This window comes from Nocardia sp. NPDC049220 (assembly GCF_040647855.1).
Lineage (GTDB): Bacteria > Actinomycetota > Actinomycetes > Mycobacteriales > Mycobacteriaceae > Nocardia.
In genome coordinates, this window is sequence record NZ_JBEZDA010000001.1 from 230,687 (window position 1) to 288,357 (window position 57,671).

At 67.1% G+C, this 57,671-nt stretch carries 48 protein-coding genes and 1 tRNA gene (2 of these 49 running past the window's edge); 20 read left to right on the top strand and 29 right to left on the bottom strand.

Annotated elements, in window-relative coordinates; genetic code table 11:
• On the top strand, positions 1-867 hold the 3' portion of the coding sequence (gene nudC, locus AB0C34_RS01020) for an NAD(+) diphosphatase (RefSeq protein ID WP_357066047.1). It extends 39 nt beyond the left edge of the window; only the last 867 of its 906 coding nucleotides appear in the window; its start codon lies beyond the left edge, outside the window; it ends in the stop codon at positions 865-867.
• A gap of 38 nt (positions 868-905) precedes the next feature.
• Here the strand turns inward: nudC and AB0C34_RS01025 are convergent, their stop codons facing one another.
• A complete protein-coding gene (locus AB0C34_RS01025; RefSeq protein ID WP_357068386.1) occupies positions 906-1,136 on the bottom strand; it encodes a mycoredoxin in 231 nt (76 codons plus the stop codon).
• A 142-nt stretch (positions 1,137-1,278) separates the two neighbouring features.
• Here AB0C34_RS01025 and AB0C34_RS01030 point away from each other — a divergent pair, with 142 nt between their 5' ends.
• Together AB0C34_RS01030 and AB0C34_RS01035 are read left to right on the top strand one after the other, a co-directional pair.
• A complete protein-coding gene (locus AB0C34_RS01030; protein WP_357068388.1) occupies positions 1,279-3,432 on the top strand; it encodes an ATP-dependent DNA helicase UvrD2 in 2,154 nt (717 codons plus the stop codon).
• Between the two features lie 623 nt (positions 3,433-4,055).
• Positions 4,056-4,340, top strand: a complete 285-nt coding sequence (locus AB0C34_RS01035; RefSeq protein WP_357068389.1) for a WhiB family transcriptional regulator — start codon at positions 4,056-4,058, stop codon at positions 4,338-4,340.
• 256 nt (positions 4,341-4,596) lie between these two features.
• Here AB0C34_RS01035 and AB0C34_RS01040 read toward each other — a convergent pair whose 3' ends face one another.
• The 3 genes from AB0C34_RS01040 to AB0C34_RS01050 form a co-directional block, all read right to left on the bottom strand.
• Complete coding sequence (locus AB0C34_RS01040; protein WP_357066050.1) at positions 4,597-5,940, bottom strand: AarF/UbiB family protein; 1,344 nt, start codon at positions 5,938-5,940, stop codon at positions 4,597-4,599.
• Between the two features lie 47 nt (positions 5,941-5,987).
• Positions 5,988-6,863 (bottom strand): hypothetical protein, encoded by an 876-nt coding sequence (locus AB0C34_RS01045; RefSeq protein WP_357066053.1) that lies wholly within the window; start codon positions 6,861-6,863, stop codon positions 5,988-5,990.
• A gap of 86 nt (positions 6,864-6,949) precedes the next feature.
• A complete protein-coding gene (locus AB0C34_RS01050) occupies positions 6,950-8,356 on the bottom strand; it encodes a zinc-dependent metalloprotease (RefSeq protein ID WP_357066056.1) in 1,407 nt (468 codons plus the stop codon).
• 127 nt (positions 8,357-8,483) lie between these two features.
• Here AB0C34_RS01050 and AB0C34_RS01055 point away from each other — a divergent pair, with 127 nt between their 5' ends.
• A complete protein-coding gene (locus tag AB0C34_RS01055) occupies positions 8,484-9,509 on the top strand; it encodes a PDZ domain-containing protein (RefSeq protein ID WP_357066059.1) in 1,026 nt (341 codons plus the stop codon).
• A gap of 3 nt (positions 9,510-9,512) precedes the next feature.
• On the opposite strand, the gene AB0C34_RS01060 is transcribed toward AB0C34_RS01055, so the two are convergent.
• On the bottom strand, positions 9,513-10,103 hold the full coding sequence (locus tag AB0C34_RS01060) for a PPA1309 family protein (protein ID WP_357066061.1): 591 nt from the start codon (positions 10,101-10,103) through the stop codon (positions 9,513-9,515).
• Positions 10,104-10,308: 205 nt separating this feature from the next.
• Here AB0C34_RS01060 and AB0C34_RS01065 point away from each other — a divergent pair, with 205 nt between their 5' ends.
• Complete coding sequence (locus AB0C34_RS01065; protein ID WP_357066064.1) at positions 10,309-13,311, top strand: UPF0182 family protein; 3,003 nt, start codon at positions 10,309-10,311, stop codon at positions 13,309-13,311.
• An 83-nt stretch (positions 13,312-13,394) separates the two neighbouring features.
• Here AB0C34_RS01065 and AB0C34_RS01070 read toward each other — a convergent pair whose 3' ends face one another.
• Positions 13,395-13,931 carry a transglycosylase family protein gene (locus AB0C34_RS01070; RefSeq protein ID WP_357066067.1) on the bottom strand — a complete coding sequence of 179 codons (537 nt, stop codon included), beginning with the start codon at positions 13,929-13,931 and terminating at the stop codon, positions 13,395-13,397.
• Positions 13,932-14,461: 530 nt separating this feature from the next.
• Here AB0C34_RS01070 and AB0C34_RS01075 point away from each other — a divergent pair.
• Positions 14,462-14,535, top strand: a tRNA-Met gene (locus tag AB0C34_RS01075).
• A 650-nt stretch (positions 14,536-15,185) separates the two neighbouring features.
• On the top strand, positions 15,186-15,989 hold the full coding sequence (locus AB0C34_RS01080; RefSeq protein ID WP_357066070.1) for a VOC family protein: 804 nt from the start codon (positions 15,186-15,188) through the stop codon (positions 15,987-15,989).
• Positions 15,990-16,050: 61 nt separating this feature from the next.
• On the opposite strand, the gene AB0C34_RS01085 is transcribed toward AB0C34_RS01080, so the two are convergent.
• Together AB0C34_RS01085 and AB0C34_RS01090 are read right to left on the bottom strand one after the other, a co-directional pair.
• Positions 16,051-16,722, bottom strand: a complete 672-nt coding sequence (locus tag AB0C34_RS01085; protein ID WP_357066073.1) for a response regulator transcription factor — start codon at positions 16,720-16,722, stop codon at positions 16,051-16,053.
• The gene (locus AB0C34_RS01090) at positions 16,719-17,876 is read right to left on the bottom strand and encodes a histidine kinase (protein WP_357066076.1); all 1,158 of its coding nucleotides are present in this window, start codon (positions 17,874-17,876) and stop codon (positions 16,719-16,721) included. Before AB0C34_RS01090 ends, AB0C34_RS01085 begins: the two co-directional genes overlap by 4 nt.
• 221 nt (positions 17,877-18,097) lie before the next feature.
• On the opposite strand from AB0C34_RS01090, the gene AB0C34_RS01095 reads away from it, so the two are divergent.
• Positions 18,098-19,045 (top strand): sterol desaturase family protein, encoded by a 948-nt coding sequence (locus AB0C34_RS01095; protein ID WP_357066079.1) that lies wholly within the window; start codon positions 18,098-18,100, stop codon positions 19,043-19,045.
• Between the two features lie 168 nt (positions 19,046-19,213).
• Here the strand turns inward: AB0C34_RS01095 and AB0C34_RS01100 are convergent, their stop codons facing one another.
• The 3 genes from AB0C34_RS01100 to AB0C34_RS01110 all read right to left on the bottom strand — a co-directional run bounded on the left by AB0C34_RS01100 (position 19,214) and on the right by AB0C34_RS01110 (position 22,944).
• On the bottom strand, positions 19,214-20,017 hold the full coding sequence (locus AB0C34_RS01100; RefSeq protein WP_357066082.1) for a nuclear transport factor 2 family protein: 804 nt from the start codon (positions 20,015-20,017) through the stop codon (positions 19,214-19,216).
• 465 nt (positions 20,018-20,482) lie between these two features.
• Positions 20,483-21,727 (bottom strand): cytochrome P450, encoded by a 1,245-nt coding sequence (locus tag AB0C34_RS01105; protein ID WP_357066085.1) that lies wholly within the window; start codon positions 21,725-21,727, stop codon positions 20,483-20,485.
• Positions 21,728-21,969: 242 nt separating this feature from the next.
• Positions 21,970-22,944 (bottom strand): SDR family NAD(P)-dependent oxidoreductase, encoded by a 975-nt coding sequence (locus AB0C34_RS01110; protein WP_357066088.1) that lies wholly within the window; start codon positions 22,942-22,944, stop codon positions 21,970-21,972.
• Between the two features lie 87 nt (positions 22,945-23,031).
• Between AB0C34_RS01110 and AB0C34_RS01115 the strand changes: the two genes are divergently transcribed.
• A complete protein-coding gene (locus AB0C34_RS01115; protein ID WP_357066090.1) occupies positions 23,032-24,381 on the top strand; it encodes a TIGR01777 family oxidoreductase in 1,350 nt (449 codons plus the stop codon).
• 9 nt (positions 24,382-24,390) lie between these two features.
• Here the strand turns inward: AB0C34_RS01115 and AB0C34_RS01120 are convergent, their stop codons facing one another.
• The 5 genes from AB0C34_RS01120 to AB0C34_RS01140 form a co-directional block, all read right to left on the bottom strand.
• A complete protein-coding gene (locus tag AB0C34_RS01120) occupies positions 24,391-25,605 on the bottom strand; it encodes a cyclopropane-fatty-acyl-phospholipid synthase family protein (RefSeq protein ID WP_357068391.1) in 1,215 nt (404 codons plus the stop codon).
• 68 nt (positions 25,606-25,673) lie between these two features.
• The gene (locus AB0C34_RS01125; protein WP_357066093.1) at positions 25,674-26,393 is read right to left on the bottom strand and encodes a DUF1365 domain-containing protein; all 720 of its coding nucleotides are present in this window, start codon (positions 26,391-26,393) and stop codon (positions 25,674-25,676) included.
• A complete protein-coding gene (locus tag AB0C34_RS01130; RefSeq protein WP_357066096.1) occupies positions 26,390-27,718 on the bottom strand; it encodes an FAD-dependent oxidoreductase in 1,329 nt (442 codons plus the stop codon). Before AB0C34_RS01130 ends, AB0C34_RS01125 begins: the two co-directional genes overlap by 4 nt.
• A 184-nt stretch (positions 27,719-27,902) precedes the next feature.
• Complete coding sequence (locus AB0C34_RS01135; RefSeq protein ID WP_357066098.1) at positions 27,903-28,748, bottom strand: MerR family transcriptional regulator; 846 nt, start codon at positions 28,746-28,748, stop codon at positions 27,903-27,905.
• A gap of 80 nt (positions 28,749-28,828) precedes the next feature.
• Positions 28,829-29,191 carry a hypothetical protein gene (locus tag AB0C34_RS01140; RefSeq protein WP_357066101.1) on the bottom strand — a complete coding sequence of 121 codons (363 nt, stop codon included), beginning with the start codon at positions 29,189-29,191 and terminating at the stop codon, positions 28,829-28,831.
• A gap of 86 nt (positions 29,192-29,277) precedes the next feature.
• Between AB0C34_RS01140 and AB0C34_RS01145 the strand changes: the two genes are divergently transcribed.
• From AB0C34_RS01145 to AB0C34_RS01160, 4 genes are all read left to right on the top strand, one after another.
• The gene (locus AB0C34_RS01145; RefSeq protein WP_357066104.1) at positions 29,278-29,889 is read left to right on the top strand and encodes a lipocalin family protein; all 612 of its coding nucleotides are present in this window, start codon (positions 29,278-29,280) and stop codon (positions 29,887-29,889) included.
• 178 nt (positions 29,890-30,067) lie between these two features.
• Complete coding sequence (locus tag AB0C34_RS01150; protein ID WP_357066107.1) at positions 30,068-31,393, top strand: deoxyribodipyrimidine photo-lyase; 1,326 nt, start codon at positions 30,068-30,070, stop codon at positions 31,391-31,393.
• A 723-nt stretch (positions 31,394-32,116) separates the two neighbouring features.
• Positions 32,117-32,539, top strand: a complete 423-nt coding sequence (locus AB0C34_RS01155; RefSeq protein WP_357066109.1) for a hypothetical protein — start codon at positions 32,117-32,119, stop codon at positions 32,537-32,539.
• 273 nt (positions 32,540-32,812) lie between these two features.
• Positions 32,813-34,669, top strand: a complete 1,857-nt coding sequence (locus AB0C34_RS01160) for a hypothetical protein (RefSeq protein WP_357066112.1) — start codon at positions 32,813-32,815, stop codon at positions 34,667-34,669.
• Between the two features lie 145 nt (positions 34,670-34,814).
• On the opposite strand, the gene AB0C34_RS01165 is transcribed toward AB0C34_RS01160, so the two are convergent.
• The 3 genes from AB0C34_RS01165 to AB0C34_RS01175 all read right to left on the bottom strand — a co-directional run bounded on the left by AB0C34_RS01165 (position 34,815) and on the right by AB0C34_RS01175 (position 37,780).
• Positions 34,815-36,347 carry a HAMP domain-containing sensor histidine kinase gene (locus tag AB0C34_RS01165; protein WP_357066115.1) on the bottom strand — a complete coding sequence of 511 codons (1,533 nt, stop codon included), beginning with the start codon at positions 36,345-36,347 and terminating at the stop codon, positions 34,815-34,817.
• 356 nt (positions 36,348-36,703) lie between these two features.
• Entirely contained in the window at positions 36,704-37,360 is a 657-nt protein-coding gene (locus tag AB0C34_RS01170) for a class I SAM-dependent methyltransferase (RefSeq protein WP_357066118.1), read from the bottom strand.
• Between the two features lie 216 nt (positions 37,361-37,576).
• Positions 37,577-37,780 carry a hypothetical protein gene (locus AB0C34_RS01175; protein WP_357066121.1) on the bottom strand — a complete coding sequence of 68 codons (204 nt, stop codon included), beginning with the start codon at positions 37,778-37,780 and terminating at the stop codon, positions 37,577-37,579.
• A 451-nt stretch (positions 37,781-38,231) separates the two neighbouring features.
• Here AB0C34_RS01175 and AB0C34_RS01180 point away from each other — a divergent pair, with 451 nt between their 5' ends.
• Both AB0C34_RS01180 and AB0C34_RS01185 read left to right on the top strand, forming a co-directional pair.
• Positions 38,232-39,062: a mycofactocin-coupled SDR family oxidoreductase gene (locus AB0C34_RS01180; RefSeq protein ID WP_357066123.1), complete on the top strand. Its 831-nt coding sequence runs from the start codon at positions 38,232-38,234 to the stop codon at positions 39,060-39,062.
• A 180-nt stretch (positions 39,063-39,242) separates the two neighbouring features.
• Positions 39,243-39,632 (top strand): STAS domain-containing protein, encoded by a 390-nt coding sequence (locus AB0C34_RS01185; protein ID WP_357066126.1) that lies wholly within the window; start codon positions 39,243-39,245, stop codon positions 39,630-39,632.
• A 28-nt stretch (positions 39,633-39,660) separates the two neighbouring features.
• Here AB0C34_RS01185 and AB0C34_RS01190 read toward each other — a convergent pair whose 3' ends face one another.
• Together AB0C34_RS01190 and AB0C34_RS01195 are read right to left on the bottom strand one after the other, a co-directional pair.
• Positions 39,661-40,725, bottom strand: a complete 1,065-nt coding sequence (locus tag AB0C34_RS01190) for a DoxX family protein (protein WP_357066129.1) — start codon at positions 40,723-40,725, stop codon at positions 39,661-39,663.
• 590 nt (positions 40,726-41,315) lie between these two features.
• Positions 41,316-42,965: a class I adenylate-forming enzyme family protein gene (locus tag AB0C34_RS01195; RefSeq protein WP_357066131.1), complete on the bottom strand. Its 1,650-nt coding sequence runs from the start codon at positions 42,963-42,965 to the stop codon at positions 41,316-41,318.
• A 496-nt stretch (positions 42,966-43,461) separates the two neighbouring features.
• Here AB0C34_RS01195 and AB0C34_RS01200 point away from each other — a divergent pair, with 496 nt between their 5' ends.
• Positions 43,462-44,232, top strand: a complete 771-nt coding sequence (locus tag AB0C34_RS01200) for a DUF6319 family protein (protein ID WP_357066134.1) — start codon at positions 43,462-43,464, stop codon at positions 44,230-44,232.
• Between the two features lies 1 nt (position 44,233).
• On the opposite strand, the gene AB0C34_RS01205 is transcribed toward AB0C34_RS01200, so the two are convergent.
• From AB0C34_RS01205 to AB0C34_RS01215, 3 genes are read right to left on the bottom strand one after another with little or no spacing between them, the layout of a single operon-like run.
• Entirely contained in the window at positions 44,234-45,760 is a 1,527-nt protein-coding gene (locus AB0C34_RS01205; protein WP_357066137.1) for a GGDEF domain-containing protein, read from the bottom strand.
• A complete protein-coding gene (locus AB0C34_RS01210; protein WP_357066139.1) occupies positions 45,760-46,329 on the bottom strand; it encodes a hypothetical protein in 570 nt (189 codons plus the stop codon). The genes AB0C34_RS01205 and AB0C34_RS01210 overlap by 1 nt, the downstream gene beginning before the upstream one ends.
• Positions 46,326-46,898, bottom strand: coding sequence for a pyruvoyl-dependent arginine decarboxylase (locus AB0C34_RS01215; protein WP_357066142.1), 573 nt, complete (start codon positions 46,896-46,898; stop codon positions 46,326-46,328). Before AB0C34_RS01215 ends, AB0C34_RS01210 begins: the two co-directional genes overlap by 4 nt.
• Positions 46,899-47,059: 161 nt before the next feature.
• Here AB0C34_RS01215 and galK point away from each other — a divergent pair, with 161 nt between their 5' ends.
• From galK to AB0C34_RS01235, 4 genes are all read left to right on the top strand, one after another.
• Entirely contained in the window at positions 47,060-48,190 is a 1,131-nt protein-coding gene (gene galK / locus AB0C34_RS01220) for a galactokinase (protein WP_357066145.1), read from the top strand.
• Positions 48,191-48,467: 277 nt separating this feature from the next.
• A complete protein-coding gene (locus tag AB0C34_RS01225; RefSeq protein WP_357068393.1) occupies positions 48,468-50,141 on the top strand; it encodes a sodium:solute symporter family protein in 1,674 nt (557 codons plus the stop codon).
• Positions 50,142-50,153: 12 nt separating this feature from the next.
• The gene (locus AB0C34_RS01230; RefSeq protein WP_357066147.1) at positions 50,154-50,411 is read left to right on the top strand and encodes a hypothetical protein; all 258 of its coding nucleotides are present in this window, start codon (positions 50,154-50,156) and stop codon (positions 50,409-50,411) included.
• Positions 50,412-50,891: 480 nt separating this feature from the next.
• The gene (locus tag AB0C34_RS01235) at positions 50,892-51,845 is read left to right on the top strand and encodes a hypothetical protein (RefSeq protein WP_357066150.1); all 954 of its coding nucleotides are present in this window, start codon (positions 50,892-50,894) and stop codon (positions 51,843-51,845) included.
• A gap of 144 nt (positions 51,846-51,989) precedes the next feature.
• Here AB0C34_RS01235 and AB0C34_RS01240 read toward each other — a convergent pair whose 3' ends face one another.
• The 5 genes from AB0C34_RS01240 to AB0C34_RS01260 form a co-directional block, all read right to left on the bottom strand.
• Positions 51,990-52,451, bottom strand: coding sequence for an SRPBCC family protein (locus tag AB0C34_RS01240; protein WP_357066153.1), 462 nt, complete (start codon positions 52,449-52,451; stop codon positions 51,990-51,992).
• Positions 52,452-52,741: 290 nt separating this feature from the next.
• Entirely contained in the window at positions 52,742-54,205 is a 1,464-nt protein-coding gene (locus AB0C34_RS01245) for a PepSY domain-containing protein (RefSeq protein WP_357066156.1), read from the bottom strand.
• A 334-nt stretch (positions 54,206-54,539) separates the two neighbouring features.
• Positions 54,540-55,103, bottom strand: coding sequence for a hypothetical protein (locus AB0C34_RS01250; protein ID WP_357066159.1), 564 nt, complete (start codon positions 55,101-55,103; stop codon positions 54,540-54,542).
• Between the two features lie 222 nt (positions 55,104-55,325).
• Complete coding sequence (locus AB0C34_RS01255) at positions 55,326-56,984, bottom strand: acyl-CoA synthetase (RefSeq protein WP_357066161.1); 1,659 nt, start codon at positions 56,982-56,984, stop codon at positions 55,326-55,328.
• 174 nt (positions 56,985-57,158) lie between these two features.
• Positions 57,159-57,671, bottom strand: the final stretch of a protein-coding gene (locus tag AB0C34_RS01260) for an acyl-CoA synthetase (protein ID WP_357066164.1). The gene runs 1,113 nt beyond the window's last position; only the last 513 of its 1,626 coding nucleotides appear in the window; its start codon lies off the right edge, out of view; it ends in the stop codon at positions 57,159-57,161.

Here is a 57,671-nt window from a genome sequence, read left to right on the forward strand (position 1 = left end):
CGTTTCGTAGTCGACCGGGCCGAGGAGATCCGCGGCGATGCGCAGGCGCTCGAGAAAGGTTGGCGCGAGGCGCGACTGTTGCGGGTCAACCCGCGCGGGCAGGTGCGTTTCGAGGACGGCGCGCTGGTCATGGACGCGGCCGTCGATTTGTCCGCCGAGCCGAGCCCGTCCGCGGTCTTTCTCGGTGTCGAGGACGGGATCCACCTGTGGGCGGTGCGTGATGCGGAACTCGAGGGACAGCTGACCGATCTTCGGGCGCTGGCGGGTGGCGGTGTCGACGACCGCACCGCCGGGTTGCTCTCGACCGCGATCGCGCTGCTGAACTGGCACGACAAAGCCGGTTTCCACGGCGCGGATGGCACGTTGACCGTCTCGTCCAAAGCCGGTTGGTCGCGGGTCGCCGAGAGTGGTTACGAGGAATTTCCCCGCATCGACCCCGCGGTGATCTGTCTGATCCACGACGGCGGCGAGCGGGCGCTGCTCGCACGGCAGCACAGCTGGCCGAACACGTTGTTCTCGCTACTGGCCGGTTTCGTCGAGGCCGGGGAGTCGTTGGAGCGCTGCGTTGAGCGGGAGATGCGTGAGGAGGTGGGTTTGGATGTGCGTGAGATCAGCTACTTGGGTAGCCAGCCCTGGCCGTTTCCGCGCTCGCTGATGGTCGGCTTCGCGGCGGTCGGCGATCCCGATCAGCCGCTGACCTTCTCCGACGGGGAGATCGCCGAGGCACAGTGGTTCACGCGCGCCGAGGTACGGGAGGCGCTCGCCGTGGGCGACTGGTCGGCGCGGGGCGAGGGACAGCGTCTGTTGTTGCCCGGCTCGATCTCCATCGCGCGCACGATCGTCGAATCCTGGGCGGCGATCGACTGAGTTCCGCGCGCGGGCTGTTGGGCCCGCGCGACGGCTGATCAGGACAGTGCGGCGAGAGTCTGCTTGACGACCACGAGTGACGGGTTCGTCGCGGTCGACCCATCGGCGAACTTCACTGTCGGCACGACGTGGTTGCCGCCGTTGACACTGCCGACGAACTCGGCGGATGCCGGATCTTGCTCGATGTCGATCTCGGCGTAGCTGATACCGGCCTCGTCCAGCTGTTTCTTGAGCCTGCGGCAGTAGCCGCACCAGGTGGTCGAGTACATCGTCAGGTCAGGAGTCACGTCAGTCACGGACGGTGCAACGCCGGACGGCTGCCGACTGTTCCACCTCGAACTGTGTCGAACGCGAAATACGCCGCCCCGAGCGGGCGCCACGGCGGCACGGTGCGTGTCGGTGGACCCTGACATGATGGACCGCGTGCCCGCACTCGACCTCGCCGCCCTCGATCCGGAGCAGGCTGTGGCCGTGCGTGCGCCGCGTGGTCCGGTGTGTGTGCTCGCGGGCGCGGGCACCGGCAAGACCAGGACTATCACCCACCGCATCGGCTATCTGGTGTCCGAGGGGCACGTCCGGGCCGACCAGGTGCTCGCGGTGACGTTCACCGCGCGCGCGGCGGGGGAGCTGCGCAGTCGCCTGCGTGCACTGGGTCTCGGTGGCACGGCGACCCAGGTGCAGGCGCGCACGTTTCACGCGGCCGCGTTGCGGCAACTCACCTACTTCTGGCCGCAGATCGTCGGTGACGTGCCGTGGCGGCTGATCGATGGCAAGTTTCCGATCGTCGCGCAAGCGGCGAGGCGGGCGGGCCTGTCCACGGCCACCGAGAGCGTGCGCGATGTGTTGAGTGAAATCGAGTGGGCGAAGGCCACGCTGATCGCGCCGGAAGACTACGCGGCGGCGGTCGCCGTGCATCGGCGCGAGCCGCCCTACGACGCGATGCGGGTGGCCGAGGTCTACTCGGGCTACGAGAAACTCAAGGCGACACCGGACGGACTGCTGCTGGATTTCGACGATCTGCTACTGCACACCGCGGCAGCGCTGGAGGACTATCCTGCGGTGGCGGACGAATTCCGCGGCCGTTACCGCAGTTTCGTGGTCGACGAGTACCAGGACGTCACACCGCTGCAGCAGCGCGTACTCGACGCCTGGCTGGGTGACCGTGACGATCTCACCGTGGTGGGCGACGCCAACCAGACGATCTATTCGTTCACCGGTGCCACTCCGAGTTACCTGCTCGACTTCTCCCGCCGCTTCCCCGAGGCCACGGTGGTCCGCCTGGAACGGGACTATCGCTCGACTCCGCAGGTGGTGTCGCTGGCCAACCGGGTGATCGGGGTGGCGCGCGGCCGGATCGCGGGCAGCAGGCTGCAGTTGATCGGACAGCGTGCCGATGGTCCAGAGCCGGCGTTCGCCGAGTACGACGATGGTCCCGCCGAGGCTGCCGCGGTGGTCGGGGCGATCGAGCGGCTGCTCGAGGCGGGTACACCGGCCGCTGAGATCGCCGTCCTCTACCGCATCAACGCCCAGTCCGAAGGCTACGAGCAGGTGCTCACCGAGCGGGGCATCCCATACCAGTTGCGCGGTGGCGAAGGTTTCTTCGTGCGTGCCGAAGTCAGGCAGGGGGTGCGGGCGCTGCGGCAGGCCGCGGCCCGTGATGATCTGCCCGAGCAGGCTCGCCGCGGTACCGCCCTGGTTTCGCTGGTGCGCGCGGTGCTCGCCCCGGTCGGTCTCACCACCACGGAGCCGGCGGGCGCTCAGGCGCGGGAACGTTGGTCCTCGCTGGTCGCCCTGGTTCGGCTGACCGAGGAACTGGTCGGCCACGACGACCAACTCGATCTGCCCGGGCTGCTGCGCGAACTCGCGATCCGCGCCGAGGCCAGGCATCCACCCACGGTGCAGGGCGTCACGCTGGCCTCGTTGCATGCCGCGAAGGGCCTGGAGTGGGACGCGGTGTTTCTCGTCGGTCTGTCCGACGGCACCATGCCGATCGCGCACGTCCTCGCCGATGACGGCTCGGTCGCCGACGCGGCCGCCCTGGAGGAGGAGCGGCGGCTGCTCTATGTCGGCGTCACCAGGGCGCGGGAGCATCTGCGACTGTCCTGGGCGCTGGCCAGAAACGAAGGCGGCAGACGATCCCGGCGGCGCTCGCGGTTCCTCAACGGTCTGGTGCCCGACGACTCGCCCGCGTCGCGTGTCGCCGCGCCGGCTACCGCCCCCGCGTCGAACGGTGTCCGCCCGACCTGCCGGGTCTGTGCCAAGCCGCTGATCGGCACCTATGCGACCATGCTCGGCCGCTGCCGTCGCTGCCCGGCCGAGCTGGACGCCGAACTGCTTGTCGCACTACAGGAGTGGCGTGCGGAGAAGTCAGCGGCGCAGCAGGTGCGCGAGTTCGTGGTGTTCACCGACACCACGCTCACTGCGATCGCCGAACAACTGCCCGCCGATGATGCTGCGCTGGCCGCGATTCCCGGTATCGGTGCGAAGAAGCTCGACCGATACGGCGCCGACGTTCTCGCGATAGTCGCGTCCCGGCTCCGATCGACATCACAAAACCGCAGGTAGAAAATAGGTTGTCGGCATCGCCGATCTTGCATATTGTGAGAGCACGCACCGGGAGGGCATCTCGGCGCGCATCGTCACCGACACACCACGAGTACAGGAGGGAGGCAGAGCAATGGACAACATGATGAACCCAGGCGCCAATGGCGTTGCGGTCACTGCTCCCATGGCAGCCTCCCGGGGGATCCTCACTTTGCAGGGGATCGGTCTGTCCTGCAGCGGTGCATTCGGCGCTTCTGGCCCGCAGACGAATTACGCCGCCGTGCATGCGTCCATCCGCACCGTCATCCAGGACAAGCCCAGCGTGGGTTGGCACCCGGCAGTTGCCCAGGCAGCAGTCGGCGTCGTCGCAGCGGAAGCCGGCGCTCCGGCGGATCTGCCGGCGGCACGCCTCCGCACCGCATACCCAGCGACCGTGATCAGGACTCGACACAGATGTCGACCTAGGTAGGGACCTCCTTCCCGACCTCCTGGCCACGGATCGCACGAAGCGAAACCGTGGCCAATGTTTTTGGCCCTTCAGCCACCGGCACCGGTTTCGCGCCACAACCACACGAACCGCTGCAAACAAGCTGAAGGAGAACGACGTGTTCACCGCACAGAGTTGGCCGCAGGCCACTACTGACGTGACATGCCGAACCGTGGCGTCGACTATTCCGGCCCGACCGGTCACCAAGGTTCTGCCTTGCCGTGCCGGAGACCCGGACCTCTGGTTCGCCGAGAGCCCGGTCCAGTTGGAGCAGGCCAAGGCGCTGTGCGCGACCTGCCCCATCCGCAAGGGCTGCCTCAGCGCGGCCATGGATCGTGGTGAGCCGTGGGGTGTTTGGGGCGGTGAGATCTTCGACCAGGGTGTCGTGATCGCCCGCAAGCGCCCGCGTGGCCGTCCGCGCAAGGTCGCGATTCCGGCGTGAGTATCCGGCGCGGAGTCGATACCTCGCATCACCACGTGGCACCCCGCTCATGCCGTCGTCGACGCATGAGCGGGGAAGTGACTTCCCTCCCTCCGGTCGATGTGCTCGATTCGGTCTTTCCCGACGCGGACCGGGCAAACGAACGAGAAAGCAGGCCAGCCGCTCACCATTGCCCGGTGGGCGGCTCGCCTGCGTCCCGGAGCGAGCTTCGATAACGCGAATTCGCGGTGATTGTCGGTGTTCCGGGACCCCTGGGTCAGGAAGCGGTGCGTTCCGCGCGGAAGCCCGGCATCCAGGTGCGGACGAGTTGCATGAATGGCAGCTCCGCGTCCAGCTGGGCCAGGATGCCGACGGTACCGCTGAGGACCCGGAAGATCATCACGTAATCGGCCGGAAGTTGGAGCGCTCGTGCGGTTTTCATCTCAGTACTGGAGATGTCGGACGCCTTGCCCGCCACTCGCCGCATCCACTCGCGGGTGAAGTGAAAGGAGTCGGTCTGGATCGGGTCGGTGAACGGTCGCAGGTAGTCGGCGATCTCCGCGTGGGTGACTATGCGGCCGGGAATCACCCAGCCGTGGTCGTACATCAGCTCGGTGAGTTCGGCGAAGCGTTCCTCGACCGCGAGAGCAAGCATCTGGCCGAGTATCGGAGGGAACCCACCGGGCATCGGAGCGCACGCCCCGAAATCGATGACGGCGAGTTTGCCGTCGGGCAGCATCATGAAGTTGCCGGGATGCGGGTCGGCGTGCAGCAGCCCGACGACCTCGGGGGAGGAGAAGTGGAACCGGCCCATCAGACCTGCGACACGGTTGCGCATCGCGAGGGTGCCGGCCCGATCCTCGGCGCCCTGAGTGATGATCGCGGAAACGGCGGTGCCGTCCAGCCATTCGGTGACGATCACCTTGGGCGCGCTGGCCACCACCTTCGGCACGACGATTTCGCCGTGTCCGTCGAAACCCTTGGCGAAGACGCGTTGGTTGGCCGCCTCGTTGCGGTAATCCAGCTCTTCCTCGGTGCGCAAGGTGATCTCGGCGAGGATCGGCTTCACATCCGCGCCCGGGATCACCGACCCGATCAGGCCGCTCATTCGCGACAGCGTTTTGAGGTCCGCGCGCAGCGCTTCGTCCGCGCCGGGGTACTGGACCTTCACCGCTACTGTTCGACCGTCCGACCACACCGCCTTGTGCACTTGGCCGATGCTGGCCGACGCGGCCGGGGTGTCGTCGAACTCGCGGAAGCGCTGTCGCCACTGGGTGCCGAGCTGCTGGTCGAGCACGTGGTGAACGGTCGCGGCGGGCACCGGCGGAGCGGCGGCCTGTAGCTTGGTGAGTGCCTCGCGGTAGTGCTCGCCGAACTCCTCCGGGACGGCGGCCTCCATCACGCTGAGAGCTTGCCCGAACTTCATCGCGCCGCCCTTGAGTTCACCCAGCACGGTGAACAACTGCTCGGCGGCCTTCTGGTTGAGCTGTGCGTTGATCTCGGATCTGTCGCCGCCGGCGAGCTTTTTGCCGAGCCCTACGGCGGCCCGGCCGGCAATGCCCAGCGGGATCTTGGCCAGCTTGGCGTTGCGGGACGAGCGACGGCGCACGATCTCAGACACGTACCCATCATGGCGGACCTGATCCCGAGCTGCCACGGCAATCTCGGTCACGGTGTCGTTCCTGCGGTGAGACCAGGGGAAATGCGAGCACACGGGCACGCGGGGTGTCGGGCCCACACGCGCCGATCCAGGACATGCGAGTCAAGATCCAACTCCACGGTCGCGTTCAGCGTGGCCGGTGCGCGGCCCGGCGAGCACTCCACTATCGCCTCGAGTTCGCCGAGTGCGACCGCCGTCGTGGCGGCGATTCCGGCGGGAGAGGCGCAACCCACTCGGCCGAGCAGTTGGGCGGCCAGATGCGGCCAGGCGACGTCGTTCTGGGCGCGAGTCAGATCCGCGCAGCGCAGACAGCTGGTGGCGCCGGGTAGTACCAGCGGTCCGATGACGCCCTTGTTGTCCCGAATGCGTACTTGCAGATGAGGAATCCGGTGCAGTACAAGGTCGTTGACCAGCTGCGGGTCGGGCATCAGCGCATCGGCGAGCACCACCAGATCGGCCTGCCAGGTGCGCACCGTCGACGCATGTGGTGCGTAGTCGTGCGAACAGCTCGGACGCACCCCCAGCGTGCGCAGTCCGGCCGAGACCGCGTCCGACAGCGGGCCGAGGCCGTGCACTTGTACGGCACGGACCTGTCCGACTCGGTCTTCGGGGTGGTCGAGCAGTCCGGCCTCATCGATGAGGGTGAGAAGCGCGACAGCCCTGTCCGGGGCGATGCCATGTTCCCCGGCTCGCCAGAGGATCTGCGGCTGGGTTCGCAAGCCGTCCAGCAGACGCAGGAAACCGAGCACGGTCTCGGCGTCCATTCCCTCCGGATCCAGCACCAAGGCGGTCTCGGGGTCACACCCGAGTTGGACCACGCCGGTCGGGCGCACCAGAACGGTCACCCTCGAACGCAGCCTCGGACCGCGACACATCGTTGTCATGTTCAGCAGTATGCGAGGCGCGCTTCGTCGGACCCGCCCCGAAACCCATGGTTATCCACAGGCTCGGGGGCATCAACAGGGCGGGCTCAGTCGGATGCGCTGCTGTCCTTGCCCAGGTCGGGGCCGCCCTCTTGCTGTTCGCGCTCGGCCTTCTCGCGCGCTTCCGTCTCGGCGAGTTGGGCGAGCGGGTCGTCGAACGCGGTGCTTGCGCCACCGGTCACCGAGTCGATGAAGCCGGCGGGGGAGTCCAGGTCGTCGGAGACGGGCAACAGATCGGGGTGCGCCCAGATACCGTCGCGGGTGGCTATGTCCGCGTCGGTGGTGAGCCTGCGCCACAATGCCGCCGCCTCGCGCAACTTGCGCGGACGCAGCTCGAGGCCGACCAGGGTCGCGAACGTCTGCTCGGCCGGGCCACCGGTCGCGCGCCGCCTGCGCAGGGTCTCGGCCAGCGCGCCCGCGCCGGGCAACCGGTCGCCGACGGCGTCGGTGACCACGACCTGCACCCAGCCCTCGATCAGCGCGAGCAACGTCTCCAGACGCTCCAGCGCCTGCTTCTGCTCCGGCGTGGTCTGCGGCTCGAACGTGCCCTGCGCCAGGATCTCCTCGAGCTTCGACGGATCGTTCAGCGCCATCGGGTCGATCTCTTGCGCGGCCTGTTCCAGCGCGGAGAAGTCCATGCGGATGCCACGCGCGAAGTCCTCGACCGCGCCGAGTACTTGCTGGCGCAGCCACGGCACATGCGCGAACAGCCGCTGGTGGGCGGCCTCGCGTGCGGCGAGAAACACCAGGATCTCGCTTTCCGACTGCTCCAGACCCGCGCTGAATTCCGAGATTGCCGTGGGCAGTAGCGCCGCGGTGCCGGAGGGCCCCAGCGGAAGACCGATATCAGTGGAGGTCAGCACCTCCTTGGCGAGCTGGCCGAGCGCTTGCCCCAGCTGCGAGCCGAAGGCCAGACCGCCCATCTGACCGAGCACGCCGACCATCGGTGCGGCGAACTGCCTGGCCTCCTCGGGCAGCGACGTCGTCCACATCCCGGCGATCTGCTCAGCGACCGGGTCGCACAGCCGCTGCCAGGTGGGCAGGGTCTGCTCGATCCAGTCGTTGGCGGTCCAGGCGACGGTCTTCGTGGCGCCCGCCGGCAGGGTCGTCGCACTGTCCAGCCATAGTTCGGCCAGGTGCGCGGCATCGCTCACCGCGCTTGTGGTGCTCGCCGAGATGGGTACGACCGTGGCGCCGAGCTGCTGGCGGGCCAGTCGTTTGGCGACGTCGTAGTTCACCGGCCCGGCCTGGCCCGAACCCGGTTGGCCCATGCCGCTCAGCATCTGCCCCAGCGAGGTCAGCATCTGCCCGAGCTGCGCGGGGTCGAATCCCCCGGCCCCGGCCCCACCGATCCCGAAGCCCAGCGGATCGCTCGGACCGGGACCGCCCGGCTCGTCGCCGCGCTTGCGTTCGTCGTCGTCGCGGTTCGAGAATCCGAAGGGGAGGTCACTCATGCCCATTACGTTACGCGCGTAGCACAGTGCCTCGATGTTCGCGCGGCGCGAAATCGGGGGGACGCGCGCGAGGCCAAAAAACCGCCTCTGCCGTCCCGCCACGAGGCTGATCACTACTGTGGTCCAGGTGAATCGTCGGATCCTCACTCTGGTGGCCGCTCTGATCCCCGTTGTCGTGCTCGGTGTCGTCGGCAGCGTGCTCACGGTGCCATTCGTCGCACTCGGCCCCGGTCCCACCTTCAATACCCTTGGCGAGGTGGATGGCAAGCAGGTCGTGGACGTCCAGGGTGCGCAGGTGGATCCGACCACGGGGCATCTCAACATGACCACGGTCTCGGTGCGCGACAAGCTGAGCATCTTCGAGGCATTCGGCTTCTGGGCCAGCGGCCAGCACGGTCTGGTGCCGCGCTCGGAGGTCTATCCGCCCGGGGTCTCGCGCGAGGAGATCGACAAGTCCAACCAGCAGGACTTCAAGGACTCCGAGGGCAACGCCGAGGTCGCGGCGCTGCATTATCTGAAACTGCCGACGGTGGTGCTGTTGCGCAAAGTGTCCGACGACGGCCCGGCCAACGGGGTGCTGCGGGCGGGTGACGAGCTGGTCAGCGTCAACGGCGCGCCGATGGCCACCCCGCAGGACGTCGTCACCACGGTGTCGGCGCAGGCTCCCGGCGCACCGCTGACCGTGGTGTACCGGCGCGACACCACCGAGCAGACCGCGACGATCACCCTCGGCACCCGACCCGGCGACGCCACCAAGGGCTACCTCGGCGTGACGCCGGGCGAGGGCGCCCGTCCGCCCATGCAGGTCGATTTCAATCTCGCCGACATCGGCGGGCCCTCCGCCGGGCTGATGTTCAGTCTCGCGCTGATCGACAAGCTCACGCCCGGTGAACTGGACGGCGGCAGATTCGTGGCGGGTACCGGGACCATCGATCAGGACGGCAAGGTCGGCCCGATCGGGGGGATCCAATACAAGATGATGGCCGCGCGTGACGCGGGCGCGGAGACCTTCCTGGTTCCTGCCGCCAACTGCAACGAAGCCAAGTCGCGGACCCCCGCCGGCCTGCGGTTGGTGCGGGTCGAGAACCTCACCGGCGCACTGCAATCGCTCGATGAGATCAACACCGGCAAAAACCCTGTCGGCTGCGGATGAGCCTCAGTCCAGTGTGTGGTGCAGTGCGTCGATGATATTCGGCGCCAGGTTCGGGTAGGTGCGCAGTTCGAGGTCGGCGAAGTCGTCGGCATCGTCTTCGGGGCGCAACTGCAGCAGGGACAAGGCGGTTCCGCTGCGCAGCACCGCGGCGAACAAGCGCGCCTCCCTGCGCTCCGGATGCGCCTCCGCGGCGGCGCGAGCGGCCGCGTCGGCGGCGTCGTGGTCGGCGAGCAGTGGGGCCAGCGCGTCATCCAGTGTGGATTCGGCGTCGGGCGGCAGCACCACGATCTCCTGGACCAAGACACAGCCCTCGACCGCGGGTGGCCAGGTCGTGGTCGCCAGGAACTCGTCCAGCGCCATCGATCCGCCGGTCACGTCCTCGGGGAACGCCTCCTGGGCGACGGGGGTGAGTTCGGCTCCCGCGTCGAGTTGATCGATCAACTCGGGCTGTACCGCGACCAGGTCGGCGGTCGGCACCAGCGCGAACATCTGGGGCGGGCGACCCCACCCCTCGGCATCGACGAATTCCGCCACCTCCCGGACGGAACGGGCCAGGACGAGTTCGGCGTGCAGGTTTGCGGTCACGGGGAACATCCAACCAAACCCGCGTCCGGGGACAAGCACAAACCCGCACGATCCACCTTCCTGCGCGGCATGCGCAACCCTGGCAGTCACATGGTGTCCGATTTCCGTAGAGTGGGCCGGGAACGGGTCCGGAAGGACCATCCGCAACATCGGACTGCGGCGTATCGGCCGGGTGTATCGGTGCGAACGCCGCCGGACCTTGGAGAGTGGCATCGTGGGCATGCGGCCCCCCACCGGCTTACCTTCGCTGTCCCGACGCAGCCGTGTGCTGCTGGTGGCAGCCATCGTCCTGGCGGCATTGCTGCTACTGGGACCGCGGCTGACGGACACCTACACCAACTGGTTGTGGTTCGGCGAAGTCGGTTTCCGCACGGTATATCTCACCGTGCTGCGGACCCGAATCCTGCTGCTATTGGCTGTGGCGATCTTCGTCGGCCTCGTCGTCTGGCTGGCGCTGCTGCTGGCTTACCGGTCCAGACCGGTGTTCGTCCCGGTGGCGGGCCCGAACGATCCGATCGCGCGCTATCGCACCACCGTGATGAGCAGGCTGCGGCTGTTCGGCGTCGGGATTCCGGTGCTGCTCGGTCTGCTGTCCGGCTTGGTGGCGCAGTCGAATTGGGTCACGGTGCAGCTGTTCTTGAACGGCTCCTCGTTCGGAGCGCAGGACCCCCAGTTCCACTTGGACGTCGGCTTCTACGCGTTCGATCTTGCCTTCTATCGGATGGTGCTCAACTGGCTGTTCGTCGCGGTGGTCATCGCGTTCTTCGCCAGCCTGGTCACCCACTATGTCTTCGGCGGCCTGCGGCTGACCGGACGTGAAGGCACCCTGACACGCGCCGCGCGCGTCCAGTTGGCTGTGCTCGCCGGACTTTTCGTGCTGCTCAAGGCGATCGCGTATTGGTTCGACCGCTACGAACTGCTCTCCAGCAGCCGTAAGGAGCCCACCTTCACCGGCGGTTCCTTCACCGATATCAACGCGGTGCTGCCCGCCAAGCTCATCCTGCTGTCCATCGCGGTCATCTGCGCGATCGCGTTCTTCGCCGGGATCGTGCTGCGCGATCTGCGCGTGCCCGCGATGGCCGCCGCGCTGCTCGTGCTGTCCTCGATCCTGGTCGGCGCGGTGTGGCCGCTGGTGGTCGAACAGTTCTCGGTGCGTCCCAACGCCGCGGACAAGGAAAGCGAGTACATCGAACGCAACATCGCCGCTACCAGGCAGGCGTTCGGCATCACGGACGACAGGATCGACTACAAGGACTACAAGGGCGAAAGCAACAAGAGCCCGCAAACCGTTCCGGTGGACGCGGCGACCATCGGCAACGCCCGGCTGCTCGACCCGAATATTCTGTCGCCCACCTTCACCCAGCTGCGCCAGCTGAAGAACTTCTACGGCTTCCCCGAGTCGCTGGACATCGACCGCTACAAACTCGACGGCGACGTGCAGGACTACATCGTGGCCGCGCGGGAGCTCTCGCCCGCGGCGCTGAGCGGCAACCAGACCGACTGGATCAACAAGCACACCGTCTACACCCACGGCAACGGCTTCGTCGCCGCCCCCGCCAACCGAGTGAACAAGCCGCAGTCCGAAGACCCCAACGCGACCGGGGGCAGTAGCGACAGCGGCTACCCGATCTTCATGGTCAGTGACCTGTTCACCCCGGCGGACAAGCAGCGGATCAGGGTGGACCAGCCGCGCGTCTATTACGGCGAGCTGATCTCGCAGTCCCATCCGGACTACGCGATCGTGGGCGCGATGGACGGCCAGCGTCCGCGCGAGTACGACTCCGACACCGCGCAGTACACCTACACCGGCAAGGGCGGTGTGCCGATCGGCAACTGGTTCAACCGCCTCGCCTTCGCGGCCAAGTACGCCGAGCGCAATATCCTGTTCTCCTCGGCGATCGACGACCACTCCAAGATCATCTACAACCGCAGCCCGCGCGAGCGGGTGCAGAAGGTCGCGCCGTGGCTGACCACGGACGGCAACGCATACCCGGCGGTCGTCGGTGGTCGCATCGTCTGGATCGTGGACGCCTACACCACGCTGGACAACTATCCGTACGCGCAGAGCACCTCGTTGGAGGGCGCTGTCGAGGACAGTATCGACAAGAAGACCGGCAGGCTGGTGCCGCGTAAGTCGGTCAGTTACATCCGTAACTCGGTCAAGGCCACGGTCGACGCATACGACGGTTCTGTCACGCTGTACGAGGTCGACTCGTCGGATCCGGTGCTGAAGGCGTGGCGTGGCGTGTTCCCCGGCGCCGTGAAACCGGAAAGCGAGATCTCCCCGGAACTGCGGGCGCATTTCCGGTACCCGGAGGACCTGTTCAAGGTGCAGCGGGAGATGCTGACCAAGTATCACGTGGACGATCCGCGCGAGTTCTTCACCAACAACGCGTTCTGGTCGGTACCCGCCGACCCGACCACCGAGGGCGGGACAACCGCGAACCAGCCGCCGTACTACGTGCTGCTCGGTGACCCACAGACGAACAAGCCGACCTTCAACCTGACCAGTGCCATGGTCGGGTACAACCGGCAGTTCTTGTCGGCCTACATCTCGGTGCGGTCGGACCCGGAAGGGTACGGCAAGTTCACCATTCTGCGTTTGCCCACCGATACGCAGACCCTGGGGCCGCAACAGACGCAGAACCGGATGACCACGGCGCCGGAGGTCTCGCGCGAGAAGACTTTGCTGTCCAACTCGAACAAGATCAAGTACGGCAACCTGCTGACCTTGCCGATCGCCGACGGCGGGATTCTCTACGTCGAGCCGTTCTACAACGAGCGCAATACGGGTCCGAACACCGCGACCTTCCCGCAGCTGCTACGGGTGCTGGTGAGCTATCGGGACGAGGCCGGCAGCGTCAAAGTGGGCTATGCCTCCACACTGGCCGAGGCATTGGATCAGGTGATCCCAGGTGCGGGCACGCTGGCGACGCCATTCGGCGGTGACTCGGGCACCCGACCGAAACCGGGCACGATTCCGCCGCCCGCCGGCCAGTCCGGCTCCGGTACCACTGGGGGCGCGACCGCGCCGCCCGCGGTTGCCCCGCCACCGTCGACCGGATCGTCTTCCAGCAAGGACGCCGCGGCGGCCGAGTTGAACCGGAAGATCGAGAACGTGCGAAATGCCATGCGCACCGGAAACTTCCAGGACTTCGGCAAGGCGCTCGATGAGCTCGAAACCGCTGTCAAGGCGTATCAGGACGCGGGGCGCTGAAATAGGACGAACTGGGTAGGCGGAATGGGGCTGCAATCGGAGAGTGGATTGCAGCCCCATTCACGGTCGGTGCACCGCCGGTGTCAGCGACCGAGAGAGTCGATAATCGTGTCGTTCTGCTGCAGCAGCAGCTGATACGGGCCCACCAGGCCGTACTTTTCGGCGAGCTTGTCCGCGGCCGCCTTGGCTCGCTCGGCCAGGGTCTGGGCGCTCTTTGGGGCCGGTGCAGGCGCGGCGGGAGCCTGCTCCTGGCCGTCGGGCTCGGGCTCGGGCGTAGCGGCGCGCAGGTACTGACCACACTGCGGCCAGGCTCCGACGCCCTGCGTGGCGAGCACTCGCTCCGCCACGCGAATCTGCTCTTGTTTGCTGGCGGTGTGCGCGGAGCCCCGACCACCGTTGGCGGCCCAGGTGCTCGGTGAGAACTGCAGCCCGCCGTAGTAGCCGTTTCCGGTGTTGATTCCCCAGTTGCCACCGCTCTCGCACTGCGCGACGCCGTCCCAGTCGTGGGCCGGCGCGGCGGAGGCCGATGCGGTGGAGAGTGTGCACGGGATGGCAACAAGTGCGCCGGTGACGGCGGCGAAGCCGAGGACGCGAGTGCTGAACTTCCGGTTCTCAGTCATAGTCGTTTCCCTCCCCGCGCCCGCCGACACGGCGATCAGGCATGCCGTGTCCCTGTCCCCAGGTCGTCGGGGATCCTCGAACCGCGGGACAGGGTTGCCGGTGTTCGGCGGTTCGAGTGCTAGCCCATCACGGTTGATCCGGGCCGTTTGGAGTGACGGTAACGAAGAAATCTCGGTAGATCACATCTCGATAACATCCGATTCGCGGAATGCGAATAACCTGAATATCGACGTTTTTGCGGGATGTAAACGTGCTCAACACGCTGATATGACAGTTGGTTATCGCATCGTTATGTGGCTGATATCACCTCGGAATAGCTCACGCATTTAACCCCGCGCTACTTCGGGTTCGGCCGATGTCACGGGAGCATTGCGGCGCCAGGTGGTGCCGTCGCGGTGGTCCTGCTCTCGTGATCCGTCGAACAGCCCGTCGCGCCACCGTGTTCCCTGCCCGGCAAACCGCTCGAATGGGCACCCGACCTGGTGATTTGCAGTCTCTGCGAACCCGTGTGTAAGGTTGTGTTTACCGACGCGGGGTGGAGCAGCTCGGTAGCTCGCTGGGCTCATAACCCAGAGGTCGCAGGTTCAAATCCTGTCCCCGCTACTAGCGAGATGGCCCCCGGAGAACTTCTCCGGGGGCCATCTCGTTTCTGTTCCGCACGGATGGGGGTGCGACCTGTTCGGCCTCGCGGGTCCTCGTCGATCGCCGAAGTGGAAATCGCAGATGTGTAATTCGCTGGTCCGGCGTCCGAGCCTGCCCCCGGAAGGTGGTGGCGATCTGTTCCGAATCGTCCGGTCGGAGTCGATTCGGTAGTTCGAATTCGGCAGCCGCAATGGGTCGGCGACTGTGTGGAAATCGGAGTAAGCCGGGCGCTGAACCTTCATAGATCTTCGAAAGGGTTGCGGCATAGCGAGAAACACCTTCTCGGCTCGCTGATGTGGAACCACGGTCATGACACGGTGACCGGTCCGAGTTCTGTGCGGTGCCGCCTCGCGCGGTGCGGCCTGGTGTCGTGCGGTGGGGGCTGGTCTGGTGTGATGCGATCTGGTGCGGTGCAGCCGTCTTTACGGTCGATCGCTAGGCTCACCGCCACGTCGGCGGCCGCTTTGTCTACCGGCGCAAGCTGGACATTCGCCGGGATCGGTCGGGGCGGTCGGTCGATTCGGGGTACTCGAGCTGTGTGCTGATGATTAACTGGCCGTGTGTCGGCTGTCCAGGTCGCACCTCAGCAATCCATGTCAGGAGGCATCGCAATGCCCACTCGTGACGGTAGCTGGCCGCAAGGAACGCCCTGTTGGGTCGACTGCCAAGTCGACGACACCACTCGTGCCCGTGAGTTCTATGGCCAACTCTTCGGCTGGGAAATCGAAGGCCCGCCCGAAGCAGGCGGGTATCTGATGGCCATGCGCGGCGGACGTCCCGCCGCGGGTATCGGTCCCAAACCCGAGGGCATGCCGATGCCATCGGTCTGGACGACCTACTTCGCCGCCGACAACGCCGACGCGGTCGCGGAGAAGATCGCCGCCGCGGGTGGCTCGCTGATGATGGCGCCGTTCGACGTGCTGGACGTCGGGCGGATGTGTATCGCCGCCGATCCTACGGGGGCGGTCTTCGGCATCTGGGAAGCCAAAGCGCACAGCGGTGCGGGCGTCTACAACGAGCACGGCGCATACAGCTGGAATGAGCTGCACACCGCCGACTACAAGCAGGCCCAGGAGTTCTATGCAGAGGTATTCGGCTGGCACTACACCGAGATCGGCGACGGGCAGAACTTCATCTACTCCACCTTCAGCCTGACCACGGACGGCGATGCCATCGGCGGCATCAACGACTCGACCAAGACATCGGGTGATAACCCGGCTTATTGGTTGACCTGGTTCCAGGTCGACAGCACGGATGCCGCCCTCGCCGCGGCGGGCGAACTCGGCGGCACCACCATGATGGGGCCCGATGACAGCCCCTTCGGTCGCATGGGCGTCGTTCAGGGCCCGCAAGGCGAGGTATTCGGCGTCATCGACCCGACAATGTCCGTCGGTGAACCGCCGACCGGCGCCTGACCTGTCGCGGCGGGGTGGTGCGGGTCGCCATCCCGCCGTTTTCACCGTCGAAGAAGGCGGGTCAGTCCGAGCTCGGCGGTTCGAAGGAGACCAAGCCGTGCTGATAGGCGTACACGACCGCGTGGATGCGGTCGCGGACATCGAGTTTGGCCAGGACGTGTGAGACGTGGGTCTTCACCGTTTCCTCGCCCACGCCGAGCTGCGCGGCGATCTCGGCATTGCTGCGCGCGTCGGCGAGCAGCAGCAGCACCTCGAGTTCGCGGGCGGTGAGCTGTTCGACCTCAGGGGGTGTCCGCGGCGGCGCGAGGCTGCTCGCGAACCGGGATATCAGGCGGCGGGTCATCGAGGGGTCGATCAGCGCGTCGCCGCGCGCCGCGATGCGGATGGCGGCGACGAGTTCCTCCGGCGAGAGACTTTTCAGCAGGAAGCCGCTCGCGCCCGCTTGCAACGCGCGATACAGATTGGCGTCGCTGTCGTAGGTGGTGAGCACCAGGACATGGGTGCCGCCCGCAGCGGCGATCGCGGCGGTGGCGGCCAGCCCGTCCAGTTTCGGCATGCGGATGTCGAGGATCGCGACGTCCGGTCGCAGCCGTGCGGTCTCGGCGATGGCGGTACGTCCGTCGCTCACCTCGGCGACGCAATCCAGGTCGGCCTGGCTGTCGACGACGGCACGGAGGCCGGAGCGGAACATGCTGTGGTCGTCGGCGAGCAGGACGCGAATGGGGGAGTTCACGATCCTCCGATCGGCAAGGAAACCGTAGTGTGCCATTGGGTTTCGTCTCGTCCGAAATCCAGCTCGCCGTCGAACAGCTCGGCGCGTCGACGGATTCCCGCGAGTCCGCGCGGCGCCGTAGGCTCGGTGCCGGCCGGTTCCGGGGCGAGCGGGTTTGTCGTGCGCAGTACCACCCGCTTCGGCAGGTACCGCACCTCCAGCCGCGCGTGCGCGCCGTCGCCATGGCGCAGCGCGTTGGTCAGCATCTCCTGCACGATGCGATACAGCGTGATGTTCAGCGATTCCGGCAGCTCGACCGCGATGCCACGCACCTCGAGCGCGACATCCAGGCCGGCCGCGCGCACGTGCTCGATCAACCCGTCGATCTCGGCGAGCCCGGGCTGGCGGTGCCCTTCGTCGTCGTTGCCGTGCAACAGATCGAGCTGGCGGCGTAGATCCACCATCGCCGCCCTGCTGCTGGCTTCCACGGCCGCCAGCGAACGGACTGCGGTGGCCTTCGCGTCGTCACCCATGGCCAGGCGCGCCGCGCCCGCGTGGATGCCGATCGCGCTGACGTGATGGGAGATCCCGTCGTGCAGGTCACGTGCGATCGCGGCGCGCTCCTCGGTCACGGCGCGCTCCAACGCGACGCGATGCTCCTGCTGGCGCAGCTGGGCGCGCTGCTCCAGATCGGCGATATAGGCGCCGCGTGCCGCGGTGTAGCGGCCGACGAGCCACGGCACACACCCGGCGGATACGGTCGAGGCGAGCAGCAACCTCCAGTCGTGTGCCGCGGTGCTGTCGGTGGCCAGATGCGCGAAGGCGACGCCGCCGCACAGGGCGAGCGCGGTCAGCACGGCCTTCGGTCCGTTCAGCCATGCCCCAGCGCGGTAACCGGCCACCAGGAATCCGACGTCGGCGAAGCGCGCCGGCAGGCCGTGCCGATGCATCACCGACGCGGCAAGCAGCCTAACCAGGACATGGATCACGGCCACCACGGCGGCGGTCCGCGGTGGCGCGGCCAGCGCGAGGTCCGCGGCCACGATTGCGACCATGGCCGTGACGGTCTGCCACGGCGCCACGGCGAATACGCCACTCAGACCTAGCACGACGGTATCGACCAGCGCGGCCACCACTGCGACCAGCACGGACTGCCGAGCCAGTGATCTGCTCACATCCAACAGTTCGCCACCGCCTCCCTCTCGTCACAATGCCGAGGTTCGCGGCGAACCCAGCGTGTAGGCCGCGCGCTACCGTGTCTGCCGACCGTCAACTCTGCCCGCGGTACCGCCGGGCGTCCCCCGTGCGAGGGAGGCAAAATCACTCGTCGGCGCGATGTTCGCGCAGGCCCGCGCCCGTAGCGTCGAATCAGACGGTAGACGATGAAGGAGATTTCATGGGCCGTGTGGAGTTGTTGGGCTATGCCGTTCCGGCGTTCGCGCTACTCATGCTGGTGGAGTGGATCGGCTACCGCCGCGATCCCGACCGATCCGGCAACGGCGGGTCCGCCCGCGATACCGCGTCCAACGTGGCGACGTTCACGCTGGGCAGACTGACGAAGCCGCTGTTGCAGTACCTTGTCCCGTTCTCGGCGGTACTGGGTGCCGCGGCGCTCACGCCATGGCACCTCTCGCCGCGATCATGGTGGGTCTGGGTGCTCGGGCTGGTCGTGACCGACTTCTGCTACTACTGGGCGCACCGCGCCGACCATCGGGTCCGCCTGATGTGGACCGCGCACAGCGTGCACCACTCCAGTGAGCACTTCAATCTCTCCACCGCGCTGCGTCTGTCCTGGTTGCACCCGGTCGCCAATATCCTGCGGGGGCTGGCGTGGGTCCCTGCCGCGCTGCTCGGCTTCCCGGCGTGGATGATCTTCCTGCTGCAGAGTATCGGCCTGCTCTACCAGTTCCCGATTCACACCCAGCGCGTCAGGACGCTGCCGCGTCCGATCGAGTTCCTGTTCAATACCCCCGCGCACCACCGTGTCCATCATGGGGCGAATCTCCCCTACATCGATAAGAACTACGGCGGTGTGTTCATCATCTGGGACCGTATGTTCGGCAGTTTCGCCGCGGAATCCGAACCGATCCGCTATGGCCTCACCAAGAACATCGGCACCCACAATCCATTGAAGGTCAACTACTATGAGCTCGCCGCCCTGATCCGGGACGTGCGGGGGGCGAGCACCTGGCGTGGACGTCTCGGGTACGTGTTCGGTCCGCCCGGGTGGACCGAACACCAGGCGCCGATGGTGTCCGCGCCCACTATGGCCAGCGAGTCTGCCTCGGTCCTCTCGTCCGACGCGGCGGTGTCACCGGTCGAATCCGTGCAGCTGACATCCTGATCGGTCGGCATGGGTGCAGCGACTGCGCGGCGGTGCCGCGCAGTCGCGCCCAGATCGGCCGGTTCTGATCACCGTCGCGTCGAGTCCGGCCGCTACTCGACCTATGGGGTCGTAGTTCCCGGAACAGGTGTGTGGTCTCGGCAGCACCCGCCCCTCGGTCGGGTGCGGTCACACCGCGTAGAGATAGAACCGGAGGGTTGCGATGCGAGCCGCTCCGGTGAACTCGGCGACCGCGACGCCGTGCGCGTCGTCGAGCCGAATGCTCGCGGTGACGGTACGACCGGCGGCGATCACCTTGTTCCAGCGCATGTTTCGCGCCCGGTTGGTGAACTCCTCCAGCGGGACCGGTGTTCCGGCGGGCAGCTCGACCACGGCCCGAGGGCCGAGCAGGCCGCGCACCCTCGGCAGATCCGTGCTCGCCGCGGCGGCGAAAACCCGAGTCGTCGTGCGCTTTCCGGTGCGTCCGACGCCCCCAAATGCCCGCATCATCCCGATTGCCCCGCCGAAGCCCTGATTGGCGATCAGCTGCGGTCCCAGCCTCAGCGCGGCGCCGAGTCCGGGCGGTCCGGTGCGCAGCAGCTGCCAGATCATTGCGGCCAACTCCCAGTGCGCGGCGAGGTGGGCGATCTTCCAGCGCCCCTTTTCCTCGACGAGGCGATAGCGCAGATGCATCGGTACGACCACAGTGGCGCCGGTCGACATCGTGGTCACGATGGTCAGGTCACGCACTACCGTCGGCGGGTGCACGAGGTCGCGTTCGACCCGGAACGCGATGGTATTCGGTCCGATGAACGTGTCGTAGAAGCGTGCGATGGCGCCGCGGCCGATGTGCGGGCGGGAGCCGACTGGGTCGTGGACCTCGGCGTCCGCGACGAACAGTTCGATCCAAGCGGCCTTGTCGTGTGCGGTGACCGCGCGCGGCGAGGCCTCGACGGCGGTCAATAGCGCCGCGGCCGAGGGATCCAGCGGCATGCGATGTCTCCGTTCTCGCGGGGGAGCGTCTCGACACCCATGATAGAACAGGTTCTAATTTTGGCGTGTTTCGCCACGCCTCAGTCGTGGTGGGATGGGTTCGGCGACAATCGAACGTTCACAAGGCACAGATCCCGGTCCATCGTCTGAGTGCGTGTCCGAGAACTTGGGCACAGGTCTGGCTTCGGCGCCTGACGCGTCGATCGGCCGTTGGCGGTGCCTGTGTACGCATCGTTGAACGGCTCTCAGCCGTTGCGTCGGCTGACGGTGCGTGCCTCGGCCATTCCGCCCGCGTCGACTTCACACCCACGTGGGCACACGGCGGCGGTCTCGCGTCATCGCGCGATGGAATTGCGGGTCCGCGCAGCCGAACGCACGAACCTGAGATATCTGCGGGGTTATGATCGGCAGGCCAACTCCGCGGCACTGCGGCGAGAACGGCAAGGCAGGGCCGTGCACCAGCACTCAGACCGGGTGCAGCGGAGGGGACTTCGGAAAAACCACCGGCAGCGAAGCGAGAGCGCGGTGGAAGGGGCCTGGCCGCCAGGTCAATGCCTCGGCGGGGATGGCGAGGCGTATTTCGGCCAGTGCATCGAGCAACTGATCGATGGCCTCTTGCACCACCAGATATGCCACCGATCGAGCGGGGCAGGCATGAACTCCGACACTCCACGACAGATGTGATCTGTTGACAGTCTGGTTGTCCGCGGTGATCGCGGGATCGTTGTTGCACGCAGCCATGCTGATGACGACCGGCTGGTTCGCAGGCAGCCACACGTTCTCGATCAGGATGGGCTGCCGGGGAAAGGAGACGCAGAAATTATGCATTGGCGGGTCGATGAACAGCGCCTCGTCCAGTGCGTCGCGGGTCGAGAGGCTGCCTCCGATCAGGCCGCCGGCGAATCGGCCGTCGGTGAGCATGATCCGAAGCGTGTTGATGATCAGGTTCTGCTGGTGCTCGATTCCGGCGCCGTAGAAGGTGAGCAGCTGATGAATCATCTCCATATCGTCAAGGCCGACCGGGTGCTGGAGCAGTCGTGTGGTGATGTCATCGGCTGGCTCGGCACGTTTGAGCGTGATGAGGTCGAACATCGCCCGCGCGAGTTCGGCGTTCGCTTGGTCCGCGTGTTCGCCGTCGAGTATCGAGTGAATGGCCTGTGCTGCGCGCTGGCCGATCTCGCGCGGGCACCCGAGCAGGGCGTTGATCACCTCGAAAGTGAGTGGGTATGCGTACTGTTCGATCAGCTCGGCGGTGCCGGCCTCGCAGAAGGAGTTGATCAGCGGAATAGCGATCCGCTCGACCGTGTGCTGCAGCGCGAACAAGTCGACCTTGTCCAGGCCGGCGACCGTGGCCTGCCGGTAGCGGAGATGTTCGACGCCCGCGGTGCGAACCGCGCAGGGACGCCACTCCAGCATCGGTCGAACCGGGCAGTCGGCGGGTATGTCCTGCTGCCAGATCCGTGAATCGGCGGGGAAGTGGTCGGGATCGTTGAGGATACGCAGGGCGGAGCGGTAGCCGACGACGAGGGTTCCGGGTACACCGGGTGCTAGGTCGACCGGCACCAGCGAGCCGTATCGTTCGCGCATCTCCCGGTACGCGCGATGCGGGTCGGCGGCGAACTCCTCGGTGTACAGCGGTACCCGAGGACCATCGGTGTCAATGGGGGAGTAGGGCCCAACGGTTCGGGTCGGAAGCTGCGGCGAAGTCACAGATGAATCTCCGGTTCGACGGATTGAGGACTCGATGAACTCCCGTGCTGGGCACCCGCTTCGGCACCCAGATACTCGGAACTCGTCCAGGGCAGGGCTTTTGGCCGCACTGGCTAGAAGTCGGCGGTTGTCCGCACTTCTCGGCTGTGTTCAACGTCCATGGATACCCCGCAGCGTACTCGAAATCATCAGTTGCCCTTGCCGTTCCGAGATGTCTCCGGTTCGGCTGGCCGAACGTCGGCTCAATGAGCGCTTTCCAGGCCGACGGCGCGGCGGCAGTACACCCAGAGCCGTCCGGCCTGTTCGCTGGAGTATTCGGTGCGGCGCAGATAGTGCTCGGGCCTGGGACGTCGGTCGTGCCAGAAGTGACCGGAAGGCGGTGTGGGATGGGTGGCCGCGAGCCAGACCGCGGTGTCGGCGCCCATGGCGGGGCTGCGTAGCAATGGACCGGTGAGCCGGTGGAAACCGGGCAGCGCGGTGGCGATGCCCGGGGTGTCCACCCAGCCGGGATGCATACTGTGCACGGAGATGCCATGGGGTGCGTAGTGTTCGGCGAGTAGCGGCGTCAATGCGACCTGCATGCGCTTGGTGCGCGCGTAAGCGGTCGCGCCGCGATAGTGTCCGTCGCGGAATTCCGGGTCGTCGACGGCCAGTGGCGCGGTGTACATTCCGCCCGAGGCTACGAAGATCACCCTGGGGTCGGCGGCCGTGCTCAGCGGGCGCTTCAGTAGTTCGGTGAGCAGCAGTGGTCCGAGTACATGGGTCGCCAGCGTCAACTCGTGCCCGTCGGCGGTCTCGGTGCGCTCGGCGGGCAGCACCCCCGCGTTGTGGATGAGCACGTTCAGTCCGCGGTCACCGAGCGTTGCCGCGCACTGGGTGACCGATTCGGTGTCGGCCAGATCGCAGAGCGTCACGGTCACGTCGGCGTTCGGCACGGCGGTGCGAATGTCCCGGCACGCCTGCTCGCCGCGTTCGCGGTCGCGGACGCCGAGAAGCACCGTGCCACCGAGCCCGGCGAGCGCGGCGGCGATGGACTTGCCGATTCCGGAGTTCGCACCGGTCACCAGGGCGGTGCGCCCGCGCATGGCATCGGGACGGGGGTCGTCCGATGGCCATCGTGAATGGCGCAGGTAAAATCCGAGGCGGCTGTATCCGGGGGCGATCGTCCGGTCCAGCAGAGATTCGAGCCACGGGGCTGCATCGTTTTGCACGGCCATCTGTCAATTCTCCGCATAATCGGACGATGGCGCCATCAAGCGATGCGTAAACGTTGCATCACTCGGCTCCGGGGTTACAGTCGAATGATGGGCATCGAGATTTCGAGCGTCGTCGATCTTCCTCGGTCCGAGGTGTTCGCCTGGCATGCCCGACCCGGGGCGCTCACCCGGCTCGCCCCGCCCTGGCAGCCGGTGTCACCGCGCGTCGAATCCGATTCGCTGTCCGACGGACAAGCCGTGCTCGGTTTGCCGGGCGGGCTGCGCTGGGTGGCCCGGCACGATCCCCGCGAGTATGACCCGCCGCGCCGGTTCGTCGACGCGGTCACCGTAGACGGCCTCGGCTCGCTACCTGCCGGCCTACTGCCCTGGCGTCATACCCACGATTTCGAGGTCGTCGACGAGACACATACGCGGATCGTGGACCGGATCGACGCGCCGGTCCCCGCCACGGTGCTGCGGCCCATGTTCGCGTACCGCCATCGACAACTCGCCGATGATCTGGCGGCCCACGCGCGGGCGACGCGACGAGGCTTCGTGGCGAAGACCATCGCGGTGACGGGCGCGTCCGGCATGGTGGGTTCGGCGCTGACCGCGTTTCTGACCACCGGAGGGCACACTGTGCTCGAGTTGGTCCGCCACGTGCCGCGCGCCGCGGACGAAAGGCAATGGGACACCGAGGATCCCGCGCCCGATCTACTGGATGGCGTCGACGCGGTCGTCCACTTGGCCGGCGCGTCGATCGCGGGCCGGTTCACCGAACGGCACAAACGTGCCATTGCCGAGAGCCGGCTCGAACCGACGCGCAAGCTCGCCGAGATCGCGGCACGGGCAGCGGTGCCGGTCTTCGTCAGTGCCTCCGCGATCGGTTACTACGGTGCCGACCGCGGTGACGAGACGCTGGGGGAGCATGCGTCGCGCGGCGCCGGTTTCCTCGCGGACGTGGTCGACGGGTGGGAAGCCGCGGCGCGCGGCGCCACCGAATCCGGCGTCCGGGTGGTGCGGGTGCGTACCGGGATCGTGCAGTCTCCCCGCGGCGGCACGCTGCGATTGCTGCGCCCGTTGTTCGCCGCGGGGCTCGGCGGACGCATCGCCGACGGTCGGCAGTGGCTGTCTTGGATCGGGATCGACGACCTGGTCGATGTCTACCACCGTGCGCTGTGGGACATCGATCTGGCCGGGCCGATCAATGCTGTCGCCCCGCAGCCGGTTCGCAATGCCGAGTACACCAGGGTCTTGGCCCGAGTGCTGCATCGGCCCGCGGTGCTTCCGGTACCCAGCTTCGGCCCCGCGCTGCTGCTGGGTGGGGAGGGCAACCGGGAACTGGCGTGCGCCAGCCAGCGCGTGGTCCCGGCACGGTTGACGCAAAGCGGTCACCGATTCCGTGCGCCCGCGCTCGAGCCGGCGCTGCGGCATCTGCTCGGAAAGACGGCGGGCTGAACTACCGCGTCACTGCGCGCCGGACTTGGTGAGCAGGATGTGGTGCACATCGAGATAGCCGCATCGGAATCCGGCTTCCGCGTGCGCCAGATACAGCCGCCACATCCGCTGGAAGATCGAATCGAAACCGAGTGCGGCGACCTGGTCGGCGTGGCTGTCGAACCGCTGCTGCCACAGTCGCAGAGTGTGCGCGTAGTGCGCGCCCATCGACAGCTCCTCGCGCACGACCAGTCCGGTGCTTCGGGCGACCACCTCACGCAGCAATCGAGTGGACGGAAGGAAACCGCCGGGAAATATGTACTTCTGCACCCAGGTGTAGGTGTGGCGGGTGGCCAGCATCCGATGGTGTGGCATGGTGATCGCCTGTAGGACCGCCCGGCCGCCCGGCACGAGGACGCGGTCGATGGTCTGGAAGAAGGTGTCCAGATAGTCATAACCGACGGCCTCGATCATCTCGACGGAGACCACCGCGTCGAATTCCCCCTCGACGCAGCGATAGTCGAGCAGATCGATGGTCACCCGGTCGGCTCGGCCCGTCGCCCGTATCCGGTCCAGCACCAGTGCTCGTTGCTCGGTGGACAGTGTCACCGACCGCACCACGGCACCGCGTGCCGCCGCGCGCAACGCCAGTTCGCCCCAACCGGTGCCGATTTCGAGCAACCGGGTGCCGGGTCCGACCTGCGCGCGATCCAAGATCCGGTCGATCTTGGCGCGTTGGGCCGCGGCGAGATCGGACCAGCGCGGTGGCGGTTCGATGGCCGGAAACAACGCGCTGGAGTAGCTCAACGTCTCATCGAGGAACAGCTCGAACAGAGCGTTGGACAAGTCATAGTGGCGTGCGATGTTCCCGCGGGTGTTCGACTCGCTGTTGTGCTCGGTCGCCGGGTGTTTCGCGACGTAGAGGTGACGCAGTGCGCGCAGCGGCGCGGGGACGAGGGTCTCGATCGACCCGGCGAACACGGTCAGCGTCGCGGCGGGATCAGGCGCCGACCAATCGCCCGCCATATAGGACTCGCCGAACCCGATCAGTCCGGCGGTGCCGAGCCGGGCGGCGAAATCCGCTGGACGGTGCAGGATCATCTGAGGCGCATCCCGGTCCGCGGCGTTCCGGCCGAGCACCGTGCCATCCGGGTACCGCACCCGGATCGGGAGCGTGCGCACGGCGTTGCGGAATAGTCGGTCTGCCACAGCGGCTGCGACGCGGGCGCGGGCGCCGGAGGGCATCCGTTCGACATCGGGCCACGCCGAAGGTCCCCCTATCGCAGAGTCCGAGGTGACCGGAGTTTCGACACTCACTGCGAAGACTCCTCGTTCGGGGTGGGACGGGGGATGACCGGCAGGCCGCGTGTCCATAGACGGATGCCCTGCCAGCGAATGAGCGCTGCGACCGCGAGGGGAGCGAGTGGTACCGACACTGCCGCGCGCAGCACCGTACGGATGGTGGCCGGGTAGCAACGCCCGGTCATCGCGGCGGCGAAGATGGGACGGCCGTCGGTGAGTGCGATCGACACGCACAGCCGATCGTTCGGCTCGGGCAGCCGCATTCGGTAGGAGCCGCGCACCGGATTGAACGGCGAGACGTAGAACTGTTTGTCGGTGTTCGCTTTGCCCTGCTCGTCCGGCCGTACGAGATAGCAGTGCCGCCCACCGTATGTGTTGTGCACCTCCGCGATGACGCAGAGCGGCTTGCCCGCATGATCACGGCACCAGAACAGCGTGAGCGGATTGAATACATAACCGAGCACCCGTGCGTTGGTGAGCATGCGCACCGTGCCGCCGCGCAGGTCGATGCCGTGCGCGGCGAGGAAAGCGTCGACATTCTCGCGCAGCGTGTTTCGCGGGTCGCCCAGGTGGTCGGCGGCGCGGAACCCGGCCAACGGCCGCAGCATGCGTGGCAGCCGGGGCAGGTCGTCGAGGTCGACCAGCCAGCCGTAACTGCGATAGCGGAATTCATGGCGCACCGGAGCGACCCGCACATGCCGGATCCGGGTGCGGACGATCTGCGCGGTCATACCGTCGGCACCCGCGCCGCCGCGGGTGCGCCCCGGTGCGCGCCGAGCCGCGCGGCGGCGCGTAGGCCCGCGGCGGCGCCGTCCTCGTGGAAACCCCAGCCGTGATAGGCCCCGGCGAATGCCACACGCGCACTGCCGATTTCGGGGATTCGTCGCTGAGCGGCCACCGACTCGGGGGTGTAGGTGGGGTGTTCGTACACCATGCGGTCCAGCACGGCATCCTGGTCGACGCGGTCATGGTCACCGAGCGTGACGAAGAATCGGCGGTCGCCGGTGCGGTCGAGCCGCTGCAGGCGAGTGAGGTCATAACTGACCAGCACGCGGTCCACCGCCGCGGTGCACGAGGGCAGGCGGTAGTTCCACGACGCGCGGGCACGCGGCGCGTTCGGCAGCACCGAACTGTCGGTGTGCAGGACGGTGTGGTTCACCGAGTACGGCATCGCGGACAGGATTTCGCGTTCGGCCCGGGTCGGTTCGGCCAGCAGGCGCAGTGCCTGGGCGGGATGGGTGGCGATCACGACGGCATCGAATACCTGTACCTCGTCGGCGTCGTCGCGGATGACGACCGCGTCGACCAGTCGATGCACGGCGCGGACGGGGGTCGCGACCAGGACGTGGTCCAGCCGATTCGCGATGGCGCGAACGTAGGTCGCCGAGCCGCCGGTGACGGTACGCCACGTTGGTGAGCCGAATGCGGTCAGCATCCCGTGATGGTCCAGGAACGTCAGCAGGTACCTGGCCGGATAGCGCAGCGCCGTCCTCGGATCGCAGGACCACACCGCCGCCACCAGCGGGGTCAGGAAGTGTGCGACGAAATAGTCGGAGAAGCCGGCCGCGCGGACGAATTCGCCGAGGGTGCGCGCGGAGTCGCTGCCCGAATCCAGTTCCGCGCGGGCCAGCCGGTGCCAGCGCGGCACCTCGGCGAGCAGGCGCAGATAGCGGCCGCGGACCAGCGAGCGCGGCGTGGCGAACAGTCCGCCGAGACCGCGTGCGCCCGCGTACTGCAGGCCGCAACCGTCGCAGCGGACCGACATGCTCATGTCGGAGTCTTGGGTGGCGATACCCAGCTCGGCGAACAGCCGCAGCAGGGTGGGATAGGTGCGGTCGTTGTGCACGATGAATCCGGTATCCAGACTCACGATTTCGCCATTCTCCGCGGTGACGCGATGGGTGTCGGCATGCCCGCCGAGCCGGGAGTCGGCCTCGTAGAGGGTTACCTCGGCGGACGCGGAGAGCGCCCAGGCGGCGGTCAGTCCTGCCACGCCGCTGCCGATCACCGCCACGCGACGGATGTCTGTCGTCTCCCACTCGGTGTGCTCGATCATTGCGCTCCTCCGAAATTCCGCATTGCTGCCATCCCCCAACGGGCAACGATGCATCAATTATGCATCGTTTTATGCCCGGGTGTGCACTGCGGGTGGAAATCGCGCGGTGAGCGGGGCGTATCGGGCGCGGGTGTGCACACACGTCCGCGGCGCGGTGGGCCGTCCGAGGAAAGACGGAAAGTGGTCAGGAGAGCCGGTCGGCGGCGTCGATGAGGCTCGCGACGTGTTCGACACCGTCGGGCAGGAAGACCGCATCCCATCCGGGGCCACCGACGAAGACCTGGGCGCCCGCGTCGAGGCAGGTGCGCACCGCGGAGGTCAGCGCGGTGGATTCCTGCTGCGACCACAGCAGCACGGCGGCGTCGCGGTCGAACCGGGCCAGGGTGTCGGCCAGCGCGCCGCTGGGCACGTCGGCGCCGAGCATCCGCGCTCCGACGCCGCGTTCGGCCAAGGCCGCGCGCAAGACCTCCAGCGGAAGCGAATGCGTCTCGCCGCTGGTGCAGGCCAGTACCACCGGCGTAGGGCTCGACAAGTCCGGTGGAGGATTCGTGCGGTGCATGACCGAGACGACGCACCAGGACAGCAGATGCTCGATATCGATGCATCCCTCGCCGCCGAGCTGGCGGCCGACCAGGTCGGCGAAGGCAGGGCGGCACAGCAGATCCCAGGTGTCCACCACGCCGAAGGCCCGGACGTGGGCCGCCAGCTGATTCGACACCGACCTCGTATCCAGTGCGAAGGCCGCGGCCAGCAGTGACGCGTGTTCGCCGCGCGTCGGTGCGGGGCCGCGCACTGCCGCCGCGGCGCCCGCCGGACTCGCGCCCTCGCTGATCAGGGTCCGCATGCGCTCGAGCTCGGCGATGTCGGCCTCGGTGTAGAGGCGATGCTTGCCCGGGCGCGGTTGCGGCGGTCCGATGTTGTAGCGACGGTTCCAACTGCGCAAGGTCGCGGTGGGAATGCCGAGACGTTCGGCTACCGCGCGCACCGTATATCCGGCCGCATCGGATACGGAAGCGGAACCGGAGGGCATCGGCCCATTCTGCCCGTATCGGCCGATCGGTTCCCGTCCGCCCGGGTGGCTCGTCGCCGCGGTGGGTCCGCGGGGCAGGTCTACCCCGTCCGGGTCGCGGCGATTGTCGCGGCGCACAGCAGCCCCCAACCCACAGTTGCCGCAATGGCTTTGGCGCGCTGTGGTCGTCCGCGTAACGCACGCCCGAGAACAACGGCATCGCTCAGATCCGAGCCGACCCGGATCGCTATCGCCAGCCGCATCGTGTTCGGTCGCGCGGCGACGGCCATGGCGAGTCCCGAGGCGAGATCGCGCATCCCGGCCATCCGTGCGACGGCGCGTCCGGCGGTGTTGTCATCGGACCACCCACACGGGCCGAGTAACACGCCGGGTCGCAGCGCGACCGCGAGACCGTATCCGGCGGTCGCGACACCCGCGATGCGGGGTGCGGACATGGTGGTCATAGATCCTCCTTGCGTCCGGCAATTTGCATCATTGATGCATCGTTATATGCTAGCGTGTAATCGACGCCAATTGACGAGGAGTTTGCGTGACCTGTCGCCGAATGCCACGCTCGTCCACCCGCCGCCTTGCCTGGATGGTGTCCACGGTCGCCATGGTGACGCTCATGGCTGGCGGGGCCACCGCGTCGGCGGCGCCCGCGCCGGTACCGCGGCTCGATGTGGAGAGGTACCTGGGCACGTGGCATCAGCTCGCCGCCATCCCGCAGTACTTCAATCTGGTCTGCGCTCGCGATACCGAGGCGAACTATGCGCTCGACCCGCAGGGAAATATCGCGGTGCGCAACAGGTGCACCACGTGGGCGAACACACCCAACGAGATCACCGGTACCGCGACGTCCAACGACCCGGAGACCGGGGCTCAGTTGCACGTCAGCTTTCCCGGGGTGCCGACCCAGGACCGAGTGAACGGCCCGACCAACTACATCGTCACGGCGCTCGGACCGGAGTACTCGTGGGCGGTGGTCACCGACCCGAGCGCGTTGTCCGGGTTCGTCCTTGCCCGCGGAGTCGCGCTGGACAACGCCGCCTGGCAAGAGGTGCGTGCTTCGATCGTCGCCGCGGGCCAGAACCCGTGCCTGTATCTGACCTCGCCTGTCACGGGCGGTGAGTCGGCCATCGTGCCCTTGTGCATCAGATGAGTCGAGTGTTCGGCGTTCGCGAGGGCCGCGTCGTCGGCGGTATGGCTGAGCCGCCCGACCCCGCCCCGGCGCGACCCTCACGAATGCCGAACCTCTCCGACACCCCAGGCCGGCCACACACCGTTCGATCAGGAGTGCGCGCGATGAAGAGGCGTCACCGCGGCCGGGACGTCGGCCGATGACCGTCACGATCGCTCTGTTCACCCGCGACCTGCGGGTCCGCGACAACCCGGTCCTCACCGCCGCCCACCGCGAAGGCACTGCTGTCGTTCCACTGTTCGTCCTCGATGACGCGATCCTGTCCGGCCGGTTCGCCGCGGTGAACCGGGCGCATTTCCTGGCTGCGGCCCTCGCCGAATTGGACGCCGAACTGCGGGCCATCGGTGGAAGGTTGGTCCTGCGCCGCGGCGACGTGGTCGCCGAGGTCGACCGGGTGGCAGCCGAGGTGCGTGCCGCGAGCGTGCACATCGCCGCGGACGTCAGCGGTTACAGCACACGGCGCGAACGTGCGTTGCGCGAACGTCTGGCGCCACGCGACTGCCTGGTGCACGCGCACGCCACCACGATCACCGTCGCGGATCCGGAGGCGCTGGTACCGTCCACCGGGCGCGACCACTTCGCCGTGTTCACCCCCTACTTTCGACGCTGGTGTGCGGCGCATCGGCGTACGCCGTTCGGCAAGCCGCGCGAACTCACGGTGCCCAAGGCGGCGAGTATGCCGTTGCCGGACGCCGCCGCGCTGCACTCGGGCCGGCCGTCGCCGCAACTCGACATCGGCGGCGAGACGTCGGGGCGAAAGAAGATGCGGGAGTGGCTGTCCGGCCCGATCGGGGATTACGCGCGACACAGCGACGACCTCGCCGCCGACGCGACGTCGCGGCTGTCGCCGTATCTGCACTTCGGGTGCGTGTCCGCAGCGGAACTGGTACATCGGGTCGATGCGTCCACCGACGGTGGGTACGCGTTCGTCCGGCAGCTGGCATGGCGCGACTTCCACCACCAAGTGTTGGCCGCTCGCCCGGCCGCCGCGTGGTCGGACTACCACGCCCGCTCGATCCCTTGGCGGCACGATCCGCGGGCCGTCACGGCGTGGCGCGAGGGCCGCACCGGGCACCCGATCGTCGATGCCGGGATGCGCCAGCTGCGCGCGCAGGGCTGGATGCCGGGCCGGGCCCGGCTGATCACCGCGAGCTTCCTGGCCAAGTCGCTGCGGGTGGACTGGCGGGTCGGTGCGGAGCACTTCTTGCACTGGCTGGTCGATGCGGATCTGGCGAACAATCAGCTCAATTGGCAGTGGGTCGCCGGAACCGGAACCGACACCAGGCCGAATCGGGTGCTCAACCCGCTGCGCCAAGCCGAACGCTACGACCCCAACGGCGACTATGTGCGGCTCTGGGTTCCGGAGCTGGCGCATCTTCCCGGCGCCCGGGTACACCGGCCGTGGCGTGAGAATGTCGACCCGGCCGACTATCCCGCGCCGATCGTCGACTGCGTCGGCATGTAGGACGCGATTCTCCTGCACCGCTGTGATATTCGAACGCGTGCGCGCGGAAGTTGTTCCGGCGGAGTCGGTTCATCAATTGCGTACTGAATCGAAATGCGATGTGTGCTTGGCGAGTCCTGGCCGCCCAGGCTTGAATTGATATGTCGTGAATCTGCATATCCGAGGAAAGGGGCCTGTGATGGGCACCGTCGACATCGCGATCACCATCGGCCGCATCGTGGACACCCTGCAGAAGGCGCTACTGCTGATCATTCTGCGGGGCTGATCGCGTCCGAGCCGCCCGTGGGATCGTCGGCTGAGCCAGCACCGCGTTCTGGCTCCGCACTGGCAACTTCCGGTGCCTCGAATTCCGCTCCCCCAGTGCGGTCAGGTCGATTACCTCGCGCGCCCGCTGGCAGCGGCTGACGCTCATGGTCGACGTGCTCGACGCCGCGTACATGTGGCCCGCGGCGATGTGCGGCGCCGGGCGGCGTTGGCGATGGCGACCCTGACTGGGAGCTACATGCTGATCGGCGTCGCAAGGCTGGCCGAGAATCTGAGTGCGAGTTGTCGCGCGTGGGAGAGGGCGCACTCCGGTGCGACCTGAGGCTTGCAGCGTGCGGGGGTAACAGCCACGCGGTGGTGACAGATATGGGTATGGCCGGGCCGGCGGTATCGCGATTCTGATGGTCGCGCGAGGGGCCGACTGGCGCACCAGGGGCGTACCGATCAGAGGGGAAGATCATGTACACAGTCAACAGGCTGGCCAGAATCACGGCGGCCGTCGCAGTGGCCTGCGTTCCAGCGTTCGTTGCCGCGGGTGCTGCCTCGGCCGAGTCGGTCGAGATTCCGGTCCTCAACACCTCGGCGACGGAAGCCGGTTTCTGCTACGGGACGATCCGCGGGAACGTCGACCAGGATTCCTCGTCGGGAATCCATCTCACCAGCGCGTTCGAAGGCCTCGGCACCTGCGCGACGACGGCCTACATCTCCTGGCGCAATACCGACACCGGGGCTCGGGGAAACACCACGGTGAAACTGGTCGGCTCGTGGTACAACTCGGCTACCATCCCGTCGGGGCCGGGGCATGTCGAATTGTCCGTCACCACAAAGGAATTCTCGCACTCGCCCGATTCGGTCCAGGTCAGGTACGTGATCCCGGGATAGTCGCCACGCCGACGGTCATGCACCCCCGTACCGTTCGGCGGGCATCGTTCGGCGCTTGATCGCGGGTACTGGCACCGTCGAAAGCGAGACCGGATGCTTCAGGCTTTCGGATGAGTTCGGTTGGTGGTCGACGACCGTCTGCGCGGGGGCGCAGGCTGTGCGAGTGGGCGCCCATTGTGCGATTGGTCGCGGTGTGACCGATCTTCGAGGGAAACGCCGTGGTGTGACGGTGGGCGGCTACCCGACCCGGCCGAGACACTACGGTGGGATGGCATGGACACCGCTGCACCCGTATTGTCGGCGTCGGAGTGCGTCCCCTCAGCGGCATCGTCGACGAAAATCCGAATCCGGCCGACGCTGTGGAATACACCGCCGGTGGTCATCGCGGCCGGGTGTCTCATCGTGCTACAGCTGGTGGTCCGTTGGTGGATAGCCGACAGCGGCTACTTCTATTGGGACGATCTCATCCTCGTCGGCCGAGCAGCCAGATACCCGCTGCTGTCCACGGATCTAGTGCTGTACAGCCATGACGGACATTTCATGCCATTGGCCTTCGCTGCTGCGTGGGCGGTGACCGCGGTGGCGCCGTTGGCCTGGGCCGGGCCGGTCGTGCTGCTGCTCGTCCTCCAACTCGGGGCATCGGTGGCCGTGCTGCGCATGCTGACGGTGTTGCTGGGCGCGCGGTGGACGATGCTGGTCCCGTTGATCTTCTATCTCTTCTGCCCGTTGACGATCCCGGCGTTCGCGTGGTGGGCGGCCGCCCTGAACGCGCTGCCGCTGCAATTCGCGCTCGCTTGGATGGTCGGCGATGCGGTGCTACTGGTTCAGGACGGTCGGCGTCGGTATGTCGTGTCGGGAACTGTGGTGCTTGCGGTGGCGCTGCTCTTTTTCGAGAAGTCGGTGATCGTCCCGTTCGTCGCCTTCGCCGTCGCGGTACTCGTTCGATACGTCGACGGTCACGGGTCCGCACTGCGTGAGGTGGCTCGGCGCGCTGCGCCGTTATGGACCGGATCAGGCTTGGTGCTCGTGTGTTGGTTGGTCGGCTATCTCGCGGTGATCGGCGACCCAGCGGTGCACACCAGCACGCACGAGCTGCGAGAATTGCTGCCCACCGCGGCATCACAGGGTATCGTGCCCACCCTGTTCGGCGGGCCGTGGATCTGGGAGCGGTGGCTACCGTCGACGCCGTGGGCAGATCCGCCGGGTTGGGCAGGAACTCCGGCCTGGCTCGCGCTGGCTGCGCTGGTGGTGCTGTCCATCGGTGCGCGGCGCCGAGCAGGGCCGGTCTGGCTGATGGCCGCGACCTACGTTCTGATAGCCCAGCTACCGGTGGCGCTGGCCCGTGGCGGACCGAACACCGCCGGAGAACTGATGCAGTCCTTACGCTATTTCGCCGATATGGCCGTGGTGTCGGCTGCCGCGGGCGCGCTGATCTTGCGTGCCCGTCCCCGGGCGCGACCATCGCTCGGCCGGATGCACGCGACCCTTCCGGGCCCCCGCTTGGCGGCCGTGGTGATGGCGGTGTTCCTGGTGAGCAGTCTCTGGTCCACCTACACCTTCGTGCGATCGTGGCGGGTCAGCCCGACGAGAACCTACCTCACGAACGTGAAGTCGTCGCTGACGACGTGGGACGGCGCGCCTCTGCTGGAACAGGAGGTGCCGTGGAATGTGCTCAGTCCGCTGACATATCCACAGAATAAGACCAGCCGGGTGCTGTCGGCACTCGCTCCCGGTGCCTTCGCCGACTCGACGCCGCACTTGCGGATGATCACCGATACCGGCGAGATCGTCGAAGCGGCGGTCTGGTGGAATCGAAGCATCCGCCCCGGCCCGGAGCCGGACTGCGGATATCGGATCCAGGGGGACGCGCCGGTTCGACTGTTGCTCGACGGGCCGATGTTCGACCACGAATGGACGGCGCAGCTCAACTATCTCGTGAATCGGGATGGTCTGATCACGGTCGGCCTCGAGAACGGCGACGCTGTCGATGCTCCGGTTCGGCGGGGGCTGAACACCGTGTTCGTTCGGGTGCGGGGCACTGGATCCAGTCTCAGGATTGCTTCTCGCACACCAGGACTCGATCTCTGTGTTGGCGTCGGTCCGGTTGGCGTCGCGTCCTATGACAACTGACCTCGGGTCGGCACTGGATTCTCGCCTTTCCCGGTGGACATCCGCCGCGCTGACGCCTCGGGTCGGTGTGGGGACTGGCCGATTGTCGGTCGCCGACCCAACCGAGCGGCGGTACCGGGCCGCGGCCGATCCGACACTTGGCCGTTCACTGTACTCCGCTGCCCGCCACTGCCGGCACCGCGGATACCCGCGGCAGCACTACCGTGAAAGTCGCGCCGCTGCCTGGTGTGCTGTCCACCGAGACCCGGCCACCGTGCGCGGCGACCAACCCCTGCACGATGGACAATCCGAGACCGCTGCCGCCGCTGGCGCGGGTGCGGGAGGAGTCGGTACGGAAGAACCGTTCGAAGACCCGTGCTCTGGCCGCTGGGGACAACCCGGGACCGGAGTCGACCACATCGATGCGCACGTGGTCCGGGAACGGTGTGAGCCGCACCATGATCGGCGCCTCCGGCGGGGTGTGGGTGAGCGCGTTGCCGAGCAGGTTGGCCAGCACTTGACGCAGGCGCGCCTCGTCGCCGATCACGTCCATCGTTCCTTCGCCGTCGCCGAGCGCCAACGTGATCGGTCGATCCGGTGCTGTCGAGGTCGCTTTCTGCCGGGCGGCCATGGCTCGGGCATTGTGCACCGCGTCCCCGGCGAGGCCGAGCAGATCAACCGGTTTGCTTGCCAGCGGGCGTTTTTCGTCCAACCGTGCCAGCAGTAGTAGGTCCTCGACGAGAAGTCCCATCCGTTCGGCCTCTGCCTCGATCCGCCCGATTACCATCCTCGTGTCAGCGCTGGCGCCCTGACGGTACAGCTCGGCGAAACCGCGAATCGTGGTCAGCGGAGTGCGTAACTCGTGACTGGCGTCGGCGATGAAGCGGCGCATCCGCGCTTCCGAACGCCTGGCGGCCTCTTCGGACGCCGCGCTCGCGGCCACGCCGTGCTGAATCTGCGCGAGCATCTCGTTCAACGACTGGGCCAGATGGTCGACCTCGGTGTCGACGCCGCGCACCGGGACCCGCCGGTGCAGGTCGCCGCCCGCGATCGCGGCGGCGGTCTGTTCCACCACTCGCAGCGGGCGCAGGCTGCGCCGGACCACCAGGTAGCCGACCACAGCCAGGGCGAGTAGCGCGCTGGTTCCGGTACCGATCTCGAAGAAGATCAGTCGGGAGACGGTCTCCTGGTTGTCGGTCACCGGTAGGCCGATGGTGGTCGAACCGAACTGGTTGGTCGTGGTCAGCACCCGCCAGCGCACTGCGGAATCGTCGACGGACCGCACTGTCGTCGGGGTGTCGGCGGTCGTGCCGCCGAGATCCGGTGTGCCGGAGACGCTGGCCCCGCCGGGCACTTCGTACGCCTGTCCTTCGGGGCCGGTGCGCGATTCGAAAAACCGGCGCGGCTGCTCGCCCGCCGACCGGGGCTGGACCGGCGCGGCGGGCAAGTCGGCCGGAATCCATTGCGTACGACCGTCATTGGTGGTGAACCGCCGCATCGGACGCGGTTGCGCCCAGGAGCGTGCCGCGTCGTAGAGCTGCTCATCGGTGCGCTGGGTCAGTGAACGGCTCAGCGCCGAGGTCACCGCGGTCCCTGAAGCGAACAATGCCGTCGCAGTCAGCATCAGCAGCAGCACGACCAGCCCCACTCGCAGCGGGACCGCCGAAACCCGCTGCGCCAGTTTCGCCCGCGCGTTCATGTCCGGCTCGGACACGGTTCGCGCAAGACGTGTCGCGGGCCACGCAACTGATGCCACGGCCTCGGTGGACTCGGGACGCGGTATGGCGGCAGGATGAAGTGGGTGGGTGACACCTGCGCACTCGGCTTCCACACCGGGTGCCCGCTCTCGGAGCGGATCGGATCGGCCGTGCCGACCCGAAGGAGCGGTCTCGCGGGTTCGGCACCGACAACGAGGACGTGGGCTTCGGTTCCGGTGCTGGTCATGGACCCATGATCGGACCGCAGGCAGCGGGCCGCCTGCAAGGCAGCTGGGTATTTCCTGTGAGCATTCGGCACCCGGACGACAACGGTCGTGTCGCCTGGATGCGCGCGCGGTCAGGCGCGGCGAATTCGCAGGATGTTGTCCTTGCGGCTACCCGGCTGGCCCTCCGGTCCGGGGTGCTCGCGCTCGACGACCTCCTCGACCTCCACCCGCCACTCGGAGTGGTCCAGCGCCAACGCCTCGCGTACTTCGTCGGTGGTCGGGAAGTGCACGTCTTCGGGCGGGTCCAGCACCCAGGTCGGCCATTGCGCGTGGCCCACGATCAGCAGCAGCCCGCCGGGCGCTACCGCCTCCGCCGCCCTGCGCAGGATCTTCGTCCGCTTATCGGCCAGCTCCGGCGGTGAGTGCAAATAGTGCGCCGAGACAAGATCGAAACGTCCGGAAGGAAAGGTCTCGGCCAGATCGTGCTGCTGCCATTCGATCGCACCCGACAAACCCTGCTGCTGCGCGTGTGCCCTGGCGCGGCCGAGTGCGGTCTCCGACACGTCGGTCGCGGTAACCCGCCAGCCGCGCTCGGCAAGCCAGATCGCGTCGGCGCCCTCGGCGCAGCCGAGGTCGAGTGCCGAACCCGCCGCCACCGAGTCGAGTTCGCGGACCAGCAGGAAGTTCGGCCGACCCGACCAGATCTGCTCGCGTTCCTGGTAGAAGGCTTCCCAATACTCGACTGTCGTCGGTGTGGGCCGGTCGGCGTGGTGATGTGTCGTGCTCATGAAACACACGATCCGCCGAGGTGAGCAGTTCGGCAAACATTGTTGCCGGATTGGCAACAGCGGAGAGCTGCGGCCGCGCCACCTCGACTGGTCACCCAGGGGCCGACTCGGTCGCCACCGTCGTGCGGGGCCGCCCAGCCGCGAGAATGTGCTCGGCGCGTGCGGCGGCCCGCGCCTCGCTCGGTGACCGCGGTGGGCGGACCCTCCGGACCCTGGTCAATATTCGTCGAGAGGATCGCGCAAGATCATGCCCTCGGCGGCGCGCAAGCGGCCGGTCATGGTCACCAGCAAGTCGACGGAATCGTCGGAAAGGCCTATGGCCGTGTGGGTCAGCCTGCGTAGCAGCAGACTGGAGAATAGGTTGGCCACGGCGGCATCATGCTCGGTCGGTGCGACGCCGAGCTGTCGGTCGAGATCCACGGCAAGGTACTCACAATCGGTTATCGGGCCCCGGGAACCATTGCGGATGCGCCCGACCGCGCACCGGAACGATGTGGAGACACCGGGCGGGATTCCTCCGGCGCGGGGAGCGTACATCGCGGGCACTTCGTGGCTGGCGCGCGTCGGAACGTTTCGCAAGGTATTCGTTGCCGCGATCGGGTGGTCTAGCCGGTGTCACGGACGTGCGCGAACCGGCGTCTATTCGATCGAGGCAGGCCCCATTGTTGCACTGTCCGTGCGGATTTCGGCAATGTGCGTCGTCAGCGCGCACTCCGACACCCCGCGGGCGCGCGGCGGCGCGTGTCCGGGGGCGGGTTCCCAGCTGCGGGAAATCGCCGCGACGCGCAGCGGTGGAAACTGGGAATCCACCGTTCGTGCGTGACACGATGGGTGCGGCCGAAACACATACCTCACTGATGAGGAGCCCGATGTGGCGAATCTCGACGACCGGGTAGCGGTGATCACCGGCGGTGCCAGAGGGCAGGGCCGGGCGCACGCGCTGGCGCTGGCAGGCGCGGGCGCCGACATCGTGGTGTGCGATATCGCCGAACCGATCGGTGGTCTGCCGTATGCGCTGAGCACCGCGGACGACCTGGTCGAGACGGTCGAACTGGTCGAGAAGACCGGCCGGCGATGCGTCGCGGTGCAGGCCGATGTGCGCAGTCAGGACCAGATGCATGCGGTCGCCGAGCGTGCGATCGAGGAGTTCGGCCGAATCGACATCCTGATCGCCAACGCGGGCATCGCGTCCAACTCGCCGCTCGCCGAGATGGACGGGCAGATGTGGCGGGACATGATCGATATCAATCTGACCGGCGTTTTTCACAGTTTTCGCGCGGTGGTGCCGCACATGATCGAGCGTCGGTGGGGGCGCGTTGTCGCCACCTCGTCGATCGTGGCGAGGATGGGCGTGCGCAACGCAGGGCATTACGCGGCGGCCAAGTGGGGCGTGCTCGGGCTGGTGAAATCGCTGGCGTTGGAGGTGGTGGATTACGGCATCACGGTCAACGCTGTGCTGCCCTCCGGCGTAGACACCGACATGATCCAGAACCCGTCCACGTGGCGACTCATGGTGCCGGACAAGGAGAATCCCACCCGGGAGGACTGGATGGCGATCATCGAATCCGGCCCCCCGAACGGGGATCTGATTCAACCCGCCGAGGTCGCTGATGCCGTCCTGCTGCTGGTTTCCGAACACGGCCGTCATTTCAACGGGGAAGCTATGACGATTTCCGGTGGGCTGAGCGCGAATACCGTCTGACCGAGGCGCACGGGGAGCGAAAACCCTGTCGTGGCACGTGATTCGGTCACTGCGTCAGCAGGCCTCGAGCCGTATGGCGCCACGACTCTGGGACCCAAGTGCCTGTACAGTCCCGCCCCACCGTGTTTCACTAAAGGGGCACGGTCTGTGCCGTACCAGCGTCGGGCCAGGAGTCAATGCATGTCCCGCCACACCGAACGATCTGATCCGCTGCAGTTTTCGATGTGTCGACCGCGCCGCGACGTCACGCTACTGATGGTCGGCGGCGAGATCGACCTGGCGACGGCGCCTCGGCTGCGCGCCGAGCTGACCAGCGTCGGCGCAAGCCGTACCGAGACACTCGTGCTCGACCTCTCACCGGTCACTTTCCTCGCGGCGGCCGGCCTGACGGTGTTGGTCGAGGCGCAGGCCGAAGCGGTGCGGTCGCATTGCCGTGTCCTGGTGATCACGACGGCGCGCAGTGTCGAGCGCGTCCTCGGGATCACCGGCCTTTCCACGGAGTTTCATCTGGTCGGCTCGGTGGACGCGGCGCTCGCCGAGAGCGCGTCCGGCTACGGCGAGACCGCCTAGCGGAAGCCTCGTCTCGCCGCGGCACCGGTCAGCGCCGTCGCGCCTCGGCCTTGTGGCGTGCGGCGTGCGCGGTCTGCGCCCCGCGTTCCCGGGCGGCGTCAACGATTTCGGGTCCGCGTTGCTTGGCGCGTTCGGCTAACTCCGCCCCGCGCTCCTTGGCGATCTCTGTCCATTCCGCGCTTCGCTGCTTGGCCAGATCGGCGAGCAGTGCGCTGCGCTCCTTGGCGATCTCGGCCCAGTCGGCGCTGCGCGCTTTGGCAGTCTCGGCCCAGTCGGCGCCGTGCTCTCTGGCGATGTCGGCCCAGTCGGCGCCGTGCTCCTTCGCGAAGCCGGCCCAGTCCGCGCCGTGCTCCTTCGCGAAGCCGGCCCAGTCCGCGCCGTGCTCCTTCGCGGTCTCGACCCAGTCAACGCCGTGCTCTTTGGCGGTCTCGGCCCAGTCGGCGCCGTGCTCTCTCGCCGCACCGGTCCAGTCCGGCCCGTGGCGTTGGGCGGCCTCGGCCAGCTCCGCACCCTTGCTCGCGGCGACAACGCCGAGCACGCGTGCCCGCTCCGCCGCGTCGTGCGCATGCTTGCGGAGCGCCGCGCCGCCCGCGTTCTCCGAGGTCGCACTGAACGGCAGCGCCGCCGACACCGCGGCGGCGGCGTCGCGCGCGGCCCGGCGCCCACGCCAGCCCAGTGAAGGTCTGCCCTCGGTATCGGCAGTGGCGATCATCAGGCCGCCGAGCAGCCCGAGGTCCTTGAGGAACGCAGTCCGCTTCGCCGACTTGCGCGCGGGGTCCTGCTCATTCCAGAAATCTTGTTCGGTGACGGCCGCGGGCACGACGGTCGCGGCGAGCACCATAGCCGCCAGGCGCGGCGCCTTGCCCAGTGCCAACAACACACCGCCGGCGACCTGGGCGGCCGCGTTGATCTGGACCACGGTTGCAGGATCGGCGGGCAGCTTCGTAGCAATCCCGTCGGGGAGCTGCCGCTGTCCCCGCTGAACCAGTTCGGTCGCCACCTTGACCCGCGCCTCCGGGCGCCGCAGCGTGTCGACCCCATCCACGACGAATGCGGTGGCCAGTAGTGGCCGGGCGAGTCGGCGCAACAACATGACAAAACCCCTTCTCTCGATGTCCGTACAGATCGGTTTCCCGACGAACTCCCGGTCAAACACGCCCGCTCTCCGGCGCAGACCCGACGAAATTCGCGGGAGTCAGCTAACTGACAGCATTGCTATGGCGTGGTCAGTGGGCGGAATTGTCCCCGCGAAGCGGGCCCGTTGGACATACCGCGTGGAGTGGATTTCGGCCCGGGATGTCGCACTGCGCATCCACCATCGCGCCCGGCACGGTCGGACCCGCCCACGGTCCGACCGCGTGCCGAGTTCGGCCCAGGTGCAGATCGTCGCCGGTCTCCTGGACGGCCGCGGTGGCGGTGTGGCCAGAAACCGGAGCTGAGCGCGGTGAACCCGGTCTACGTCCAACCATCGGAAGGGTGCTGCGGTTTCCGGCGTCGAGCGTGGGTGCCCAACTGGTTGGCGATCATCAGCGCGCCGGCACCGCGGGGCAGACGAGCCTGCTGGCAAGCGCACCCGCGGGGAGCCTGGCGTCGATGTGCCCGGTTGAGAGCGAGCACGAGCGGAGGTGCTCCCGTACGAATCACCGTCGGTTCGGGACGGCGGTGTGCGGCATCCGGCTTCTCTCACACCTCGATCTCCGTGCGCACGATCTTGCCGGTCGCGTTGCGTGGAAGCGCGGTCGTGGTGAGCCGCCAGTGCGCTGGCACCTTGTAGTAGGCGAGTCGGGCGGCGACGAACGCGCGTAACTCATCCTCCCGTGTCGCGACGCCGCCTTCGACGACGACCAGGGCGGCGACCCGCTGCCCGAGTTCGGCGTCGGGCACGCCGACGACCGCGCATTCGCGTACCGCGGGATGTTCCTCCAGGCACTGTTCGATTTCGGTCGGATAGACGTTCTCGCCGCCGCGCAGGATGAGATCCGAACGCCGCCCGGACAATCGCAGCCGGCCGTCTTCCAGGATGCCGATGTCACCGGTGCGCAGCCAGCGGTCGGCGGTGATCGCCTCGGCCGTCGCTGTCTCGTCCTGCCAGTAGCCGAGCATCACGTACGGACTGCGCACGCAGATCTCGCCTTCGGTGCCGTCGGAAACGGTGTTACCCGCGCTGTCGCGAATCTCCAGTGTGACGCCGAGGACGGGTCGACCGACGGTGTCCGGAAACGCGGCGAGTTCGGCCGGACTCGCCAGTGTCGCCGCCGTGCCGCATTCGGTGAGCCCGTAACTGGTCACCAGCGCGTTTCGCGCGACAGGGAGCTGATCGCGCAGTGCCTGCTGGAGCGCGGCGGACGAGGGCGCCGAGTTGAGCGAGAACGCGGCCACCGAGGACAAGTCGTAGGCGGACAGGTCGAGTTCGAGCATCCTGGTGGCCATGGTCGGCATAGCGCCCCAGTTGGTGATCTGTTCGCGCTCGATCAACCGCAGCACCCGGTCGGCGTCGAACGATCCCTGGTGGATGACGGCCACGTCACCGGTGACCAGCCGGGGCACCACCAGGTTGTGCAGGCTGGCGATATGGAACAACGGCGAGGTGAGCAGGTAGCGGCGCCCGGTCGGCAAATCGCCCGTCCCGGTGAGTTCCGCGGCAAGCGCGTCGTTGAACACGTGATAGCCGATGACCGCCACCAGGTTTCGGTGCGAGTGCACCGCGCCCTTGGGGCGCCCGCTGGTACCGCTGGTGTAGAGGATCACCGCTGGGTCGTCCTCGTCGATCGTGGTCTGCGGCAACTCGGCGGTTCGGTAATCGGCCAGCAGCGCCGGGACGTCGTGCTCCATCGTGAGGATGGGGATCCGGATGCCCAGCTGCGCGACCTGCGCGGCGCGCTTCGCGTCGACCACGAGCACAGCGGGGCTGGTGTGGCGGAGGCCGTAGCCGATCTCGCGCGGCGCCCACCACGCGTTGTAGCCGACCGCGATGGCGCCGAGTGCCTGTGCCGCCCAGAACGTCAGAACCCATTCGGGCGTGTTCGCCGCGAGAATGCCGATGCGGTCGCCCTTCCGGACGCCGTAACGTTCCCGCAGAGCCGTGGCCAGCGCCGCGACGGCGGCCGCGTGCTCGGTGAAGGACCAGCGGTGCTCCATGGTGACCAGGTAGTCGCGGTCGCCGTGCGTGATCGAAGCGGCGAGCACCTCGCCCAGCGAACTGCTGCGGTGCCGCAGCACCGGCATCGGCGCACCGAGCACCTCCTCGACCACCATCTCGAAACGTCCGCCGGGCCCGGTCAGTCGGGCCGCCGCCTCCGCCACGGATGCCTGCGGATCGAAAGGCTTTGTCATATCGACTTCCTCGTCACTGCGCGGGGTCGGTTCGTCATGACCGGGAAACCGAGACCTCGGCCGGACCGCGGCGCCGGCCCGATGTGCGGGCTCGTCGGGTTGGGTTCCGACGAGGGGCGACTACGCCGGGGCCGGTCGGCCGCACGTCCACATCGTCCGCGCACCGCCGTCGCGTGCGGGCAGGTGTCGCCATGATCGGTGCCGTCATTCACGGTCCTCGTGCCGGGGGCCGTCACCTACCCGCGGTAGCGCCTGAACCGGCACCGAACTGTCCGGGGCGGTCGGTCACCTGAGTGATGTAGGTAACAGGCTAGAGCGTACGAAAGTTCCTCGTCGCGCGCCATTGAAATGCGGCTCACGGCATGTAGCCAAGGGTTCGCTGTTGGCGCTCCGTCGAGTGTTCGCCGACTCGATTCGGTGGTGGCCCGAGAAACTGTCGGAGCCGTACGGCATCATCTGTGCACGCAGCCATCCACGAATACCGCTCGGAGTCATCATGCCGTCGCCCAGAACCAAGCCGCAGCCCTTGTCGGACAGCGAGATTCAACAGATCGCCACGGACATCGCCGGTGGCAGTCCGCCCATGGTGTGGTTCACCGCGGCCGCGGTCGGAGTGCCGGAGGGGCGCTCGGGAAAGGTGATCGCACTCGGCGACCCGGCGGACGGGGATTTCTTGCAGGTCCGGCCGACCGGCTCGAAGGATGTACTGTCCTTCTCTCCGACCGAGGTGACGCTGACCAAGCCGCCGCGCGGGGCGCCCGCCGTAGCCACCACCCCATCGAAGTCGACAACAAGGAAGGAACCCACTGTGACTCAGCCGTCAACCGTGGCGAGCATCGCGACACCGCCGGTGCCGGGGAGTGCCGCTACGCCGTCGAGTACCCCCAAGGCACTGGGGAACACGCCGGAATCGGGCGATAAGGACGGTGCGGTCAAGGCCGCCGCCAAGCAGGGGTCGGCGGCACCCAAGCCCGTCAAGGCACCTGCCGCTCGGAAGACGAAGGCCCCCGAGGTCACCGTAACCCTGACCGGCACCGCCGACGGCGAATGGACGGTCGATGTGGTCAGCGGCAAAAAGCGGACGCTGCGCGGACTTCCGGTGAACAGTTCGGCGGTGGCGCAGGCAGCCAAGGTGCTTCACCCCGAGGTCGCCGATGTGGTCGCCGGGATTCTCGATGCGGCGCGCGGCGTGCAGGAAGCCAAGGTTCAGCAGTTACAGGCGGAACTCGAGGAGGCCAGGCGCCTGCTGGAGGAGCTGAGCGACTGATTCACACCGCGGTGATGGTGGATCGACCAGCCGGGTGCCCGATCGGGCACCTCGGTTCGGCGGTCGCCTGCCGCACGTCGTCCTGGAAGGCGTAGCCGAGCGAGTACGCCTTCGCGAAGTACATGGCCGCGTCCGCCTCGCGGATCAGGTCCTCGGTGCTGGTGTCCGAGCTGCGCGGACCAACGCACGCGATACCGATGCTCGCGGTGATCGGTATCGCGCCGGCGCTGAGCGCGAACGGTCGGACGAACGCACCGATCAGGCGTTCGGCCAGCACCGCGGCCTCTTGCCGGGCGAGCTGGGCCAGGACGACGAACTCGTCGCCGCCGTACCTGGACACCACATCCTCGCGGCACACCACCTGCCGGATTCGTGCGGCGGCGGTCGCGATCAACTCGTCGCCGACCGCGTGGCCGTAGCTGTCGTTCACCATCTTGAAGCCGTCCAAGTCGATGAACAGCAGGCAGATCGGCTGGTGCGCCCACTGTTCCGGATCGTGCAGCGCGCGCAGCAGCGCGGCCCGGTTCAGCAGGCCGGTCAGCATGTCGTGGTCGGCTTGATACTGCGCGCGTCGCTCGCTGCGGGCGCTCCGCACGATGGCGCGCTCGCTGCGCACCAACACTCCGATCAGCAGCAGCGCGAACAGCACGGAGACCACCACACGGTCGAGCGGTTCCAGGCTGGACCCGACCGCCGGGACCAGCGCGGCGACGATCAGCGCGACCGCGATGAAGCTGGCACGCTGCCTGGAGTGGTGCGGATGGATTCGCCGGGGTGCCCCGAGCGCGGCCATGGTCGGGTGCAGCGCCGCGACGCCCACGGTGACGTAGGCGGCCAACAGCGGGGCGAGCAAGACCTCGCGCCGCACCGCGGCGCCCACGGTCTCCAGGCTGTAGCCCAGATCGCCGAGCAGCAACGCGATCAGCCCGGCGTGCAAAAGCCGCAGCGAGGTCTCCGAGCGGGTCGAACTGGCGACCGAATGCGCGACCACCGTGAGCAGAATGGCGTCGAGCACCGGATATAGTGCCGCCACCAGCGTGTCCACCATGGCGGTGTGCGATTGCAGGACCGGTGAGATGAGAAAGGTCCAGGAAGCCAGCAGCGCGCCGAGTCCGATCAGGCCGGAGTCGAGCATCAGGTCGTAGTTACCGCGCAGTTGGCTTGGCCCGAGCCAGATCAGCGCGGCGAGGCCGACCCCGAGATAGCCGAGCAGGGTGAAGAGGTCATCGATCGGGTGGACCGAATATTCGGACACGCCGCGCAGCGTGGTCCCCGTCGCGAACAGTACTGCGGAGGCGGCGAGCAGATACCAGGGCAGCGGATGGGTGGGCCGGTGGATGTGTAACCCGACGGCGATCATCGCGAGCGTCGAGCTGACGATCGCCACCATCGTCACGAAAGCGACCACCGGCGAGTCGACCGCCAGTTGCGTGGCGATCGCCGCCGCGCTTCCCCCCAGAAGCACTGCGTACCAGCGAAAACCGAGGCGTCGCCGCAGGTGAGCCGGATGCTCTTCGCTGCGTGTCATCAGCCCCCCTCGGTTGCTCCATCCCCTGTGAACCGGGCAGCGTAGTAGATCTGTGAATCCTCCACCGCAACTTCGACATTCGCCTGCTCGTCGAGCACCGCCCGAATGCTGTCGGCGAGCGAGTAGCGAGTGTTGTTGTACGAGCAGATGTCCCAACCGACTGTCGCGCGTTGGGCAACCATAATCTGGACAACTGATTCGATCATGGCATGAAAAGCCGCCCCTTGTTGTGCACTTGGGGCAACAAGGGTGAAACCGGCATAGTAGATCGCCGCGCGCGCCGCGTGTTCGGGATAGCGCGCCGCGAAGTAGTCCGGGCTGATCCACGGAACGGTCTCCAGATGCCTGGTCAGCGTGGTCACGCCGATGGGCTCGCCGGAGCCGAGGCGGGCCACGTGTTTGTGCACGCGGGGATCGACCATCTCCGCGTGGAATTCCTCGGGATGTAGCACCTGGCGTGCGATCGCCTTGGTCCGTAACGGACCGAACGCCTCCTCGTAGAGGCGGGCGAACAGATCGATCCGGTCGTCCGGAATCGTCGTCTCGACGGTGACGTAGAGCTCGCTCACCACGGACTCCATGGAACGGTGTGGTAAGCGGCGAGGACGAGCGCGCAGGTCGGATCGCCGTTGGAGGTGGTCTCGGTGGTGCACAGGTGCGGCGGGCCGAAGGGTCCCGGCCGGTGGCGAGTCATGGCGGTCAGGCTGGACCGGATCAGGCCGTTCACCTCTTCGGCGGTCTCGCCCTCGTGCTCCACGAAAAGCCCTGCGCCAGTGCCGTCGTCGCGCAGTGCCCAGCCGATGCCCGCGGCGGCGGTCGCGCCGGGCTCGTTCGCGTGCCGCACCGCGTACACACAGTACAGGCGGTCACCCCAGGAGATCGGGGTGCGCACGCGGCCGATGCGTTCCACTGTGGCACGCGGCGGAATGACCGACGACAGTCGGATCAAGTTGGCGTCACCCACTCCCAGGCGGCGCAGCGCGGCGTCGAAAGCCGCCATGGCGGTCGGTCCGACCCCGGTCGCGGCACCTATCTCGATCGTCAGCGACGCGCTCGGCGTCGGCCCAGCCATCGGCGGGCCCCAGCGATCGATCCAGTGCCGTCCACCCGGACCGCCCCGTGGGGTGTTGTGCAGCATAATGCCCTCCGAAACAGCTCGACTCCGATTTGCAGGCCGAAATCGCGTCAAAATCGACTGTGCGCCAGGACGGCTCATCGCGCATCTCGAGCGTCGAGACCGATCGCCGTGCTATCGGTCTCGTAACCTGACAGTCGAGACGACGACAGCGAGGGACCAGGTTGCGGACATGGGTGGCACCGGGGCGGGTCAATATCATCGGTGAGCACACCGATTACAACGAGGGCTTCGTCCTGCCGATCGCGTTGCCGCTGGTGGTGCGGTGCGCCGCCGCGGCGCGCGCTGACGGGCAGGTGCGGGTCGCTTCGCGGCAGCGCCCCGGCGAGCCGGTGCTCGTCGCGGTGTCCGAACTCGCCGCGCAGCGGGAGCGGGTGCCAGGGTGGTCGCGTTATCCGCTCGGCGTGGTCGCCGGGCTGGTGCAGCGTGGCCATCGGATCCCCGGTGTGGACCTCGACCTGGACGGTGCGGTGCCGATCGGCGCCGGGCTGTCGTCCTCGGCGGCGCTGTCGTGTGCGGTCGCGATCGGGCTGCGGGATTTGTTCGCGCCCAGCCTGACCGACCGAGCGTTGATCGATCTGGCCCGTGCCGCGGAGAACGACTATGTCGGCGTGCCGACCGGGCTGCTCGACCAGTCGGCGTCGATGCTTTGCACGGCCGGACACGCGCTGTTTCTGGACGTGCGCGCGCTCGCTGCCGATCCGGCGACAGCGTCGCGCGGTGTCGCGCACGAGCAGATTCCGTTCGACCTGGACCGATTCGGTCTCGAGTTGCTGGTGATCGACACCGGGCAGCCGCACGACTTGGTCCATAGCGGCTATGCCGAGCGGCGTGCCCACTGTGCCAGGGCGGCCGCGGAACTGGGCGTCGCAGCGCTGCGCGATGTCGCGTCCCCGGCCTTACTCGACCGGATTCGCGACGACGTGTCGCGACGCAGGGCCCGGCACGTGGTGACCGAGAACGCCAGGGTGCTCGCAGTTGCCGAAAAATTGCGAAGAGGCGCCGATCCCCGCGAGATCGGCCCGATCCTGACCGCGGGCCACGTGTCACTGCGCGATGATTTCGAGGTCTCCACACCGGCTCTGGACGCCGCGGTCGCCGCCGCGCTCACCGCGGGGGCATATGGCGCGCGCATGGTCGGCGCGGGGTTCGGCGGGAGTGCGATCGCCCTGGTGGACCGCGAGCGGACCACGGCCGTGGTGGCGGCCGCGCGGAAGCACTTCGCCGCCGTGGGCTTCGCCGATCCGCGTACGTTCGTAGTGGTTCCCTCGGCGGGCGCGCACTCTGTCAACTGAGCGAGCGGCCAAATTTATGAGTGATTGTGCCTCGCGGGTGCGCCACCATCGCCCACAGTAGGTATCAGCCGACGCCATTGGGCGGGTGACGAGGAACTCGCGCGCCGGGCACAGCAGTACGCGCACGGCTTCGCACCCCAACGATCACGCTCGACACCCGTTTCGCCGCTAGGAGGACGCTGTGCCGCTTGCCGATTCACCCGTTCTCGCCTTCGCGCTCAGCGCCGCCGACGCGCGCCAGGCCACTGCGACCGTCCATCTCGATGCCGCGGCCACGCTGCGGCTGGACGCGGAAGCTGTCGACTACGCGCTGGTCGCCCTGTATTTCGTGTTCGTGCTCGGCATCGGCCTGCTGGCGAGGCAGCGCGTGTCCTCGAGTATCGACTTCTTCCTGTCCGGGCGGTCGCTGCCCGCCTGGGTGACCGGTCTGGCCTTCATCTCCGCGAACCTCGGCGCGGTGGAGATCATGGGTATGTCCGCCAACGGCGCCCAGTATGGTTTCCCGACCTTCCACTACTTCTGGATCGGCGCGGTACCCGCCATGCTGTTCCTCGGCGTGGTGATGATGCCGTTCTACTACGGTTCCAAAGTGCGCAGCGTGCCGGAGTTCATGCGCAGGCGGTTCGGCACCGGCGCGCATCTGGTGAACGCGATGAGCTTCGCGACAGCGCAGATCCTGATCGCGGGTGTCAACCTGTATCTGCTCGGCTCCATAGTGAACGCGCTGTTGGGGTGGCCGCTGTGGGTGTCGGTGGTCGTGGCCGCCGCGATCGTGCTGTCCTACATCACCCTCGGCGGCCTGTCCGCCGCGATCTACAACGAGGTGCTGCAATTCTTCGTCATTGTGGCCGCCCTGTTGCCACTCACCCTGGTCGGCTTGCACAAGGCCGGTGGGTGGAATGCGCTCGAGGACAAGATCTCCGCGTCGCCGGACGGTGCGGCGCAGCTGGATTCCTGGCCGGGTAACGCGCTGAGCGGATTCGGCGACAATGTTCTCTCGGTGATCGGCATCGTGTTCGGTCTCGGGTTCGTGCTCTCGTTCGGGTACTGGACCACCAACTTCGTCGAGGTGCAGCGCGCCATGGCGACGCACTCCATCTCGGCCGCGCGGCGCACACCGATCATCGGCGCCTACCCGAAGATGTTCATCCCGCTGATCGTGGTGATTCCGGGCATGATCAGCGCGGTACTGGTGCCGCAGATGGCCGAGTACAAAGCGGCGAAGACGGCGAATCCGGACTTCGAGGGCGACACCACCTACAACCAAGCGCTGTTGTACTTGATTAAGGACGTGCTGCCCAACGGCTTGCTCGGCGTCGCGCTCGCCGGTCTGCTCGCCGCGTTCATGGCCGGGATGGCGGCCAACATCTCCGCGTTCAACACGGTGTTCAGCTACGACCTGTGGCAGCAATACGTGCGACGCGACCAGTCCGATGGGTACTACCTTCGGGTGGGCAGGTTGGCCACCGTCGGCGCGACCATCGCCGCGATCTTCACCGCGTTCATCGCGTCCGGCTTCAGCAATATGATGGACTACCTGCAGACGCTGTTCAGCTTCTTCAACGCGCCGCTGTTCGCGACATTCATCCTCGGTATGTTCTGGAAGCGGATGACGCCGACCGCGGGCTGGATGGGCCTGGTCTGCGGGACCGGTTCGGCGATCGTCGTCTTCCTCCTGCACGAGGCCGCCGTGTTCGAACTATCTGGCCAGGGTGCGAGTTTCGTCGCGGCCGGTGTCGCTTTTGTGGTCGACATCGTGGTGAGTGTCGCGGTCAGCAAGGTGACCGAGCCCAAACCGGCGGCCGATTTGATCGGGTTGGTGTACTCGGAGACGCCGAGGGATGTGCGGACCGATCCGGAAGCAGATGCGCTGCCGTGGTATCAGCGTCCGGTCCTGCTGGCGGGCATTGCCCTTGTGCTCGTGATCACCCTCGATACTGTTGTCGGATAAGGAGTTGACCCGATGCTTTTCGATATCCGGACCATCGTCGCCGCATTGCTCGGGTGCTATGCCGTCGTCCTCGTCGTCACTGGTCTGGTGCACGACACTGCCGCCGAAGCGGCGAAGACCGGTGGCATGAACGTGAATATCTGGTCCGGGTCGGGTATGGGTGTGGTGGCGCTGGCCTTCCTGGCCTGGGCGTTGCTTCGCCCGGTCCCAGTGCCGCCCGAACAGCAGGCCTCCCCGGAGGACACCAAACCAGGCCCCGATGACACCTGAGCGTGGCGTTCGTCGGACTCAGCGCGATCAGCGGAGACGACCGCTGGGCGCCGAATGACCGATCTGACGAATGACGTGTCCGCACGGATCGGTTCGCCTGTGGTGCCACGGTTCGACCTGATTCCAGGTCTCGACTAGGGCTTGTCGAGAGAGCACACCATACGTGAAAATTGTCACACCGCTGGTCTGTTCGGCCGGCTCAACCGTTCTTGTCCACTTGGCCCTGCACATACGCTGGATTACTCGTGAAAATCGGAAACACGTCATCGCAGATGCTGGTGTATCGGCTGCGGCGACGGCGCCTGGCGATCCTCGCGCGCCACAGCATCCGCGGAACGCACACGACGACAGCCCGACGTGCTTCGCCGCACCATGACCTCCGAGCAACGCTGGTCCGATTCGACTCGCCGGGTACGCATCCTCGACGAAGTCGGCGTCAGCCCATCGAACGCGCACTTGTTTGGAGCCGGGTGAGAGCAGATGAATAACCCCGCAATCCGACTGTTCGAGGAGGCCGTGAAAAAAATCGCCGATGACTCGGAGGAATTGGCCGAGGTGTATGCGGCCAGACTTCGACGGGTGATAGCGGCGACCAATGACGCCAGGTCGACCATCGCGCACGCCGACTTGGACGGCGCGCGAATACTGCTCGGCGGTGCGGAGCATGCCACCGGCCTACCGACATACAACGGGCTGCTGCGCGGTGTCGACCCTGCGGGCAGGCTGCGGGTTTTCGGCCACGAAAGGATTCTCAGCTTTCCGCTGCGCGGACCGAACACGGATCTTCGGCCGCATCGCGAACTCATCGGTCTCACGTTGCCGAAGGAACCCAAGGATATTCCTCGGATGGCGCGCTGGGCCCTCCAGGCGGATCGGACCAGCGAACGTGGGTTCCACCTGATCAAGCCGGTACCGTCGGATTGGGGTGGTGATAAGCCGCGTTGGGACTGGGACGATGAATTGCACCCCGGCCCGTGGTACAACCCCGATGATCCGGTGCCTCCCATCATCGAGCATGTGCACGCCAATCCGAACGACGAATACGGAGCGTTGGTCAATACCGGGATCGATGAGCCGGAACTGACACTCGTGCGGGTCAATGGCGCGACCCTCGGCGAGATCACTTACGGCAACGACGTCTTCCAGGCGGCGATCCGAGAAAACCCACGGGGCGATCTCATGCTGGTTTCGTGCAGCCCCGCCGCGCGGTCGATGGCTGCGTATATGCACGAAGAGGCCGGATTCGACCGCACCATCCACGCCTTCAACAACGAGGTGCAACACAAAATGTATGCCGACTACAACGGAGGCAAGTCGCAAATCGGAGTGAAAGCGATGCCCGACGCCACAGTCGCTCCGATCGATATGGTGAGCAGCTTCCCACCGCCTTCCGGATCGCCGTCGACGCCATGGACTCACAAGACCAAGTGTTGAAAACGTGGGGTTCGGACTTCGGTGCCACTGACATCGAAGGGCCGATTCGCGCAGACCGCCACCGTGGCGGCTGATCCAGTGGCTTGAACATCGTTGGCGCCCCCGGATATCCGGAGGCGCCGCTCGCTGTCGGACGGACGTGGGTCAGGCGCCCGGGCGGGAAATGTCGCCGCGCCAGGCACCGGTTTCGTGGCCGTGGCTCTCCACGAAGTGCTTGAACCGCTGCATGTCACCGTGCACCCGGTGCTTGAGGACGCCCAACTTGTCGGCGGCGGTCTCCACGAAGCCATCCGGATCGACGTCCATCTGGGCGGTCACTCGGGTGCGGGAGTCGTCGAGCCGGTGAAAGGTGATCACGCCCGCGTGGTTCGGTCCGCTGTCGGATTTCCACGCGATCCGTTCATCGGGATGCTGTTCGGTGATCGTCGCGTCGAATTCGCGCATCGACGGGCCGACGTGGATGCGCCAGTGTGTGTGCCGGTCGTCGAGTTGCTGTACTGCCTCGACGCCCTCCATGAACTGGGGAAAAGACTCGAACTGGGTCCACTGGTTGTAGGCGGTGCGTACCGGGACTTCGACGTCCACCGTGGCGGCCAATGTGCTCACGGACAACCCCTTCCTTCGCCTGACCCCACGGCCGGGCGATGTTCGGTCGGCGATCGCTCCCGGGGGAGGCGACTCAGGTCATGGGCCGCTTACCCGGGTAGATCGAAGGCAAACAAGCCACGGTGTGGTCGGCACGGGATTGCGACAGTGCCGAACCGAGCGACGCGACAACGGTGGGGCGGGCCGAGCATCGACGCCCGATGGCGCGCCCTCGAAAGTCGGGAGCGCCATCGATTGTCGCCGGTGACTTCCTCCTTCCAGGCTCCTCGACCGGCGGGTCCGTGGAAGGTCTACGCGGCGGCGCGAACCCGCCCGAGGACACCGATCAGGAGGTCGACGGCGAGGAACGCGAGCAGGCTGAGTCCGACCAGCGGGACGAACCAGCCGACCACCAGCGCGCCACCGAGCACCGGCACGAGTAGCCACGGTGTGGTCTTGCGCCACGCGCCGCGCCGTGGCGCCCGGCCCAGTGGGAACCCGCCTTCCCGGGTCGGCCGCCGGCGCCACCACAGCAGGTAACCGCGCACGATCACCGTGATCAGCCCGAGCATCGCCGCGAGCAGCAACAGTTGATTGAGCAGCCCGAACAGCAGACCCATGTGGAACTGGATACCCCAGTTGGTGAGTTTGGCCATCAGCGGCCAGTCGGCGTAGGCCAGACGGTCGGTGACCGTGCCCGACGAGCCGTCGACGGCGACCGCATCGACCGTATAGATGCCGGGCATCCGTCGTTCCTTCACCACGAACGCCGCACTCGGCGTGGCCGGGACGACGATTTCGGCGGGCTGGATGACACCGCTGGCGCGGGCGATCTCGGAGACCCGATCCAGCTGGGCGATCCGGTCCGCCGGGTCGGACATGGCGGGCGCCGCGTGTGCACCGTCGTGGTGAACACCCGAATCATGCGTGGGCGCAGCGGTTCCCGACAGCGCAGTGCTGACCTCGGGTGTGGTCCAGCTGAGTTGCTCGCGCAGTTCGGTAATGGTCGCGCCGGCGTACGTCGACCAGCTCATGCCGGTCGCCGACAGCAGCACTGCCAGCGGAAACACCCACATGCCGACCGTGCCGTGCCAGTTCAGCGTCCGACCGCGCCTGTTCTGTGTTCGGTCCGGCGCGAACAGCCAGCCCGCCGAGTTGTGGTTGCGGCGTCCGCGCACTCGACGCACCCACACGACGAGACCGGCGAGCGTGACGATCCACAGCCAGGACGCGCCCAGTTCGCTGTAGATCCGACCGGGTTCGCCCAGATGTAGATCCCGGTGCAACCGATCGATCCACGTGCGCAGCGGCAGCGCTCCCGAACTGCCGTAGACAACGCAATCGCCGACCGGCCGCGCGGTGTGCGGGTCGACAAACACCGCCCGCCGTTCGGATTCGCCCAGCGACGGGTCGCCGAACAGCACGCGGGTGGTGTCCTCGGCGCCGGCTGCCGGGGCGACGGCGACCAGAGGCAGGTCCGGCTGGGTGGCGACGGCCGCGGTGACCTGTTCGGACAGCGGCTGCGATGTTTCGGCCGGCGCAACCGTCAACAGGTCGCGTGACACGATCGACTCGAGGGTCGGCGAGATCGCGTAGAGCGCGCCGGTGACAGCCGCGACGAGGATGAACGGCCCGACAAACACGCCTGCGTAGAAGTGCAGCCGCATGGCCAGCGCGTAGAGCCCGTTGCGGGCCGTAGGTCGGGGCTGCGCCGAGATTTCGGTCGTCGGCTCAGGTGATTCGGCGGCAGAGGTGGTGACATCTGTTGTGCTCATAGGTGTTTCATTTCTGCGGGTGGGGGACCGGACCGGTCGAAGGCTTTGTCGTGGCCGACGGCGGCTCGACGGCACAGGACAGCGCGCGTGTCGGATGGTGCGGGGCCCTGCCGTGACGGACAAACCGCTCGGTGTCAGGACACGGCTGCGGCGGGCCTTCGCGCAGCGTCGCGAGTTCGCTGCGGCACGAGACACGGATACCTCGGTGCGCCCTACATCACCGCACGATATCGGGCAGGTGCGGGTGTGGTCGGCGCTGTGCTGCACGATGAAATGCCGTGACCGTGAGCGGAACTCACGCACGAATGTTGCCGTGCACCGGGTAGCGGACAGATCAGATGCGGGCCGGGCTCGGCGGTGCGCGGGTGCGCAGGGACTCGGCGGCGAAAACGCGCAGGATGACGCGGTCACGATGGCCGATGCGCACTGGCGTCGGACTCATGACGACGGGTGCTATGCGGCGTATCGCGGTGACGCGAGCCAGCGCCGCGGTTCCGATCCGATACGCGGTCTGCGCGCCTTGGATCACGACGGCGGCCACGACCGCCGCGATGAGATGGGCAGTGAGCATGACCGGGGTCAGCTGTGTATCGCCGTGCTGCGTGTGTCCGGAGCTGAATCCCATGGTGAGGTGACCGAGCAGTTGACCGATCACCAGCGCGGCGACCAGCCCGATCGAGCTGTCACGCAGCGCGGTGAGTCCGGCGACCATGGAGCAGATCACAGCGGAACCGGCGGCGAGCAATGCCAGCGCAGTCGTGTTCGGTGGCATGCCGCCCGACGCCCAACCATGTGCCGCAACGGAAACGGCCCCGGAGATCGCACCGGCCGAACCACCGCGCAATCGCGCGACGGCTCCGCGACGCTGCGCGGTAGGCCGGTCGAACTCGAAGCTCACCCGCTGATAATAGCCGACGAATTGGGCGCGACTTACGCTATCGCTCGCCACTGAAAAGGGCCGTCACCTGCGGTTTCCCGCTGAAAAACGGATCGGCCAATGGTGGTTGGGCCAACGCCGCGCCGGTATCAAGGGGCCATGAGCAGGCGCGGGATGTCGGGCGGGTACCGCGAGGCATGTGCCGCGCACGCGCGAGCGCGCGGCTACCTGTGCTCCCGTCGATCAGCTCGCGTCGATTTCCTTCTCGATCAGCGCCTTGCGCAGCAGCTTTCCGGTCGCGTTGCGGGGGAGTTCGTCGAGGAAAATGACCTCGCGCGGCACTTTGTAGCGCGCTAAGTTGGCCTTGACGTAGTCCTTGATCTCCTGCGCGTCCCGACGGGAGTCCGGGCCGGGAACGACGAAGGCACGTAGTCGTTTCCCGAATTCGCGATCGTCTACGCCGATTACCGCGGCCTCGAAGATGTCGTCGCGACCGGCGATGAGGTTCTCCACCTCGAGCGGGAAGACGTTCTCGCCGCCAGAGACGATCATGTCGTCGTCGCGGCCGTCGATGTAGAGCAGGCCGTCTTCGTCGAAGTGCCCGACATCGCCGCTGGACATCATGCCGTCCACGATTTCCTTGGTACGGCCGTCGGTGTACCCGGTGAATGCGAAGCCGTTGTCCACGAAGATGGTTCCGGTGGTGTTCGGTTCGGTGATCGGCTTGCGGTTCTCGTCCAGCAGGACGATCCGGATGCCGACCGGCGCGCGACCCGCGGTGGTCGGTGCTTTGCGTAGTTCCTCAGGGGTGGCGACGGTCATGACGGCGCACTCGGTGGAGCCGTAGAGGTTGTAGAGGCTGTCGTTGAAGTAGTCCAGTGCGCGGATCACGATGTCCGGCGCGATGGCCGACCCCGCCGCGAAGACCACCTCGATGGTGCTCGGGTCGTACCGGGCCAGCACGTCCGGCTCCAGGTCCAGCATGCGTTGCAGCATGGTCGGCACCAGGACCAACGAGTTCGCGCGGTAGGCGGTGATGTTCGCCAGCGTCTTTTCCGGATCGAAACGGCGCTGCTGAAAGACCACCTTGTTGCCGAGCGCGAGACCGAGGGTGAACTGAGACAGCCCGGTGCCGTGGAAGATCGGCGCTGCCATGAGCATGGTGCCGTTGGTGGGCAGCGGGACCCGGTCGATGAACTGGGCCGAGGCGAACGGGCTCACCCGGTCGCGCGGTGCGCCCTTGGGGGTGCCGGTGGTGCCGCTGGTCAGAACGACCAGGCCGCCGGGCTTGGCCGGCGCGGGCAGCGGCCTGGTGGGGCAGTCCGCGATCAGCGACTCGATGGTCAGGATCGACGAGTCGGCGTGGTCTTTCTCGTCGACCCAGGTGAGCACCCGCGGGATATCGGACGGGATCGCACTCATCAGATCGAGGAATTCGCTGTCGTGCAGAACGGCCTTCACTTTTTCGCGCTCGGCCACATAGGCGAACTGTGGTTTCGCGAAGCCGGTGTTCATCAGTACGCTGCGCACGCCCAGCTTGCCGGCAGCCAGCAGGGTCAGCACCATGCCGCGGTGGTCGCGCGCGAGTAAGGCGATCACGTCACCCGGCTCGAGGCCCAGGTTCGCGAGGCCGCGGGCAAGCGCGTTGGACTGCTCGTCGAGTTGACCGAAGGTCAGTTCGCCGCGTTCGTCCACGATGGCTCCCGCGTCCGGCCTGGTCCGCGCGGAGTGCATCACGACACCGGCGAAAGGACCGAACTTGAGCACGTCGAGTGCCGAGCGGACGGCGTGATCCGGGCGCAATGGGTCGAACATCCGCCGTTTGAGCATGACATTCACGCCGAGGGCGAAATCAACCGCCTTACGAGCGGTTCCGATCAACGCGGGGAAGGACGGAGACATCGACAACAACCTTCCAGCGGTCCCACCTCAAACCCCGTGCGATGGTGCGGACCGCAACTCTGAGATCCAATGCTGCCGCTAACAGTAGCAAGCACCTGTAACCGCGTGTGTCAGCTATCCAATCGAATAATACCCGCGAGTTACCGGCGGGTCATGCACATTGCCTACCGGCGTTCAGGACCGAACGTCGTAGTCCACCAGTACGCGGCGCAGTAGCTTGCCGGTCGCGTTGCGCGGGAGGTCGCCGAGCAGGATCACGTCGCGAGGCACTTTGTAGCGGGCCAGGTTGTTCTTGACGTATGCCTTGATCTCCTCGCAGTCGGGCGTGCACCCGGGCTCGGGGACAACGAACGCGCGCAGACGCTTGCCGAACTCCGCGTCGTCCACACCGATCACCGCGACGTCGAAGATATCGGGGCGCCGCAACAGCAGGTTCTCCACCTCCAGCGGGAAGACGTTCTCCCCGCCCGAGACGATCATGTCGTCGTCGCGGCCGTCGATCATGAGCAGGCCGTGCTCATCGAAGTGACCGACGTCGCCACTGGACATGTAGCCGTCGATGATCGGCTTGTGCCTGCCGTCGGTGTAGCCCTCGAACGGCGCGCCGCTGCGGACGAAGATGCGCGCGGTCGTGTTGATCGCGCGGATCCGCCTGTCGTTGTCGTCGTAGAGCCGCACCTCACAGGT

Bases quoted from the DNA above. Each gene is read 5' to 3' on its own strand.
- AB0C34_RS01125 (WP_357066093.1), bottom strand. From the start codon at position 26,393: ATGACCGCGCAGATCGTCCGCACCCGGATCCGGCATGTGCGGGTCGCT.
- AB0C34_RS01230 (WP_357066147.1), top strand. From the start codon at position 50,154: ATGCTTTTCGATATCCGGACCATCGTCGCCGCATTGCTCGGGTGCTAT.
- AB0C34_RS01095 (WP_357066079.1), top strand. From the start codon at position 18,098: ATGGGCCGTGTGGAGTTGTTGGGCTATGCCGTTCCGGCGTTCGCGCTA.
- AB0C34_RS01070 (WP_357066067.1), bottom strand. From the start codon at position 13,931: ATGACTGAGAACCGGAAGTTCAGCACTCGCGTCCTCGGCTTCGCCGCC.
- AB0C34_RS01150 (WP_357066107.1), top strand. From the start codon at position 30,068: ATGACCGTCACGATCGCTCTGTTCACCCGCGACCTGCGGGTCCGCGAC.
- AB0C34_RS01140 (WP_357066101.1), bottom strand. From the start codon at position 29,191: ATGACCACCATGTCCGCACCCCGCATCGCGGGTGTCGCGACCGCCGGA.
- AB0C34_RS01050 (WP_357066056.1), bottom strand. From the start codon at position 8,356: ATGAGTGACCTCCCCTTCGGATTCTCGAACCGCGACGACGACGAACGC.
- AB0C34_RS01215 (WP_357066142.1), bottom strand. From the start codon at position 46,898: ATGCTGCACAACACCCCACGGGGCGGTCCGGGTGGACGGCACTGGATC.
- AB0C34_RS01060 (WP_357066061.1), bottom strand. From the start codon at position 10,103: ATGTTCCCCGTGACCGCAAACCTGCACGCCGAACTCGTCCTGGCCCGT.
- AB0C34_RS01080 (WP_357066070.1), top strand. From the start codon at position 15,186: ATGCCCACTCGTGACGGTAGCTGGCCGCAAGGAACGCCCTGTTGGGTC.
- AB0C34_RS01200 (WP_357066134.1), top strand. From the start codon at position 43,462: ATGCCGTCGCCCAGAACCAAGCCGCAGCCCTTGTCGGACAGCGAGATT.
- AB0C34_RS01205 (WP_357066137.1), bottom strand. From the start codon at position 45,760: ATGACACGCAGCGAAGAGCATCCGGCTCACCTGCGGCGACGCCTCGGT.
- AB0C34_RS01135 (WP_357066098.1), bottom strand. From the start codon at position 28,748: ATGCCCTCCGGTTCCGCTTCCGTATCCGATGCGGCCGGATATACGGTG.
- AB0C34_RS01100 (WP_357066082.1), bottom strand. From the start codon at position 20,017: ATGCCGCTGGATCCCTCGGCCGCGGCGCTATTGACCGCCGTCGAGGCC.
- AB0C34_RS01110 (WP_357066088.1), bottom strand. From the start codon at position 22,944: ATGGCCGTGCAAAACGATGCAGCCCCGTGGCTCGAATCTCTGCTGGAC.
- AB0C34_RS01045 (WP_357066053.1), bottom strand. From the start codon at position 6,863: ATGACAACGATGTGTCGCGGTCCGAGGCTGCGTTCGAGGGTGACCGTT.
- AB0C34_RS01030 (WP_357068388.1), top strand. From the start codon at position 1,279: ATGATGGACCGCGTGCCCGCACTCGACCTCGCCGCCCTCGATCCGGAG.
- AB0C34_RS01130 (WP_357066096.1), bottom strand. From the start codon at position 27,718: ATGATCGAGCACACCGAGTGGGAGACGACAGACATCCGTCGCGTGGCG.
- AB0C34_RS01235 (WP_357066150.1), top strand. From the start codon at position 50,892: ATGAATAACCCCGCAATCCGACTGTTCGAGGAGGCCGTGAAAAAAATC.
- AB0C34_RS01160 (WP_357066112.1), top strand. From the start codon at position 32,813: ATGGACACCGCTGCACCCGTATTGTCGGCGTCGGAGTGCGTCCCCTCA.
- AB0C34_RS01115 (WP_357066090.1), top strand. From the start codon at position 23,032: ATGGGCATCGAGATTTCGAGCGTCGTCGATCTTCCTCGGTCCGAGGTG.
- AB0C34_RS01165 (WP_357066115.1), bottom strand. From the start codon at position 36,347: ATGAACGCGCGGGCGAAACTGGCGCAGCGGGTTTCGGCGGTCCCGCTG.
- AB0C34_RS01195 (WP_357066131.1), bottom strand. From the start codon at position 42,965: ATGACAAAGCCTTTCGATCCGCAGGCATCCGTGGCGGAGGCGGCGGCC.
- AB0C34_RS01120 (WP_357068391.1), bottom strand. From the start codon at position 25,605: ATGCCCTCCGGCGCCCGCGCCCGCGTCGCAGCCGCTGTGGCAGACCGA.
- AB0C34_RS01155 (WP_357066109.1), top strand. From the start codon at position 32,117: ATGTACACAGTCAACAGGCTGGCCAGAATCACGGCGGCCGTCGCAGTG.
- AB0C34_RS01245 (WP_357066156.1), bottom strand. From the start codon at position 54,205: ATGAGCACAACAGATGTCACCACCTCTGCCGCCGAATCACCTGAGCCG.
- AB0C34_RS01255 (WP_357066161.1), bottom strand. From the start codon at position 56,984: ATGTCTCCGTCCTTCCCCGCGTTGATCGGAACCGCTCGTAAGGCGGTT.
- AB0C34_RS01190 (WP_357066129.1), bottom strand. From the start codon at position 40,725: ATGTTGTTGCGCCGACTCGCCCGGCCACTACTGGCCACCGCATTCGTC.
- AB0C34_RS01025 (WP_357068386.1), bottom strand. From the start codon at position 1,136: ATGTACTCGACCACCTGGTGCGGCTACTGCCGCAGGCTCAAGAAACAG.
- AB0C34_RS01185 (WP_357066126.1), top strand. From the start codon at position 39,243: ATGTCCCGCCACACCGAACGATCTGATCCGCTGCAGTTTTCGATGTGT.
- AB0C34_RS01170 (WP_357066118.1), bottom strand. From the start codon at position 37,360: ATGAGCACGACACATCACCACGCCGACCGGCCCACACCGACGACAGTC.